Raw genomic sequence first — 57671 nt, 5'->3', positions numbered from 1 at the left:
TTTATCACGTGGGATAATAGCAGCGTCTTGAAGTTAGGCAAAATTTATCAAGCCTAGCATTGAACATTATGGGTAACACATGTTTACAGCGACATTGTATTTATACAAGGATCAGCCATAATTGAAGGAGTGTATTTTTATTAATTTATAAGGATCGTTCCCATGTCAGTGTTTGTATTATTACTGGTGGTGGTAATAGTCATTTTTGCGGTAAAAGATATCCGCTTAAGTCTAGTAAGCCGACCAACGTTTAAAATGTTTAAAAAAGTGTTACCGCCGTTATCGCAAACTGAACGTGAAGCAATGGAAGCAGGCGATGTATGGTGGGATGGGCAACTTTTTAGCGGCAATCCCGATTGGCAGGTTTTACATAGTTACCCAAAGCCTGAGTTGAGTAAAAAAGAGCGTGCGTTTTTAGACTCTGAGGTCGAAACATTACTGGCGATGCTTGATGACTATCAAATTGTGCAAAAAGATAAAGACTTACCTAAAGAAGTATGGGATTACCTAAAAGTCCAAGGTTTTTTTGCGTTGATAATTCCTGAAAAATTCGGTGGACGCCAATTCTCTGCTATCGCTAATTCAACCATAGTCGCAAAAATTGCGACTAAGAGTTTAACGGCCGCAGTGACGGTTATGGTGCCAAATAGTTTAGGCCCAGGCGAATTACTATTACATTATGGAACCACAGAACAACAAGCGCGCTGGCTACCAAACTTAGCAAGTGGTAAAGATGTACCGTGTTTTGCACTTACTGGTCCAGAAGCCGGCTCTGATGCGGGCAGTATCCCCGATTCAGGTATTGTATGTAAAGGCGAGTTTGAAGGTCAGGAAGTCATTGGTCTACGTTTAAATTGGTCAAAACGTTACATAACACTAGCCCCTGTTGCGACAGTACTTGGTTTAGCATTTAAAATGTATGATCCGGATAGTTTATTAGGTAAAGACAAAGAATTAGGGATCACGTGTGCACTGATCCCAACAGATCACCCTGGGGTAGAGACTGGGGAGCGTCACTTTCCGCTTAACATGGCGTTTATGAATGGCACAACGTACGGTAAAGATGTCTTTATTCCCCTTGATTGGATCATCGGTGGTCAACAAGGTGCTGGTCGAGGCTGGCGAATGTTGGTTGAGTGCCTAAGCGCAGGGCGTGGTATTTCATTGCCAGCACTAAGTAGCGCGACAGGGCATTTGTGTGCGCGAATGACATCTGCTTATGCAACGGTTCGCCAGCAATTTGGTGTATCAATTGGTCAATTTGAAGGTGTACAAGAAGCACTTGCACGTATTGGTGGATTAACGTATAGCCTTGAAGCGTGTCGTTTAATGACCGCAGGGGCAATAGATTTAAAATTGAGCCCATCAGTGGTGACCGCAATTGCTAAATACCATATGACTGAAATGGGCCGTACAGTTATGAATGATGCAATGGATATTCATTCAGGTAAGGGAATACAAGTGGGTCCTAATAACTATTTAGCACATGGCTATATGGGTATACCGGTATCAATTACGGTGGAAGGGGCAAATATTTTAACCCGTAATTTAATGATCTTTGGCCAAGGAGCAACTCGTTGCCATCCATTTGTATTAAAAGAAATGGAAGCTGCGGCAATGGAAGATGATGAACTCGCGTTAAAAGAATTTGATTCTTTACTACAGCAGCATATTTTATTTGCTGCAACTAATGCGAGTATGGCGTTAATCCATGGTTTAACGCGTAGTTACTTTGCTAAATCCCCAGTATGTGGCGCAACCGCAGATTATTATAAGCAGCTTGGGCGAATGAGTCGTGGTTTAGCTTTTTGTACGGATGTGGCGATGCTCATTTTAGGGGGAGAGCTTAAGCGTAAAGAAATGATCTCTGCACGTTTAGGTGATGTATTAAGCCACCTTTACTTAGCTTCATGCGTGTTAAAACGTTTTGAAGATGAAGGACGTCAACAAGCCGATTTGCCTTTTGTTAAATATGCCGTTGAATTATCGTTATTTGAAATAGGTCAAGCGTTTAACGGCTTTTTCAAGAACTTCTCAAACCCAGTTGTTAACTTTGCTCTAAAGCGAATCGTATTTCCGTTTGGTAATCATTATCATCGTCCGAGTGATGATCTTGCTCAGGCAATGTGTGAGCGTATGACCCAACCTGGAGTATTCAGAAACCGTTTAACGCATTTATGTTATGTGGATGATAAAGCAGGGACTGGCGTAATGGAAAATGCCTTTATTGCTATGCATAATACCAGTGATGCATTCAAGCAGTTGAAAAAGTGGCAACGCGACGGCACCCTTAGCCGCAATGATGATATTGAAACGGCGATTACCAATGCGATTGAAAAGCAGCTCATAACAGCCGAGCAAGGCGTAAAGTTGCACGAAGCTAATAATTTACGCAAACAGGCTATTGCGGTAGATAACTTTCAACCAGGTGAACTTTAACCTTTAAGTATATAACCTTTAAGTATATAACCTCGTATTTTATGCGGGGTTTATTTTTATACGTTAAATGCTCATACACATTAATACCTAGCGATAAAGCTTTACAGCACAGCGTATTTGTATGTGTATGTTTAAGGGGGGGAGCTAATGTCATTGGGTGTATTTAAGTAAAGAAAACACGTGGTTTTTAGCTCTTTTCAATAATAGAAAGCGCATAATATGCACTTTCTATTATGAAGAGTTATTTTATTACTGCTTATCTGGTGGGAAGTTACTTAGAATATCAGCCACTGTTTTAGTAATTGCGTCAGTGCGCGCTTCAGGTGATTGATTTTTTCTTAATCGACCTTCTTTTGCTCCGCGCCATACTAATTGATTTGATGCACGGTCAACAACATCAACAATTAACGTGCCTACTTCATATTCACGCGTTGTTGTTTGTGTATTGTAACCCATACCCCAGTAGTTCCAACGTGCGCTGTAACCGGTGTTAAATGTGTCGACATCAATTTTAGTGTCTACCGATGCATGATAGTTAATAAGTACATCAGCTTGCGTTATTTCGCTCAACTGCATGCCCATGTTTGTCAGCTCTGTATTAACTGCATCACGTACGCGCTTTTCCATTAATGGACTGATCTGATAATTGGTCGTATTTTTAGTTAAACTAGCATCTTGAACCCAAGCAAAGGTTTTATAATTACTAAAATCAGCCGATTTATCGTAATCCCAATCAGGGGTTTTTGCGCATGCTGCTAAAAATAGCACTGCTGTTGCAATTAGTAGGTTTTTCATCACGTTTGCTCCTTGGCAAATTTAAACTCTATTCATTTGATAACATAACATAAAAAAAATCCCACAAATGACATTTTTCAATATGTTTGTGTTATTAAAGTTTACCTAACTCGAACTCTGGTTAAGATATTTACTAACTTACGCGTCAGACGCTTTCCAATTGCAAGTAAATTCAACGTAGTTAGCGTTGAAACTTGCCATTTAAACTAGCGACTGAAAATAGACTTATTATCCAGAGTTCAAGTTACTTGGTTGTAAGTTTAGGTGTTATTAGCTGAATTATAGATTAATTAGTCATCAGTAGTGTGCTCTACTTCTATCCAATCTTTTTCATCGACCCAGTTTTGTGCGCCATCTTTAACTGAGCGAATAGGCACAATGTAATCGCAGCTAATTTGTGGTTTTACCGAGGCAAATATTGGCACAAAACCAAAGCTTAATGCGGTCTCTATAATTGCTTTTTGGTTTTGCGGGTCGATATCGGCCGCCTCATCAATGTAAATAGGAATACGGTATAAGTTTTGTTCTTGGTCGCTCAATAGGTAGCGAATAAACAGCATGCCGCATAATAATTTAATGGTGATACGCGTTCCGTTTGAACCTGCTGAATCGATTTTTTCAAAGTGCTCCGTTTCGCCAGCGCGGTTTACCACTTCAAAACGAATATCAAATAAATCGGTTAATGTTAAACCCGCTTTATCAGAGGCAAGCTTAATTAAATGATCTTTTGCTTCATTAACCGCGCTTTCGCTGTAAGGTTCTTGGCTGAGTAAATCTAATGTATCACCTTGTTCAAACTGGTTTGACGTACTGATAATTGTATCAATACTATCAACCAGCATTTTACGTGGTATTACATTGATTTTAAACGCTTGTAAGTTAGAAATACGGTGCTGACTAATGCCTTTATTAAAGCTGTTCATTTCACGGCGCAGACGGTCTAAATCTTCCCGCAGGCCTTTAATAGTTGCGGCCACTTCGGTCAGTGCAACACGCGCTTGGCGCTCAACAGCATCACGTTCATTATCAATATTATGAAATGCACCGATGAGTTTTTGGTATTTACTAAACTCGTCGTTTTCGTTATCAAACTTAGTAATACCCGCATTATAAATATGCAAATAAGTGTTACGCACGTTAATATCAAAGTTACGTAGCTCTTGGCAGTTTTTATTAAAGTGGTGTACTAAATCACTGAGATTATCAAAGTCGATTTGAATATCAATCATGTACGGGGTGATTTTACCAGTATACAAATCAAGAGTATGGTCAATTCGTTCAGATTTCACTTGGCGTAGGCGATCTGCTTGGCGAGAAATAAGATCTTTTTTCGATTTAATAATCGAGCGTCTATCAGCAATTGAGCCGCTATTTTTTTGAATATCTTGTAAGTAATCGTCTACTTGATCACGCTCTGCAAGTAATTGTTCTTTGAGCATCGATTGTGCATCGACAGATTGCAGCATTACCTCAAACTGTTCAAAGCGTTTTAACGCGCTTTCGGCTGACATGAGTTCATCGTATAACGCGTCTTTTTCTTTTTGTTTGTCAGCTACATTGGCAGCTACATCGCGCTGTTGCTTAAATTCCTTTAATGAATGTTCAAGCGCTGTTAGCTGGGCGGTTAATTGCTCTTTGTTCTCGCCGCTTTGCATTTGCACTGATGAGAGCTTTTTAAGTTTAATTGTTGCGCCGGGCAGGGTAAGTACACCGCCTTTAACGTTATCTGATAACTGCTCTAAAAATGCGCCAAACACATCCTCATCGGTTATATCAATATCGCCATTGCTGGTGGTGGCGAACGAGAGAATATCTGGGTTTAAAATACGTGAAATTTCTTCAACATCTTTTAACGATAAGTCCTCGCGCATACGCGTGAATAAATTGAACTCAAGGTTTTTAAGTTGCAGTTTTAAGCTTTTTATTTGCTTTTGTGTTTCGCTAATGCGGTAGTCAAGGGTGTGTAAGCTTTGCCCTTGCGCACTATTTATTGAGTGCGAAAGTGACTCGTAATCTTGCTTTAACTGGCTAAGGCTCACTTTTAAGGTCGCCATATTCACCAATTCAAATTCAGATTTTAGTGCACCAAAATCTAAAAACCATTGCTCGATTTGTGTTTGTCTGCGCTCAATATCACGCGATTGCTGCACATAAAGCTGTTGTTTTTGCTCAAACTCGTGCTTTTCGTGCTCTATGTTTTCAAGGGCGATATTAAGTTCATCTAATTGCGCTTCTTGATACGTGTCAAAATCAATTAAGGCTTGATCAATTTTTGGTGCGTATGCGGCCAGTTTACCTTTAAGCACGGTTTGGTTTTCAAGCATAGACTCAAGCGCGCTAATTGGCTCTTGTATAGATTCTAGCGCTTTTAACTCACGTTTTGCGCGGTTTACTTTATCGAACGAGCGACGCCAGACTTCATAAAAATCGACTTTTGAATTTGACATATGGCGTTCAAACACGCGCAACATAAAGCGTTTTACATCTGCAGCACCCAATTTATGCAAGTTTAAAATTCGGCGGAAAATCTCTTTATAAATAGCCGAGTCTTGCACATTATTAAGCGGGATCATTTTTAAGTTAATGTCGCCATCAAATGGCGTAGCACCGCCCGTTAATAACGCGTTTAATTCTTGCGCTTTAAGCTCAATAGGATTAAAGCCTTGCTCTTTTAAGTGATTAAATAGCTTAGTGAATTTTATAATGGTTTTACCTTGAGTGTACTGCTCAAGGTTAAGCTTTCCTTGGTAACAAAAAAACTGATGCGCGTAACCTGCTATTTTACCAAGCCCTGCTACACCAATAACAACAGGGCCATGGGGGAGGTCGGCTTCAAGTAAAATATAAGATTGATCTGACGAGAAATAAAACTTACGGGTTTCGTCTAAATCATGGCCATCCCATTCGGTAAGGCGTAAATCATTAATAAGCGGAAATTGCAGGGCGTTAATGACCGAGCTTTTACCGGTATTATTAGGGGCACAAATAGAGCTGCTTTTATCAAGTGGGATCACACATTTTGCATAACCTGCGGTGTTTAAAAGTGCGAGTTTGCTGAGTCCGTAAAGGTTTTTCATTATTCGTCCTCACCAATATAGGTTTCTTCGTTCACTTCCATTAATGCATCGATATAGCGATAAGCAGGTGCTTGTAACATAAAGCCATTTTCCACTTCACGGGCAAGGCCTAAGCGTATCATGCGTAAGTATACGTCTTTACGTAAGTCAGAGCCTGAAAAAATTTCGAGTTGATCAAACAAGTGTTTGTTCATCTGTACTAATGTTTGCATTAGTTCAAGGTCATTCACTTCATCAAACAGGGCGCGCATTGGATCTTTACCTGAGTTGGCATAGTGTTCAATCAAAATGTAAATGGTTAGGGCAATCGCGCGGGAGATCTTTCCCATATTTGGGGTGCTTTCGTCACTGGCAAAGTAATAAAAACCACGGCTATCGTGTTGTAAATCATGGCCAAGGGCGCTAAATAATGCGCGATATGCATCAATTTGTTGATCAAGTTCTTGCCACATTACCGTATCTTGTTCGCTAATATGATAGCCCGTGACTAATTTTTTATTAATCGTTTGCAGGTGGCTTAGTTCATCTAAATTTATGTGTGTCATAACGGTTACTCATTACCTGTTGATGATTGTGAAGATGCAACAGGGTTAGAATTAAAGGGTGTTGTATTAAAAGGAAAGAGTGAAAAATGTTGTCCTGCGATTTTAACGCGCATTTTTTTATCGCTTTGATTTATTTCAATATCAGTGTCGCTTACTAGCTTTTGATATAAAAATAGCATTTCGTCTGCTTCAAGATCAGGGTAGCTTTCCCCTAAAAAGCTTAATAATGGTTGTGGTTTTTTACGCTTCGCATTAAAGCGCTTTTTAAAGTTCGCTTTTACATTGTTGTAATCAGGAATATTAGGGGTAACAAAAGCAGGCACATCGTTTTGGTCGGGTAGTTCATATTCGCTGTGCTCAAACTCCGTTAAAGTGGCCATATAAGCGATGATATGGCGTTGTTGCCCGAGTGAAAAACGTTGCGTGTCAGATACAAAATGAGGTTGAACTGCACTTAGCATATTATCAACACCATTTTTACGCACCAATCCCAGCACTTTTGCCGCTTGGCGAGTGATCATATTATTGCGGCGCAACTCTTCACGCAGTGGCATCAGCATATCAGCACTTTTACGTAAGCTTTCGCGACCTACTAGGTGCATCTCTAAAATGCGGGTGCGCAGTTGCTCTAGCATACGTTTGTCTTGGTAGGCTTTGCCTGAGCGCTCTATGTACTCAATTTGCGTACTTATTTGTGTTTCAATGGTACTAAAACACGCATGAAAATCGCCACGAATATCAACCATCTCAAGCATTGGTTCTATGTACTCGTCAAATGCTTCAATGACGGCTTTATAGCGCTTTTGCAGTGATTGCACTGCGTTATTGGCTTTAGCTTGTTCGACTATGTTTAAAATGGCGTTTTCATTGTGGGCAAATAATTTCATTATTTTACGCACTCGATCATCCATAATGCGGCTAAAGCGGCGCATCTCATCGTAGTCTTCAATACTACCGGCATTATCTAAACGGTTACCTAGGCGTGCTAAATCTTCAACCAATACGCTAATTTCTTGTGCTAGGCCTAAATGCTCTTCTTGCAATAAAAAGGTGGCGAAATCTGCAATGGCACGGTTAATTTCAAGCTGAGATGATTTTGCCAAGGGAATAATAATATCTTGGTTTAAAAGCCGATTGGTTTCTTTATAGATCCGTTCGTTTGACCACGTTGGTTGTTTTTGTTTGATCGCACTTTGTACGTCTTTTAGGCTAAAATCGGCCATTTTAAAACGTTTAAATAGCAGCTCTAACATTCCCCAGTGCTCGGTTAGGGTATTTAGCAACTTTTTAGCTGGGATCATAAAGCTCCAAAAAATCTAATGAGTGCTGTGTACCTGTGTTATTTGGACACAGCAATTACTTATATAATATTAAATTGGCAATAGTTTTACACAGCCTTTGGTGCTAGACTGCGCGCCGTGTCGATTACTGGCACCTAGTATACAATTTTTACATTTTTATAAAGGTTGTTCAAACGCCATGGTAACTGCAATTATCCTAACCCTGATAGCGCTTGCATTCGTGCTCATCGTTATAGAGGATATTATCCATGTAAACAAGGCCAAAACCACGCTTTTCTTTGGTACTTTATGCTGGATTATCTTATTTATCTCGCCTTTAAACGGGCAAACCCCCGAAAGTGTACAACACCAACTTGACCACAATATTTTAGAGATTGCCACATTATGGTTGTTTTTAATGGCTGCAATGACCTTTGTTGCCTATTTAAACTCTAAAGGTTTTATCCAAAATATTGTGCACAAGATCATGCCAAGCTCGATTAGCGAGCGAAAGTTAATGTTCTTGATTGGTGGCTTTTCATTTTTATTCTCGTCGATTTCAGACAACATTACCGCGACGCTAATTTCATTGGCCGTTGTTATGTCGTTAAAACTGGACCCGAAAAAACTGATTAAGTACGCAACGTTAATCATCTTCAGTGTTAACTCTGGTGGTGTGTCGTTAATTACTGGTGACGTAACAACCTTGATGATTTTCCTTGATGGTAAAGTCAGTATTGGAAATTTACTACTGTTAATTGCCCCTGCATTATTTAGTGTTGCTTTATTGGCCGTTATGCTGTCATTTGGGTTAAACGGTGCGGTGCAGTTTACTAAGCAAGAAGATCGCCGAATTGAAAAAACGGATATAACCATTGCCGTTATTTTCTTATCGACGATTATTGCAACGCTGACACTTAGTGTGATGTATCACGTACCTCCATTGTTAACGTTCTTGTTTGGTTTATCGTTAATGTTTTTGACGGCGCAATTTTTAATGCGCAAAAAAGACGTCAACAAAAAAATCATCGACTACATTCGTGAAATTGAATACGACACGCTGCTGTTTTTTGTGGGTGTACTACTGCTTGTTGGTGCGCTAAAAGAAGTGGGTATGCTAAGCAAGTTTACGAATTTGTATGAGTTAATGGCACCAGAGTATGCAAACTACTTAATGGGTATACTCTCTGCTGCGGTAGATAACGTCCCGCTGACTGCTGCGCTGCTTAAAGCTGAAATAGTCATGAGTCCGCAACAATGGTTGTCGTTCACGTATGCAACTGGTGTAGGCGGCTCAATGCTTATTATTGGCTCTGCGGCAGGTATTATTGCGATGAGTAAAGTAAAAGCACTCACATTTTTAAGTTATTTACGTATGTCGTTGTATTTATTAATAGCGTATACAATCGGTTATATGGGCTCATATCTAGCAGGTAGTTTTATTTAATGACCTTTATTAATTAAAACAACTTGACAGCTAGACGTCTAAACGATAACTTTCAAAGCCCACTTTATGTGGGCTTTGTTATTTTAATTGGCAATTATAAAATGCAATTAATCTAACATTCAGAAGAGGTGCGGTATTTAGGTACTTAATGTGAGGCGACGACTGCCAACGACCATTAAGGAGGGAAATATTCGCCGAGGAAAACAACTGCACGTCACAGTGGTTTTTCGGTTTATGGGGCTGAATCCTCAAAACTGTCACCAAATTAGGTGGAGAGCTTCTGGCAGTGGACTTTTCTTATCGAGCACCCCCTTGCCAAGTTCTTCTTGTATTACCGTGGTTTGAATGCCACAAAAGGAGACGACATGAATACCCAATTAGCTGCTAATAACGCGCAACAGTCAGCACAAAACCAAAAAACAGATCACGTAGTAGCAAAATTTGGCGGCACCAGTGTGGCCAACTTTGACGCTATGAGTCGTTGCAGTGAAATTATTGTAGCCGATAACAATGTACGCGTAGTGGCTGTAAGTGCCAGTGCAGGTGTCACTAATCACCTTGTTGCATTGTGTAAAAAAGATATCTCAATGGATGAACGCGCAGAAAACATCACCGGCGTGTTAGCCATTCAAGAGGCTATTTTAAATGAGCTATCGCTTGATGCGGACTTAGCCCATGGCTTTGACGAAACTATTAAAGCGTTTCAAGCTTTAGCCAGTGAAGGCGTTAAATCAAAACAACAACAAGATGAACTCCTGAGTTTTGGTGAGCGCTTATCGTCGTATTTATTTACTCAGGTGCTGCGTTTGAATGGTTTAAACGCAATTCGTTTTGATGTGCGCCAAGTATTAAAAACAGACAGCCAGTTTTCAAAGGCTACACCAGATGTAGCGGCCACCGCTGCGGCTGCGAAAGAGCATTTGATCCCGCTATTAGCTGAGCACGTTATTGTCACACAAGGTTTTATAGGCAGTGATGCGCATGGCCAAACGACCACTCTTGGTCGTGGCGGTTCAGATTACAGCGCAGCATTATTAGCCGAGGCAATTAACGCCAAAAGCGTGCATATTTGGACAGACGTAGTGGGCATATTTAGTACTGATCCACGTTTATGTGCCAAAGCAACACCGATTGCGCGCTTAAGCTTTGATGAAGCAGCAGAAATGGCCACTTTTGGCGCTAAAGTGCTACACCCTGCGACTATTTTACCAGCAAGCCGTAGTCACATTAACGTCTTTGTAGGTTCGAGCCGTGAACCAGAGCGTGGTGGTACGTGGATTGAACGTGAAAAATCACAATTGCCAGGTATTCGTGCAGTTACACAGCGTAAAAACCAGTTATTGCTTACGCTTAAGAGCCCTGAAATGCTATTAGCCAGCGGCTTTTTAGCGCGCGTGTTTACGATTTTAAGCGAGTTTAATATCTCGGTTGATTTAGTTACCACGTCAGAAATAAGCGTGGCTATTACATTGGATAACGCGCCAAATGCATCGCGTCCTGAGCTTGATCAAGACTGTTTAGATAAATTAGCAGAGTTTTGCCATGTCTCGGTAGAGAACAATTTAACGCTAGTGGCGCTGATTGGCTCACAAATTCAATTACGTCAGCACGAAATGAATTTAATGAACGTATTAAGTGATTTTAATATTCGCTTAATCTGCCATGGTGCTAGTAAGCACAACTTATGCTTTTTGGTCGAACAAGCTGAATCGGATCGCGTTGTACAAGCTATTCATAGCCGCTTATTAGAAGTTCAAAACGCCGCGTAATTGGTCGATAGTATTTACCACAGAGCACTGCCAGTCAGTGCTCTGATTACTCACTACACTCACATCAAACTCATTATATTGGCAGCTTACAGCGCGCAAATGAGCCTGCGTTAATTGATCAAACACATTGGGACTCAGTAATTTAGCAATCGGCTGGCAAGTGGCTTTAGCGAGTGCTTCTTTTAAGGTCCATATTCTAAAAAATCGCTCAGCGCCTTGTTGTTGATTTTGCGTTATTAAATTTACTTCATCAGGGTGGTAAAAATGCTTTGCGAGCTTTTCAAATGGGCGCTTTGTGCTTATTTTTTCAATATCAAAACCAAACTCAATTCGCTCAATATTCAGCGCGGCACCGACAAAACAGTTTGAGTGCGACAGGCAACTGCTAAACACGGTGTTACTGCCCGTTATATGTATGAGTAATTTACTGCTAGGCTCGTCAAATTCAGAGCTAATATGATGAGCTGGTAACTTGGCAAACTCTGGGGAGCTTTGCTTTACTAAATACTTAAGCAGCAGTCGAGTGGCTAAATATTCTTGCTTGGCTTTGTTACTTTTACGACGAGTGATCACCGCGAGTTCAAAAGGGCTCAATAGCGTATTTAAATCGAACTTATCAATATTTAAATGTTGGGCATCACATAATAAAATAGTGTGTGTATTGAGTGGCTGCATCGTGTGCTTTGTAATGACTAGTTGCTGCTGAAAAAATAACGCCGGCATAAAATCCACAATTAAAGAGATAAAAGAATAAACATGTTTATATTTTGTGCGAATGTGCACTGGTTATTTAAGCCAAGGCAAATTTATTACTCAGTGACTGTGAAATATGGTTTAATTCACAATAATGAAAAATAATAACAGATTTGTAGATGTATGGCACAATCGCGTGATGGTTTTCAAAGCCGCCTTGGCTTTGTTTTAGCAGCGTCTGGCGCTGCGGTAGGATTAGGTAATATTTGGGGGTTCCCCACGCAAGCTGCAAATCATGGCGGCGGCGCATTTTTACTAGTCTACTTTATTGTAATATTTTTATTGGCATTACCCGCTTTATATACTGAATTATATTTAGGTCATAAAGCGCAAGCTAATCCTGTAAAAGCACTCAGAAATGCATGGCAAGAGCAAGCGCCACAAGTAGGTGCTGCTGCGGGTTACCTAGGCTTAGCAGGCGCTATTGTGATGCTTAGCTTTTACTCCATTGTAGCTGGATGGATGCTTGCCTACGCGCTTGAGCCTATAGCCCTATTTTTAGGGTTTACTGAAATCAGCACGTTTTTAAAAACCGACTCGATGGCACGTAATTTTATATTTACGCCACTGATGCTGTTACTCACCGCGAGCATTATTCTCAAAGGAGTTAAATCTGGGATTGAAACTTGGTCTCGCAGGTTAATGCCTATGTTGTTGGTTTTACTGGTGGGATTAATTGCTTATATAGCAACGCTTGATGGCGCTAGTAATGGCTTTGCTGCGTATTTAGTCCCTGACTTTAGCCAAATACTCGACCCAGGATTAATTATTGCGGCAATGGGGCAGGCGTTCTTTTCGTTGTCACTGGGTGTGGGTTGTATGATGATTTATGGCTCGTACTTACAGCCTGATGCTAACTTACCGCGTTTAACCGCATCGGTAGCATTGCTAGATACAGGGGTGGCGTTTTTAGCCGGTTTATTAATTATTCCTGCCATTTATGTGGCGCAGCACAATGGCGTTCAAGTATTTAGTGATGGTAAATTGGTGGGCGAAGGGCAGTTAATTTTTGCAATTTTACCGCAGTTATTTAATACCATGGGTGAAGTCGGGTTGTTAGTTGGTTTACTATTTTTTGTATTGATGTCGATTGCATCGCTTACTTCAACAATTTCATCAACCGAAATTCCGGTGGCTTTTCTCGTCGAAAACCATCAAGTAGAGCGTAAACAGGCGACTTTTTTAGTAAGCCTTACAGTACTTACAGCATCATCGTTGATTATTTTTAACTTTGATTGGTTATTCGGTTTAGTGATTATGGTATTAACACAGTATCAATTACCGCTGATGGGCTTATTTTACTTTATCACTGTGGGTTGGTTATGGCGCCGTGGTAATCAATTGCATAAAGCTGCAAGTGGTGTACGTTATTGGTTTGCACAGTATATTCGTTTTGTATGCCCAATATTGATGACGGCTGTGTTTGCCAATGTCGCGTTTGGTTGATAGTTTAGTCGTCAGCCGTCAGCCGTCAGCCGTCAGCCGTCAGCCGTCAGCCGTCAGATTTTAGTTTTACAAACCAAGAAATTGATAATACCCATTGGTGATATAGGGGATGCGCTATCTATCAGAGACGCGCGATCCCCGCAAGCAACGTTATTGTATATACCCACGAAATCTCTACATTGATATACAAAAGCAATGTGTCGATTGCCATAGACCATTTATATTTTTTGCCAAAGAGCAGCAATACTGGTTTGAATAATTAAAATTTTGGATTGATGCAAATGCAATCAAATGTTTTGAATGCAGAAAGAAAAGCCGTGCAATAAACCGGCTGCAAATTACCTATGTAAACTTAATCATTAAAGACCATATAGCGCCATAGGAAACCCAATTGCTCAAGTCCAGCGCGCAACAGCTTTTTGAGTTAGGCGTGATCAAAAAGATTAATAAAATAAATGCTATCCGTAAAATGTAAGTAGACGTATTTAAGGGACCTATGTGATGAAGTTTTAACTTAACCTGTCAGATTCGATTAACTGAGCTTAACCAAAGCTGACAGTCAGAAGTCTGTCAATTGCAGGGATTAAGGGTTTTAATGTCTGAAGTCAAGATTTGACCCCTTCTGCCTTTGGACCCCTTCTGCCTTTTATATTGCGTTTTTAGCCAATCCTTGGTTGATTTTATGTTGCATATAAATAACATGGAAAATTGATGTAATAAAAGGATTTAACCAAAGATTGTCACCTTTATTAGAGCCCGCAATTAAATTAATACGATTACGTACCATGATAACCCAAGTTACATCGAAAGCACTAGATATAGCATGAATACCAATTGAGCTTTTTAGAATAGTAAGGTCATGATAATTAGCTAAACTATAAATTAAACTACCTAATGAAATAATAAATAAAACAACGGCTGTTGCAATAAATAAGTTAGGTATTTTAAGTTCGGTATGTTGATTAATTTGGCTTGTGAAACGATAGAGCTTATAAATTAAATACGAGCCTATAGTTAGCACACATAAAATTAGAATCTTAAATACTGAGTCCGTTTCAAATATATCCGAAAATCCTTTTTTCATTTATTCTCCAGAGCTGAAAGTAGACTGAGCCTATGTAGCAATATAACGAGGCTGTAAAATAACTCCAACAGCCAAATTCAATAAAAAACGAGCTCCTGTATTAACTCTAAGCTTTTTTAAAGCATTAGGTAATGCATTTGGAACCCATAAAACAGGCTGTTTTTCTTAAAAAAGAGTAATTCTACAGCTACAACGCTATATTAAGCGGACTAAGGTTTGTTTTTACTTCAGATATCTAAAGTGTCTTTATTTTAAATACAAATAACGAATTACCTTTACCAGTCGCAACCAATAAGTGACGATTATCATCGGTAACAGTAATAGATGAAATTCTATTTAATTTATTATCATGAACACTTAATAATTTATTCTTATAGCTAAGTCGCCCATCAGCACTCGCGCTAAATAAATATAGGCCGCTACCCGACTCCCCAGCTACATATATTTTTAAGCCGTCAGACGATATCGCTAAGCTACTTGCTCCCTCTAGGCCAGATCCGCCAATATCCGAATTATTTATTGCCTGTAAAAATGCATATTGTCCAGTATCCAGTTTGTGAAAAACAACAAGAGAATTACTTCCTGAACAAGCAACATACAAAAATCTTCCATTTGGTGAGACAACCATTTTTTGTGGGTTAATAAATTGCTTCACACCCGCAACGCCATTTTTTAATACTTGTTTCACCAATAAGTCGCCCCTGACACTTCTATCATAAATGGTTAATTGATGACCATCAAAACCTAGAACATATAATTCATTATTTAATGGAGATAAAGCTACTGCAATAGGTTTTCCCAAGTCATTGCTAAGTGGCTTGGCGTCTTTTACTACTCTATTCAAACTAATCTTTTTATCCGACATTATATCTAAAATAGAAATAGCGTTACTCATATAACTTGCAACGTAGAGTTGCTTTTCGTTGGTAGTCTTGACTATATCCCAAGCGCCTAAAAGGCCAAAGTTATCCAGTTCACCCACAGGCACATCACTATCAAATACTCTGTCATAGCTTAGACCGTCACTGATAAATTGACTAAAACGGTAACTCCTATTACTTTTAGAAAATTTTGTTAAGGCACCGTCATAGAATCCAGTAACGACTACCTGATTACCGTGATCAAAATAGGTAACACCAGAGGCGCCTTCTAAACCATTTATGTTGGTAGAGGCATTTTTAAACACTTGGCTGAAGGTTAGATTAAAATTCTCGTCTAAATTAAAAACAGCTAAAGCATTATCGTCTCCACTAGAAACAAAAACCTTAGAATTATCTGAAAGAACTTTAACGCTTCTAGGATTACCTAAACCATCAACATCGTTAACATCATCTTTTAGTATTTGGATGAGCTGAAGACTTTCTATATCACTAGCATAAGTTGTATTGAAGTTAACTAGCATTATAAAAAAGAAAAATGTAATCAGTTTTTTATTGTTAAACATTAACTATAAACTCTCTTAAAAACATAACAGCTTTATCAGAGGACACTTCCTTATTTTAGCCCGAAGACATCCTTATTTTATGAGCTATATTAATAGCAAATAGTGTAAGTTATTGCCAGCTATAAATTTTATACTTACTGTAGATTATTTGAACATATGACAAAGGTGAAAACAAAAAAATGAAAACAAAAAAGACATCCATTTTAAAGTTTGTTAAGTTTTCTTGAACAGAAAACGGCGTAGCAACGTCAGTAACAGCGAGAAACTACTGGCCTAGTTTTTTCACACTCAATTAAAACGTCAACTATTGCCTTAAGGCACTATTTTTTATGTCTGTAATTTAGGTGACTGCGTTTATGGATTGAGCTAAGGAGAATGAAACCGTGATTATGTTTAAAATGTTCACTTGCTGCTGATTTCAATCGATGCGTTTGTTGTTTTACTTCCGATGAAATTAAGATGGGTGTCATTTCAAGTTTCTTACTGTGAGAAATACCCTGATTCTCCCTCTAACCATTTTGATTTAATGGTTCTATCAGAAACTGAATTAATATATGACTGCTCAAAAACGGTTTGTACAAGTTTGCTATTCGAAATTACAATATTATTTTTAATTTTTAATGCTTCAATTTCATATAAATGGTCACACCCAAATTTGCACAAGGGCATTACAATATTTGGGTCTATTCTTTCATTAAAAGAACACTTGGACCTTTTCTTTTTATGCGCAGTGACCAAAGAGCTAACGCTGAATTCATTTTTACATATTGCACATGACTCAACATCTTTGCCGTCAAACAGCCACTTACGTAAAATGTGTTGTTCCTTACGTCTATGGCTTTCTATGTCCGAGTCTGTTCCATTCGAACAAATTTTAAAAGAGCCTTGAGGGTCAAATCTTGACTTCAAAAGAGCCTTGAGGGTCAAATCTTGACTTCAGACATCAAGCAACCTCGTAGTTCTTCGAATTGTAATTCAACCTTCTTATTTTCAATCATTAATACATTTAATCTACCCGTGTAAAACAGGACAGTCACAATTTATGCGCAATACCAAGGGGGTTGAAATATAAAGAGCCTTTAAAGCCTTGAGGGTCTAAAGCCTTGAGGGTCAAATCTTGACTTCAGACATCAAGCAGCCTCGTAGTTCTTCGAATTGTAATTCAACCTTCTTATTTTCAATCATTAATACATTTAATCTACCCGTGTAAAACAGGACAGTCACAATTTATGCGCAATACCAACGGGGTTGAAATATATGCCTGTCCTTTTTTGAAGCCGATGTAACTTAACAGGCTTAGCAAAGTTCACGTGGTTGATTTTTTGTGCTTTGGTTTTTAACCTTTTATCTTTGACCTAGCACCTAACCTTATTTTACTTCATTACTCAGCGGCTGGTTATTAGCAAACTCAATCGCGTTATTAATAGTGGTTTGGGCTATTTCAGTCAGTGCTTCTTTGGTAAAAAAACCTTGGTGCCCGGTGACTAATACGTTAGGAAAGCTTACCAATCGTGAAAATATATCGTCTTGCATGATTTCGTCACGACGGTCTTTAAAAAACAGCTCTGATTCTTGCTCGTAAACATCGAGGCCTAAGTAGCCTAGTTTCTTGCTTTTGAGTGCGCTGATACAGGCTTTACTATCGACTAATGCGCCGCGTGAGGTGTTAATAAGCATAACGCCAGTTTTCATTTTGCTAAATGCTGTTTCATCAATTAAGTGGTGGGTGCTTTCGTTTAATGGGCAATGCAGTGAAATAACATCACTTTGGGTGAGTAAAGTGTCTATATCGCATAGGGTGTAATTACCCTCTGTTGCATAAGGGTCGCAAACCAATACATTTGCACCAAAGCCATTGAGTATATTAACCAATGCTAGGCCAATTTTCCCGCAGCCAATTACGCCAATGGTTTTTTTAAATAAGTTAAAGCCAAGCAAGCCGTTTAAGTCAAAGTTATCTTCGCGAATGCGGTTATATGCTTTATGGGTTTTACGATTTAAAGTGAGCATTAATGCGATGCAATGTTCAGCAACTGCTTCTGGGCTGTAGGCTGGCACACGGCATACTTTGATGTTATGCGCATTTGCGGCGGCTAAATCAACGTTATTAAACCCCGCGCAGCGCAGTAGAATACATTTAATACCGTTGTGTGCGAGTTGTTTAATGACGGTTTTATCAACCACATCATTAACAAATACACATACCGCATCAAAGCCTTGGCAAAGTATGGCTGTTTGCGCATCGAGCGATTGCTCAAAATGGGTTAATTTGATGTCTGTTTGATCTTTTAAGCAGGCATCAAAAGATGTTTGTTCATACTTTTGCGAACTGAAAAGCGCCATTGTTAGTTGCGTCATTAATTGTGCTCTCTATTACCTGTTTTAAGGTGTCGGGTTTAGTGCGCGGTGCGTAGCGCACGGCTAATTGCCCCTCAGAGTTTATTAGAAACTTAGTAAAATTCCATTTTATGGCACGGTTTTGTGCTATTCCTCGGGTATGTGCTTTTAAATAGTTAAATAATGGGTGAGCTTCAGGACCATTCACCATTACTTTACTAAACACAGGAAAGCTAACATTAAACTGTTGTTGGTAAAAGTCTTTAATATCAGGGTTATTTATTGGTTCGTTGTAATCAAACTGATTACACGGAAAGGCCAACACAGTAAAACCAAAATGCTTATATTGTTGGTACAGCTTTTCAAGCGCTGTTAATTGCACTGAAAAGTTACATTTACTGGCCGTATTAACAATTAAAATAGTGCTGCCTGTTAATTGGCTCAGATCAAAGTTTTCGCCATTATAAAGTGGGGCGCTGAATTGATATATGCTATCCATAGGTTTCCTGTTTTGTCTCGTCCATGAAGAAATGTAATGAAGACTTTTTCATTCGCTTTTTGTCTATTCGGTTGAGATAATCAAATTATCTTTTTAAGTTACCACTGAAATAGGTCAATTTTATGTCAATGAAAGTCGCATTTATCGGTTTAGGCGTTATGGGGTATCCAATGGCAGGTCATTTAGCTGCTGCAGGCCACCATGTAACGGTATATAACCGCACCACAGAAAAAGCACAACAATGGGCAAAAAAGTACACCGGTGAGGTGGCATTAACGCCTGCAAAAGCCGCTGAAAATGCAGATGTTGTATTTATGTGTGTAGGTAACGATGATGATTTACGCTCAGTTGTATATGGCGCAGACGGCGTGATTGCAGGTATGCAAACGGGCACTATTTTAGTGGATCATACAACAACGTCGGCAGAAGTGGCGCGCGAAGTGTCGGCTAATGCAGCACTTAAAAATATTGCCTTTATTGATGCGCCAGTATCGGGTGGCCAAGCCGGCGCTGAAAATGGCGTATTAACGGTAATGGCTGGTGGCGATGCGGTAGTGTTTGCAAAAGTACAGCCTATCATGGCGGCGTTTAGTCGCTTTAGCCAATTACTTGGTGAAGTGGGCTCTGGTCAATTATGTAAAATGGTCAATCAAATCTGTATTGCTGGTGTGGTACAAGGTTTAGCTGAGGGATTACATTTTGCAAAGCAAGCAGGTCTTGATGGCGAAAAAGTGATTGAAACCATCTCAAAAGGTGCGGCGGGTTCTTGGCAAATGGAAAATCGCTATAAAACCATGTGGGCAGGTGAATACGAATTTGGTTTTGCAGTAGATTGGATGCGAAAAGACTTAGGCATAGCCCTAGATGAAGCGAAAAGTAATGGCGCAACGCTACCGATGACAGCAACGGTTGATCAGTACTACGCTGACGTACAAGCACTCGGTGGTGGTCGCTATGATACGTCAAGCTTATTAGCACGTATTGAAGCACTGCATAAAAAGTAATAGCTTTAATTGTAGCTTAGCGCCTTAAATCATATAGACGAAGGCGCTTTATTTATTAAGATCAAGCCGCTTACCGCTTACCGCTTACCGCTTACCGCTTACATACTCTGTGCGTAGTTATAAAGTGCTTTAAGGATAGTCAGATTTTTTTCATTATCGTCATGTTCATGGGCCAGATTTTCAAGAGTTACCATAAAATCTTGTGCGCTGATCGAGGGTTGATCTTCACCATGCATTAGCTTGTTTTGGCAATATTGACGCCATTGATCGAGTTCATCTTGATTAAGTGATTGTGGCCAGTTACGGGCACGGTATTTAAACAATAAGTTATCAAACTTTTTATCTTCAAAATCCAACTTCATACCCGCTAATTGCTCAGGACTGGCATCTCGGATAATGGCAAATTTAGCTTTATCTGCATGGCTGGTAAAGCCGTCGTATAACATGTAATCAGTATTGGTGGTTTTACCGTAATCGGGCTTATCGTTAAACACTTCAGTCACTTTATCGCGCAGTGTTGAATTGGCTTTTAAAATCGCAAGATTTTTTAAGCATTGCTCGCGGTCAATACCTAAACGGGCTGCATTTTCAGGTAATAATGTTTTAGCAGGTGCTAAAATAGGGCACTTGTTTAAATGCACTAGCTTTAAACCAACGGGTCGTTCATCCTCTGCAAGATCACTGCGCTTTGTATAAAGACGTGTACGTAGCTCTTCAACTGATAAATCCAGTAACACTTGCGGATCTTCCGTTAGGTTAAAGCATACTACCGCGTTTTTATTGGTTGGATGAAAGCTCATTGGTGCAATCCAGCTTGTACACCCTTGTGTAGCAGGTATACGTGACGAGGTATGTACCAGTGGCGTCATGTTAAACACATCTACTAATTCAGCTAGGGCTTTTTTACCACGTAAACCAAAAAAGAAGTTATACAGTTTAGGCTGCTTGTCTTTTATAAGTTTAGCTAGGGCAATAGTGGCGGTTACATCGCTTAACGCGTCATGTGCAGCGGCGTGTTCAATACCATTTGCAACCGTTAAATGTTCCAGCTTAAAACTTGGGCTGCCATCTTTTTTGAGCGGCCATTCAATGCCTTCAGGGCGAAGCGCATAACAAGCGCGCACTAAATCAATAATATCCCAGCGGCTATTATTGTTTTTGTATTCACGCTCATAGGGGTCGTAAAAATTACGGTAAAAGCTGTAACGGCTTACTTCGTCATCAAAACGAATGCTGTTATAGCCAGCTACGCAGGTATTAGGCACACTAAATTCAGCATGGATCTTGGCAATAAACTCAGCTTCAACTAAACCTTTTTGCATCGCCACTTGCGGGGTAATGCCTGTGATCAAACACGCCTCAGGGTGCGGTAAATAATCAGCCACCGGTTTGCAATATTCAATCAACGGCTCACCAATAATGTTTAAATCAAGATCGGTCCGAATCCCTGCAAACTGGCTAGGCTTATCCTTTTGCGGACTCGCTCCCCAGGTCTCATAATCGTGCCAGTAAATAGTTGCTTGATTTTGCTCTTGATAAGCCATTTAAAAACCCTTTAAGTTAGCTTGAAACGGTTTAAATGCCGCCAAGTTACTAAATTCATGAATTATTTAGATTATGGCACACGGGCAATGGAGTTTATAGGTTTGAATGATGAAATGATGCTAATCATACTCTTCAGGAGTCGGTAGGGCTCAGTGGTGCGAAACCAACAAAACAGCAGAAGGAATTTACACATAAAAGCGCATGGTCTAGGTTACACACCTCGCGCCGCGATTAAATCGCCCCTAGATTGAATAAATTTCAATCCACAAAGGTCAACACGCGCTAATATCACTGGGGGGGGGTGGAGTAATTGGGATTAAATAATAACTTAATTCGGCTAGAAGAAATGCTGTGCTATATTGTGTTGCTATTAATTTTAGCCAATCAGTGGCTATTTTTATTTCAAAGTAAGTTTAGAAGCCTCGTAAAAATGAGGCTTCGTTTTAAATAAATAGAGCATTTACTTGCGTTGAATCAGAATAAACCTAAAGGCAACTCTATTATCATTGCGTCTAAGCTGAAAGCTCTTTTCTGACTATCTCTGCACCTGCACTTAAGGCATCTAGTTTCCCTTTTGCTACGTGATGAGGTAGCGGGGCCATGCCGCAGTTGGTACAAGGGTAGAGCTTGTCGGCATCAACATATTTAAGTGCTTTGCGCAGGGTGGCTGCTACTTCTTCTGGTGTTTCAATGGTATTGGTTGCAACGTCAATCGCGCCTACCATTACTTTTTTACCGCGAATGAGTTCAAGCAACTCAATTGGTACATGAGAGTTGTGACACTCTAGTGAGATAATATCGATATTAGACTTTTGTAGTTTTGGAAAAGCCTCTTCATATTGTCGCCACTCAGAGCCCAAGGTTTTTTTCCAATCAGTGTTGGCTTTAATGCCATAACCGTAACAAATATGGACTGCTGTTTCGCATTTAAGGCCTTCAATCGCTCTTTCTAAACAGGCGATACCCCATTCATTGACTTCATCAAAAAATACATTAAATGCAGGCTCATCAAATTGGATAATATCTACACCTGCCGCTTCTAATTCTTTGGCTTCTTGGTTGAGAATTTTAGCAAATTCCCATGCAAGCTTTTCTCGACTTTTATAGTGGTCATCGTAGAGTGTATCTATCATCGTCATAGGTCCTGGCAGGGCCCATTTAATTGGCTGATTGGTTTGCTTGCGTAAAAACTTGGCATCTTCAACAAATACAGGCTTTTGGCGACTAACAGGGCCTACAACTGTTGGTACACTGGCATCATAGCGATCGCGAATTTTAACGGTTTTACGTTTTTCAAAGTCAACACCGTTGAGGTGCTCAATAAATGTGGTTACAAAGTGTTGGCGTGTTTGTTCGCCATCACTCACAATATCTATACCTGCATGTTGTTGATCTTGTAATGACAAACGTAGCGCATCCTGTTTGCCTGCAATTAATTCATCGCCTTGTAATTTCCAAGGTGACCAAAGCGTTTCTGGCTCTGCAAGCCAAGCAGGTTTAGGTAAACTGCCTGCGGTTGAAGTGGGTAATAGTGTGTTATTAGTCTGTGTTTTCATAATAAATAATGCCGTAAATTTGGATTGATTTTCAACCTAGCAATTAAGCGTAGCTAGCAGACCACTGTTCAAGCACAGTTTGGTATGGTTTGATAAATTTTTCTTCGGCAAACTTTCCTTGCTCATTAGCGAGTTTGCTGCGCTCTTCTCGATCATAAACAATTTGTGTTAATGAATGATCTAAGTTCTTTAGGTTTGGTTGATACGCTTTTCCTGCAGCTGCATTGGCATTATATATTTCAGGGCGGTAGATTTTTTGAAAGGTGCCCATTGTGCTTATGGTACTGATAAGCTCAAGGCTCGTGTAGTCATTAAGCAAATCACCAAAGAAATAAAATGCCAAAGGCGCTACACTGTTTGCAGGCATAAAATAGCGAACTTGCAGGCCCATTTTTTTGAAATATTGCTCAGTTAAAGACGACTCATTTGGTTGATACTCAACACCTAATACTGGGTGCTGATTTTCAGTCTGATGATACGTTTTATTATCCGATACACTTAGGCAGATAACCGGCGGTTTACTAAAGTTTTGTTTGTAAATAGCTGAATTTACAAAGTATTGAAAGAGCTTGCCATGCAATTCGCCAAAATTATCTGGAATGCTAAATTGTGGTTGATCTTTATTATGTTCTTGTAGCAATATGCTAAAATCATAATCGCGTACATAAGAAGAAAAGTTATTTCCTACAATGCCTTCAATGCGTTTATTTGTTTTATGGTCAACAATATTCGTTTTCAATACTTCAATTGATGGGAAAGTTTGGCCACTGCCTTCAATGTCCATATCAACAGAAATAATTTCAAGTTCAACAGAATAGCGATCGCCCTTAGGGTTATCCCAATTTGCTAAGGCATTAAAACTGTTGTCAATCATCTTTAAAGCGTTGCGTAAGTTAGCTTGGCGGTGACTACCTCTGGCCAAATTAGCAAAGTTAGTGGTGATACGGGTATTGTCTGATGGGTGATAATCTTCATCAAGACAAATGCTCTTAATAGTAAATGTGAAGTCTTTGTTCATGGTGATCTAGTATCCAATTGTCTGATTTAAAATGAGTTTATGGGTTACGCTTGCTGGACTTTCCAATCAATTTTTATGATTTAATTAGTTAGTAACCGTCACAGCCTTTTTGTTTACGCCCAATGAAGGGGGGGCTGTATGTTGTCTAGCGCTAAGCGTTGTGTAATTTATACGTGGATCGGTACATGAAGAAAAACGGTTTTATTTCACATAAAACATGAGCCATATTCATTGCTTATTATAATTTTGCGATGTTACTTAATAGCGATTCATCGAATTGGATAAAACGCTAAAAATCTCACAAGGATTTCTGAACTTCTAGACTTCTAGATGTTTAATGTGTATTTATTTCATGTAAAACATGAAGAATATTCAGGGCTCATCTTAGTCAAAAGAGTGAGCGGGGCGTGGTTATATTGATATACTCGCGGCGTATGTAGCGAGCTTAAAAGTTAACCTTAATTTAGCTTAAGTACTTTGCAATTGAGCAATTATGTTACTGCGTAAAACACTGCAATTATGTCATGTAGTAGTCCCTAAATATAATAAGAGAAGAATAGAATGAGTGAATTGATGTTGTTAATTTTATACTGCGCGATATTAGGCAGTGGCGTAGGTTTTTTAGCAGGGCTGTTAGGCATTGGCGGTGGGCTTGTCATTGTCCCAATATTAAGCAGTATTTTACTTTATTTAGCTATTTTACCTGCTGAACAGGTTGTTATCGTTGCAATTGCAACATCATTGGCGTCAATATTATTCACCTCAACGTCGTCAGCAATAGCGCATCATAAAAATGGCAATGTACCTTGGGAACTTGCCCCTTGGATAATGACAGGGGTTGCTTTTGGCGCGCTTATCAGTGGTTTTTTAGCCGCATTATTACCAGAGGCAACCGTGCGTATTGTGTTTGCAGTGAGCGTGACACTGATTGCGTTGAAGATGTTTTTAAGCAGTAAAAGTGATTCCCCTGTTGAGCGTAAAATGCCTAACAAAGGCCTGTTAGCCTTTTTTACAACGATTACAGGCGGCTTGTCAGCCATGATTGGGATTGGCGGTGGCGCACTTCTAGTGCCACTATTGACGTTTTTCTCACTCGATATGAAAAAAGCGATAGGATGTGCTTCTGCCTGCGGTATTGTCATCGCATTATTTGGATCGATAGGTTATATCAGCTCAGGCAGTAGTCATTTTGCTTTAGAAGATGGGTTTGCTGGGTTTGTATATTTACCTGCTTTATTCGGTATTATTTGCACGTCTTGGTTTACGGCGCCTCTAGGTGCCAAAGCAACACATCATCTACCTGTACCAATGATCAAAAAAATCTTTGCAGTATTATTGTTAGTGATGGCTGCAAATATGATGTTTAATTAAAGTATAGATAAAATGGTTAGAATACATAGAGGAAGTTAAAGCTTAAAAAGCTCATTTAACATTTATTTGGGAACTAAACATTTAAGTTTTAACTTAAATGTTATATTTTAGTTAAAATAATACTAACGACATTGGTTATTCAGAATGCTATTTGTAGCCCCTCTTTTATTAGCAAGTACTTTATCGCTGGCTGGAGTACAAGATCCAGTTTATTTAGCGACGTTTGATAATGAACAACAAGAAATAAAAACGCGCATAAGCTTTCATCATGCACTTTTATCTGATGAACGAAATGGCATTTTATTACAGTTATCAAATCAGGATGTTTTACGCTTACAAAGCAAGGGTATTAAACTGACACCAGCAGATGCTTTATGGCACAGTAAAGTAAAAAAAATGCAGGAACAGCATGTATCTCAAAGTGTACAAACATCGGGGATCTCAGGGTTTGCATGTTATGCAACAGTTGAAGAAACACTTGCCAGCGCCGAGCAGTTAACGCAGCAATATCCAGATATAACGCAATGGGTAGACATTGGTGATAGTTGGCAAAAAATAAATGGTGGATCAGGTTACGATCTAAAAGTATTAAAAATAGGTAATAAAAATCTTGATAATCCACCCGTGTTATTTATTCAAAGCGCATTACATGCCAGAGAATATGCGACAGCAGGCCTCACTCTCGACTTTGCTAAAATGCTACTTAATGATGCGAAAACAAATCCGGATATCGCATGGATTTTAGAGCGTCATCAAATTCATATATTATTTCAAAGTAACCCTGATGGTCGAAAAATTGCTGAGGCAGGCTACTTACAACGCAAAAATCACAACGAAAACCATTGCCCATTGGGGAATGTGGGTGTTGATCTCAATCGTAATTATTCATTTGGTTGGAATACGGTTGAAGGGGGATCTAGCGGGCAAGCTTGCCAAGCAACATATCGCGGTAAAAGCGGCGCGTCTGAACCTGAAGTGGCTGCGATAGAAGATTATATACGCAAGTTATATCCTGATGTGAGAGGCCCAAATGACGATGATGCTGCGCCAAGTGATACACAAGGCCTATACCTTGATATTCACAGCTACAGCCGCCTCATACTTTGGCCTTGGGGAAATATTGATAAACCAGCTCCAAACCAAGCTGGGCTTGAATCGCTTGGTAAAAAGCTTGCATATTTCAATAATTACTTACCACAACAATCGATAGGCTTATATGCTACAGATGGTACGTCGGATAGCTTGGCGTACGGGGAGCTGGGTATTGCGCATATTACATTTGAGTTAGGTACTGACTTTTTTCAGTCATGTGATTATTACCAAGAAACACTAAAACCCGATAATCTAAAAGCGCTTTTATATGCGGCAAAAGTAGTGGAAGCCCCATACTTATTAACCCAAGGGCCTGATATTGAATCTATTGAGGTCGTTGGCAGTGTTGGTGGTGACATTGAAGTTAAAGTTAGCGTAACAGAAGAGCGCTTTAGTAAGCTCAATGGTGATTTAGTCGCAGATAACATTGCAACAGTAAAATACAGTCTTAACGAATACCCAAGTGCAGGAAATACCCGTTTAGCGATATTTTTAGATGGCAACGCCGACGCTAAAACAGAAAATGTTATTGCTACATTTAATCAATCAGACTTAATTGATGGAAAAATCACACTGTATTTTCAAGGGAAAGATATAACAGGGCAAGTAGGGCCTGTATCAGCATTTAATTTAGATGCGAGCTTACCAACACTCCGAGCGACAGCAACATGTGAAGGCGCAAAATGTGAGTTTAAAGCAGGCAACAAATTTGGTGGTTACTCATATTTATGGCAATTTGCTGATAATAGCTACAATGAAGAGCAGTTTACGGCTGTAATGCCTCAACTGGGCGAGAACAAAGTCACCTATCAACTCACTAATAAGTTTGGTACTACACAAAGCATTGAAATAAATGCTCAAGTGCAAGAACTCATTAAACCAGAAGCTAATTTTAGCGAGGCGTGCGAAATATATGTGTGTAACTTTGATGCTGGGCTGAGTAGTGATTTAGATGGATCTCAGTTGACATACGAATGGACGATAGATGCCGATGTCGTGAGTGAGCTTGGTAAATTTGAACATGACTTCATACAAGATGGCACTTATGCTGTTGAACTAAAAGTCACTGATGAACACGGCCAGACTGCCACCAAACAAAGCGAAGTTGTATTTACAGCAAATACGACTCCACCTGTAGTTGTTGCGCCAAAACCTGATGTAACAGACCCCGAAGCTAAAAATTCAGGTGGTTTACTTAATTTTCTAACTTTAACTTTGTTAGGGTTATTTGTTTTACGAAGAAAAAAGCTGAAGCTATAAAATAACGTTAACAGTGATCATTTAGCCACAAAAAAATACCAGTTAGTCTACGCTAACTGGTATTTTTAAATTATTTAAACAAAATTATGGATTAACTGTGCAGTCGGTGATTTTTTCTACTCATTATCTACTTTTTTGTGCGATCTGAGTCCACCAAACTGCCTGCTAAATATATTGTTGGGAGTCTTGTGTTGTTAAAAATTACTACACAGTCCTTAATTAGGCCTGAATTTAGATAAGCTACTGTGCTGTATTAGTTGACCACAACAATATAACGAATAAGGAGGTTTTAAAGATGGAAACTAAATTAGTATCAGAACATTTAAAACAGCAGGGGTTTGTGCTAATAAAACAAGTGATAGAACCGAGTGAAGTTGTTGCGCTTGGGCATTTTTGCCAACACTTGACTGACGATGTAAAGACACAACATTTAGCTGGGAGGTCGCTTAATAATGTTGCCATTATGCAACAAGCAGGCGAGCCTTTTGTTTACCGTATTAATTCACTTTTTCAGTTTCAGCCTCGGTTTGCTTGTTTATTAGCACACACCAAACTAATGAGTTATGTTGAGGCTATTGTTGGCGAACCGGTTTTACCTAGTTATGAGTCTATCGTTATTAAAAATTCATTAGACTCACTTGGTTTCGACTGGCACCGTGATATGGCCGTAAAAACGCAAGAACCTATTATCACACTTGGAATATATTTAGACGATGCGATAGCAGAGCAAGGAGCGTTAAAAGTAGTTCCTGGTTCTCATTGTAGCCAATTGTGTGTTTGCGATATAAAACGCCAGCTATCAGATTCTAGACTACAAAGCGTGAATGTGACTGCCAAAGCAGGGGATGTGGTTATTCATCATGTAAATACCGCCCACTGTTCGGGAAAGCAGGAGAGTTCAGCAATACGCAGAACCATTTACTTTGAATTTAGAGCTGTATCTCATTTTATTAATAACCCAAGATTTTCAAGTCAGTGGATTGAAAAACGCCAAGCACTTATGGCAAATATTAAGGCACTCAATTTAGAACACACCCAAAGGCATTTTCAACTCCCCAATGATTTTTATAATACTCAACAAATAGAAGCCGCCGAGTATTGTTTCGAGTTTGCGCAATAACTCGTACAAATAGCTGTTAAACCAATGCTGAATTCTACATTGTGGGGTAAGTTACGTATAGCTACAGCTGATGCAATATTTTTTATTCTGTTTTTTTCTGCGTTATCCTGTAAAATTATTAACTTAACATCTGTAAACAGCGTTTTATAGTTGTTATAAAAATCAACAATTCAAATTATATAAGTAGATTTTATGATTCTGTATATCATTGGGATAAGTATACTTATTGTTATATTGTGCTCGTCGCTTTATGTTATTTACAGTAACATACATAGAACGCGAGTCAGTAAATCTAAAGAATACAATGTGTTATTTGATAAAGATACGATAGTAGATGACTTGATAACTCAACTTACCGAAAAAAATCAAACGCAAGAAAACGAAGATAAAGCACGCAAGAGCAAAGAAGATATCCTGACCACATTTATTGAGTTACACCGTTCAGGAAGTTTTTGTGCGCAATTAAGTGAGCAAGAAATCATTTATTTTGTTAAAAAGAAATTAAATATGGAGAGTAATAAAAATGGATAGCCAGCAACAACCCGCTACACAAGCAAATAAAGGATCTTTTATGGGGCGCTTTGGTCGTCGTAGCGTAATTTTAATTAGTGCCATTGTCATCGTACTCGTAGTGATTGCAACATTGACCTCACAAGTTATTTCGTGGAATGAAGCAGATGAACGGTTGGTTCATCAATCAGCCTTTACCGGTAATTTAACGGTGATTGATCAAGCTGGCCCTTATTTAAAAGCGTTTGGTACTACTTCGGCGTATAAAAAAGTTATTTCAATTAACTTTACAGGCGACAGCACCGCAACTGCCAGTGCTATTGTGCCGTTAATTCCAATTCGCTTTTTGGATACTACAACTGGTGGCGCAAGAGGAGTCTCACGTTTTAGACTGCCTGGTAATGTACCTGCGGGTGAGTCAGGTACTCTTCGTGGACTACTTAAAATACATGAAGAATTTGGTTCGCAAGAAACGCTCATCTCAAATCTATTAATGCGTGCAACCACTGAAAATGTAAAAGCGTCGGCGCGCATGATGTCAGTAGAGCAGCATTACTCTGGCGGTAATGGTCAATTAAGCCAAGATTTTTCTGATCAGCTTACAAATGGTATTTTTGTGACTGAGCAAATAATAAGTACAGGCGAGCGTGATAAAACAGATGATCTTAATAACCTAAGCAAACAACAACGAGTAACTATTAATATTCGTAAAGATGCTGAAGGTAACGCATTGCGTAATGCACCTATTTTAGGTGCGTATGGGATTACGGTTGTAGATGCGAGTATCATCGATATTGATTACGAAAGTAAAGTAAACGCACGTCTTGAGGCACAAAAGCAAGCGGCGGCAGATGAAGCACTTGCGCGACAAAACCTTAAAAAAGCAGAGCAGCAAGCACGAACTGAAGTGGCTTTAGGTGAGCAAGCAATTGCTAAGCAGCGCGCAGAATCAGAGAAGCTAAAGATCAAAGAGCAAATTGATGCTGAGCGTGTAAAAGCAAATGCAATTATTTCAGCGCAGCAACGTGTAGCGGTTAAGGCCGAACTTGCTAAAGAGCAGGCTGAGATTTTAAAACAACAACGTTTAGAAGCATTAGGTATGGATGTACTTGCTGAAGCGCGTCAAAGAGCGAAGTCTGCGGCACTTGATCCTAAATATGTATTTGATGAAACATTAAAAGCAGAAGTTAAAATTCAAACAGCATTATTTAAAAGTCTAGGCAACAGTCGCTTAGTACCTGAAATTATGATTGGTGGTGGGCAAGGTGAACAGGCTAATGGCTCAGAATTTATGCGCTTACTAGCAGCTGACGCAGCGTTAAATCTGCAAAAACGATTAGAGAAAAAATAATTTAGGTATTTCTATTTTATATTTTCAAGGCCGGCAAGTTTACTTGCCGGCGTTTTTTATAACTTTTAGGAAGCAAAATTTACTTGCTGCATTGAGCCGATAAACTCAGGGCGTATAAATCATTTAAGCTTTAAATTGTGAGGCACTTGCGTGTAGTTCTTTTCCTGTTTTTTCCATTTGTTTTACAACGGTCATAAAGTTATCGAGTTTATGAGCAGAATCTTGTGATAGTTGACTCATTTCGTTTATATTTGCATTTATATTCTCAGTTACTGAGAGCTGCTCTTGAGATGCACTTGCTACCCCATTGCTAAGATCCCTAATTTTTGACACAGTATTAAAAATAACCTGTAAAACATCTTGTGAATCTGATACTTGAGACTCAGTGGCTTTAACTTGGTTTTTACTTATATCAATAGCACCATTTGCAGTATTAGCTTTTGTTTGAAGCTGTTCGATAATGTTGGCTATTTCTGCGGTGGATTCTTGTGTTCTTTGAGCAAGAGATCGCACTTCGTCAGCAACAACCGCAAATCCTCGCCCTTGTTCGCCTGCGCGGGCTGCTTCAATAGCTGCATTTAAAGCAAGTAAATTAGTTTGTTCGGCTATTGCCTTGATAACTTCAACTACGCTAGAAACTTGTCCGCTTTGCTCGGTTAAATCAGCGATAATCTGTGCCGTTGACTCAAAGCGTTCAGAGAGTTCAGCGAAACTTTTATTTGTTTGGGTCATGACTTCAAGGCCTTTACGTGCCTCGTCTTCAGCTGTATTAGTATAATCTGCAGTGCTTACTGTGTTTTGGGTTACATCATTTAAAGTGGCTGTCATTTGTTCCGCTGCGGTGGCAATACTTTCCAATTTAGCGCTTTGTTCGTGTGCTATGTTGCGGTTATCTTTTACAAACTGCGATACTTCCTTAGCTACCGAGGTCATTTGAGTGCTTGCTACAGCTATAGCTTGTATGGTTGATCTAAAACTGCTAAGCATTCTGTTTACTATAGATGCAACTTCTTTTACTTCAGACACACCTTGCTCTTGGACTGTGGTTGTTAAATTATTACTCTCACCAATTGCATTAAACGCAATACCTAGTTCTATGATTGGTTTTGTCACGCGACGACGCGCAACGTAGAGCCCTCCCATACAAAATGATAAAGAGAAAATCACCACACAAACCGCAACAATAAGTAAAGAGCGTACTTCATCTTCAATTTTCTTTAATCGCTGACTGGTTCTGCTTTCAAGTTGAGTAAAGAATTTATCAACTGGTTTCATTATGTTTGCTTTGAATTCATGATATTCGTCTGAGTGGACAAGTTGTGAGGCAAAGTTTAGATCAGGTTCCCTTAACTGAGTAAACTGACCGTTTGAGTCTTTGAATTTTCCTTTAACCGCATTCATTGCCTCAACTTCTAACTGAACTAAACCATCTGAATTTTTTTTAGCTTCTTCTAATAAAGACAACTCGACTTTAGAAAATCCAAGCTCTTTCATTCGGTTAATAAGGTTATCCCTTGAGCCATCGGGCTTGGGTTTATTACCATAGTCAAGAACGAGATCCCAATAAATTGTATGATAATTGACTGGCCGAGGTTTATCCCCGTTACGAATAGCAAGTACATCAAAATACATTTTTTCGTATTTTTCATCCCCCGTGATTGTGTATGTTCGGCCTAAACGAGTTAGTTCATCTGAGCTTTGGCGGAGCTCATCTGCAGCTTGATAAGCTAAATAGCGGTTCTCAGTGGCACTTTCAATTTCTTTTAACTCCGCGTTTAAGTAAAAAATTAAAAATGTAAGTGCCGAAAGTAATACAATCAGCCCTCCAAAAATGGAGGTCATTAAGAACTTTATTGAACGTACGTCCATAACATACTCTTTTTTATACAGTTACATTAAAGGTAGCTAAATCTGTTTGAAGTGCAAATATATAATTTACTTGTATTTATAAGCTAATAGAAACAGGGGATTAAAATTTTATATAAAAGCTGAATAGTTTGTGTTTTACGTTAGTATAGGTTCATATGATGAAGTTACTGACAGAAGCCGTCTGGAGTGAAGTTTGAAAGGAATAAAAATTTTTATAGTTGTTTTAATTATTTTATTAACCATAGGTTTATTAATACCTGAAAAAATAGTTATTCCAGTGCAAGGTGCTACGGCGAATGACTGGAATCACACTACCTTTTGGTATGAACCATGGGGGAGATCTGGCGTACACAAAGGGATAGATATTTTTGGTAAAAAACACACGCCAGTGGTTGCAGCCGTGAGCGGAGTCGTGGTGTACTCTGGTGAATTAAAACGTGGTGGCAAAGTGGTGGCATTACTTGGGCCTAAATGGAGAATTCATTACTTTGCCCATTTAGAGGATTACTCGGTCAGTGCTGGCGATTATGTTTCGGTCAACGAAGTCATTGGCAGTTTGGGAGATACAGGCAATGCCGCAGGTAAGCAACCTCATGTGCATTACTCTATTTTATCTTTATTACCATATCCTTGGTTGATGACCACTCAAAACCAAGGTTGGAAGAAAATGTTCTTTTTAAACCCTCATAAAAAACTGTATCGGTGAATCCACGCTAAAGCAGACAAAATAAATACCGTTATTTTTACACTTACTTTGCTGATTAACTTAAAATACCAGCAATTGACTCTTTTAAATTAGGAATTCAGCAGTTAATGGATTCTATTGCATTTAGCCTGCTTGGGCGTTTATTTTCGAAACAAGCTTCCTTAGCCTTTGATCAACATACACTCGTTATTCGTCAAGGTAACTCTATCATCCATATTAGTTGGAATGAGCTGGTTGCACCGCTGTCGTTTGCATATGGCATTTTGGGTCAAACCGTTCGCTTTACTACAGCGCAACACAGCTACACTTTTTCAATGCGTGCGTATGGCACTCATAGGGCAATACGTGCACAGTGTGAACAATATTGGGTTAATGCGAATACAGTAAAGCTTGATGCCTTTTTAAATAAAGTAACCAAACTGGTTAATCAGCGATATTTGCGCCAGTCTCATGTGAGTCGCATTAAGCAGCTTGCGCTGCAAGAGCACAGCCGATGGCTACCGTGGGTTAAAAACAGTCCAGCCCTTGAATTAGTCAATAAAAAAATAAAGGTATTAGAGCAATATGCTCATTGGGATGATGCCCTTACATACTATTTGCAACAAAAATACGTGACCAAACAACTTAAATTACACCACGAGTTTTTTGACTGTATTGAAGCAAACCCGTTAACGCTAAGACAAAGACATGCTTGTGTGATTGATGACGATAACAATTTGTTATTGGCTGGTGCTGGCACAGGTAAAACCAGCGTGATGATAGGGCGCGCTGGTTTTTTAGTGCAAAGCCAGCAGGCGCGTTACAGTGATATTTTACTTTTGGCGTATGGCCGAAAAGCCGCAGATGAAATGGATGAACGTATTCAACAAAAACTTGCTACGGATAAAATAAAAGCGGCGACGTTTCATAGTGTTGGCCTAATGATTATCTCACAGGTTGAACAGGCTAAACCTAGCATGAGTGTATTTGCTGAAGACGAAAAAGCCAAAGCTAAATGGGTGCAACAATGTTTTGAATCACTGATTGAAAAGAGTGCAACGTACCGTAAGTTGGTGTTAGATTATTTTAGTAAATATTATTACGTTGAAAAGAATGAATTTGATTTCAAAACCTTAGGTGATTATTACAGCTACTTAAATGATAATGATATCCGCAGCCTCAAAGGTGACAAAGTAAAAAGCTTTGGTGAGCTTTACATTGCTAATTGGCTTTTTTATCACGGTATAGATTATCAATACGAAGCGCCTTACAAAGTGGCGGTTAAAACTATTGATCGTAGACAATATAAGCCGGACTTTTATTTACCTGAGTACGATATATACATTGAGTATTATGGCATTGATGAGGCCGGTAATACCGCCTCGTATATTGATAAAGCCCAATATCACAACGCAATGGACTGGAAAAACACCACCCATACCAGTAATAACACTCACTGTATAGCGCTGACCTATGGGCAACATAAACAAGGTGCGTTGTTAAGTGAACTTGAGCAGGCACTAAAAAGTGTTAACGTGCACACTCAGATGCTGCCAGTTGAATCACTGCTTGAAAGTTTAAAAGAGACGGGGAGAGTCACTGTATTAGCGGGATTATTTGCTCAATTACTCAGCTTATATAAAGGCGCATATTTAAGTGCTACGGATGAAGTGAAAGTGCTTAAACGTTCGCTTGATGTCAAGCAAACAACGCAGGCACTAGCGTTATTAAAGCCGATTCTCACTCACTACAATGCTCACTTGCAGCAGCGCGGCGAAATAGACTTTGAAGATATGATTATCAAAGCAATTGAGTATGTAGAGGCAGGTAAGTTTAAATCGCCTTGGCGTTATATTATGGTTGATGAATTTCAGGATATATCTGAGGCAAGAGCCCGATTAGTTAAAGCATTGTGCGATAGCCTCAAAGGTAGCTCGGTATTTGCGGTAGGCGATGACTGGCAAGCAATTTATCGTTTTAGTGGGGCTGATATTAAGCTAACCACTGAGTTTGCTAACTACTTTGGTTTTACCTCGCAAACCACCTTGGATACCACGTTTCGTTTTAATAATAAAATAGGCGAGGTTGCCTCTGCCTTTATTAGTAAAAACCCAGCGCAGCTTAATAAAACGATTACTTCTTTAACGCACGTTTCACAGTCAGCGGTGTCATTATTAAAGCGAGGAAGTAACGCGCCAGCTGTTTTTAAAAGTAATTATCACAGTGATATACCTGAGCTTGTAAATGGCGCGATTGATGAGGTGCTTAATGCAATTCATACTAAAACATGCAAACCAACAACGGTGTATTTTTTAGCGCGATTTTGGTTCCAACTGCCAAGTAAGACAGATATTCAAACCATGTACGCTAAATACCCATTGTTAAAGATTCAATCGCAGACTTTTCATGCCTCAAAAGGCAAAGAAGCTGATTACGTGATCATTATCGGGTTACAAAAAGGCAAGCATGGATTTCCGAGTGAAAAAGCCACACCTGCAATTTTAGAGGCTTTATTACCAGCGAAAGAAGCGTTTACTTATGCAGAAGAACGGCGGTTATTTTACGTAGCACTAACGCGAGCCAAACATCGTGCGTATATTATCGCCGATATGGCCAATGCCAGCTGTTTTGTTACTGAATTAATAGCTGAACATGACATAGAACAGCATGAATTTAGCACTGAGGTGGATCAACTCCACGGCGAGGATATGAACTGTATGCGCTGTAATGGCGGTGTATTAAAAAAACAAACAGGGCGGTTTGGTGTGTTTTATTCATGTTCGCACTATCCACGTTGTGAACATACAGAAAAACCCTGCGAACAATGTCAAAGTCCCATGACTCGAAGTCGCTATACGGGTTTTAAACTATGTGTAAATACACGCTGTAATCACTTAGTGCCAACGTGTGATAAATGCGACGCTGAAATGGTGCTACGCAGCAGTGCAAAAGGGCAGTTTTGGGGATGCAAAAACTATCAAGGCGATGAAGAACTCAGCTGCAAAAATAGTAAAAACAGCATGGCAATTAAATGGCCAGAGTTGGTCTAGTGGTTCAAAAAGCTTTTTTTAAAGGGACATAAAAAATTATCTATAAAAATAACTCATGAAATAATAAGTGTTTTTACTCGTCAAGAATGATTAGGTAATTTTAATAATGAGATTTTCGATTGAAGAAATGGAGGCTGCTTTTACAGAAATTAACGAGCATGCAAATCCAAAATTAGCTTTTTTAGGCGCTTTATCAGGCTCATTGCCGGCTATTGCGGTTTATTTTTTATTTATGGAAATGGGAGGTTTGTTACTGATTATGCTATTTTTATCCCCTTTGATTATAGGCTATTTTGCTCGTTTCGTGGGTAGAACTTACAAAGTTAAACACCGTATATCAGTCGGTGTTATTAGCGCACTTGTGTACATCATTGGATGTATATTACTCGGTTTGGGCCCTTTATATTACCTTTTAGTTCCCGTTGCGTTTGGTGTTGCAATGACAACTGCAAAAATTAAACTTTATAGGGTTCATGAGTGGGCAATTGAATGGGAAGAAAACGGTAAACTTTTTAAAAATAAAAGCGCTGAGTAATTATTCTATCGTTAATTTATTGAAAATGGTTTTTATTTGCATTAAAGTGCGATGGGTTCTGCATATGTAAAGCGCATAAAGTGTTTATTACTTTAGCTAGTTTATAAATTTTAAGTCGATAAGGAATTTTAAATGAAAATTTGGATTGAAAAGGCTAAAACGATTTTTTGTGCTGTGCTTTTATTCAGTGGATTTGCGTTTAACGTATCAGCAGGCACGCTTCACTTTGGTGGAGAGGTCAACGCGGGCAATATTACCAAGATTTCAACGATAATGAATGATCCGGATGATTATTTAGCCACGCCCGTTACTATAGAAGGAACAATTGTAGGTGTTTGCGAAAAAAGAGGTTGCTGGATGTCATTGGCATCAGATCAGCGCTTTCAAAATTTACGGATTAAAGTCAACGATGGTGACATGGTGTTTCCTATGACTGCTAAAGGCCGCAAAGCAATTGCAACGGGAGAACTTAAAAAAATTGAACTGACCCTGGAGCGCACAAAAACTGTTATGGCGCACAGAGCTCAAAAAGCTGGTGACGATTTTGATCCAAGAAGTGTTACGGAACCAATGGCTATTTATCAATTAAATCCAAGTGCGGTAGACATCCTTGAGTAGTACCACAAATTGGTATAAATTAAATCGTAGTCTGCACCGTGATGTAGGCTATTTTTGTGTTGGCTTGATTCTTATTTTTTCAGTATCGGGGATCGCTGTAAACCATAAAGATGATTGGAACCCCAATTATAGAGTCGATGTGACACACATTGATGCAGCGGGCACACAGTGGCATGAAGAAAACGATAGTGAGTTAATTTTACAGGTGCTATCTCATGTTGAAGCTAATGTCGAAGTAAAAGCTTCATACTGGTCTGCAAAAGATGAATTTAAAGTGTTTTTGAAAAATGGTAATAACCTAAGTGTGAATTTAGCCACAAGCTCTATTACTTATGAACGCATTGAAGCAAGGCATATATTTCAAGCATTTAATCGCTTACACCTAAATGAAACAAAAGAATCGTGGGTAATATTTTCTGACATATTTGCCGGATTACTGATTTTTCTCGCTTTGAGTGGCTTATTTATGGTTAAAGGTAAATATTCTCCTCTAGGGGTTAAATCACTGTGGATTGGGTTAGGTATTCTATTACCTGCGGGCTATATTTTTTTATGATGGCTGTAAGCTAACACCTTGTTTTAGTAATTAAGTTGTTTTAGATTTCTTAAGTTTTTTTTCCATCAGACTTAGCAGTAGCCCATTTAAATCAATGATTTTATTTTGAAGTATTTTCTTTTGTTCTACTGCTTGCTCAGATTCATCGTCACTCAGTTTTTGTAGCTCTTTTTGTGTCTCAGCTATTTGCTCTTTTAATTTAGCAATCATTCTATCGGTTGGATCTTGACTCGTTTCGTCCTCTTTTTTATCAACGCCATGTTGCGCATTGTCATATAGCTGCTTGGCTATACTTTCTCCTAATTCGGTTTTATTTATCTGTTTATTTTCTTGATTGAGCTTGTCTTTTCCCTGCTCAGAAATAGAGACGTGACTATTTGGCAAACTTACATTTTGTATTGATGGTTGTTGGGCTGTGATTTGTGGCGATACGCGTTGTTTAGCGTATAAGTTGATGTTAAGTGCCATGGTCGTTCTATTAATATTATCCATAATATTGAGCAAATTTAAAGTGAGTATAAGCAAGTGTTATTTATATATCGGCCAGGTAAGCTAGAGCATGAGATTTATTTTTTCAGGCAAAAGAAGCACCTTAGGTGCTTCTTTTAAACTGAATGACGTGGGTTATTGCATCGCCACGGCAAGCTGGTGATACAAACCTATACCGATAAGTACATTAAACGGGAAGGTAACACCGAGTGAACTTAGCATAGCAAGGCCAATATCTGCTTTCGGTATCGCGGCTTTAATGGCAGCAGGAGCCGCAATATATGAAGCGCTGGCCACTAAACTTCCAAGAATAACCACCGAACCAAGCTCTAACTCTAAAAGTGTGCCAACAGTCACACCCACGGCACCTAATACTAACGGGGTAACGATGGCAAAAAAAGCCAGCTTCCAATGGTGCCAAGGAATAGGACGTAATGTTTGTGCCGCTGTTAAACCCATTTCTAGCAAAAATAGAGCAAGTACGACTTTAAAGCTATTTGTTAATAACCCCGTTACTTGGCTGCCCTGCTGTGTACCGTACATCATACCGATTATCACACCACCTACCAGTAGAATAACGCTCTTATTAGTTAGCGTCTCATGCCACAGAGCTTTGAGTGATAATGTATTTTCAGAGCTATGTTGTTTGTCTAAGCGCCTATAAAGTAGCAAGCCAACTATAATTGCAGGAAGCTCTAACATGACTAAATAGAGAGTTACCTCTGCCCCAACAGCGAGTTGAGCAGATTCCGCGTAGGCAAGGGCTACCGCAAAAGTACCGGCGCTAACTGAGCCGTAATGGGCTGCAATACTTGCGCTGTTCGCGACGGATAGCTTAACTACATACTTTAAAATAGGGTAAAGAGCTAATGGAATGAGTGCGCCAATTAGCATAACTGAGCCCATCTCGGGGAGTAGTTGCCAACTTAAATTACCATGCAGTACCATGCCACCTTTCAAGCCAATCGTAAGCATTAATAATAAACTCAGTGTCTCGTATGTTGCTTTAGGGATAGTAAGATCCGAACGTAAGACACCGGCGACTAATCCTAAAACAAAAAACATAACAACAATATCTGGCACAACTCTCTCCTGTGGGTTTGAAGTAGGACTATTCTAGAGAAAACTTTGCATAGCAAATAATAAAATGAATAATAGGAAGGTATAGTATATTATCTATGGGTTAATATTTATTACTTATTCAAGGCGTAATAATGGATCTCAGGCATATTTCATTTCGATTACTTGAAGTTTTTATGAGCGTTGTAAAAACGGGCTCAATAAGTGAAACTGCACGGCGTTTACACTTAACGCAGCCGACAGTTTCATTGCAAATAAAGCGTTTACAAGAGGCTGTAGGAGAGCCATTGGTCTACATGAAACAGCAAAAACTGCAAGTTACAGAAGCGGGTTTAGCATTATTTAGAACATGTCAGCAGGTGTTTGGTCATTTTGACGACTATAGTGATTTACTGTCCGAAATTAAAGGCGGCGAGCGTGGGCGATGTAAAATTGCGATGGTCAATACAGCTCAATATATCTTACCTAAGTTACTCGGGCCTTACAGTAACTTACATCCACATGTTGAATTACCGCTGGAAATAGGTAATAGATCTGAAGTTTTATCACGTTTTGAACGCGGCGAAGATGATATTTATGTTTTTAGTCACCCACCTTCATTAGAGCATGCACAGGCCGCTCGGTTTTTAAAAAATCCACTCGAATTTATTGCACCAATAGATCACCCTCTAGCGGATGCTGAGCAGTTGTCTCTTGTTGATTTAGCATCGCACCGGTTTTTGTTGCGTGAGCCTGGCTCTGCCACACGAATGTTGTTTGAAAGCGAACTGCAAAGACGTGGGCTTGTACTTAGTAATACGGTACAGATGGCAAGTAACGAGGCAATAAGAGTCGCGGTATCATCGGGAATGGGAATAGGGGTATTGTCGCGTCATGTTTTACCTGCGCAAGAGGCTGGTTTCAAAGTTTTAACCGTAACAGATGTCAGTTTGGCGAGTCATTGGTATTTTGTAATACGTACAGATCGGCATATTTCATATGCTGCACGCAGCTTCTTACAGTTTGCGCAAATGCATTTGGAGCAATATCTTGATACTCAATGGGTGCGCAACGAGTTACTAACGCTTAATGTGAACTTAGATGCTGAGCAAAAACGTTTCAGCCGTTAAAATACAGTACTCAAGAGTCGTTGTACTAAGAGAAGTATTGCAATCAGTCAGGATTACTGTAGGTATTAAAAAAGGCCTAACAATGGCTAGACCTTTTCTAAAATTAAACTGGTTTACTGAACAAGTTCTTGCTCAGAAAACTCTTCTGCAAATAATGGGCTAGACAAGTAACGCTCTGTTGCGCTTGGTAAAATAACGACAACATTTTTGCCAGCATTCTCAGGTAATTCCGCAATACGTTTTGCTGCAACTACAGCTGCACCAGATGAAATACCCACTAAAATACCTTCATCTTTCATTAGTTGATGGGCCATTGCAATTGCATCTTCGTTAGAAACAAGTTCAGCACCATCAATTACTTCAAGGTCTAAATTCCCAGGGATAAAACCTGCACCAATACCTTGGATTTTATGTGGACCAGGCTTTATTTCTTCACCTGCTAGGGTTTGGCTAATTACTGGTGAGTTAGTTGGCTCTACAGCAATTGATTTTACATTTAGGCCTTTTTCAAGTTTTAAATAACGGCTTACACCCGTAATTGTACCGCCAGTGCCTACACCTGCAACGAAAAAGTCAACTTTACCGTCTGTTGCTTCAAAAATTTCAGGGCCAGTCGTTTCAAAGTGAATTTTAGGATTTGCAGGGTTTTCAAATTGTTGTAGCAAAATAAACTTAGTAGGATCACTTGCTTGGATTTCTTTTGCTTTTTCAATTGCGCCATTCATCCCTTTTGCGCCATCAGTTAGCACAAGGTTTGCGCCCAATGCTTTTAATAGCTTACGGCGTTCAAGGCTCATAGTATTAGGCATAGTCAGCGTTAACTTGTAACCACGAGATGCTGCCACAAACGCAAGTGCAATACCTGTATTACCTGATGTTGGTTCAATAAGTTCTTTATCTTTAGTCAATTCACCTGATTTTTCAGCTTCCCAAATCATTGATGCACCTATACGGCATTTAATACTAAAGCTTGGGTTACGTGATTCAATTTTGGCAAAAATATTACCAGTGGTTACACGATTTAGTTTTACTAATGGTGTATTACCGATAGTGAGTGAATTATCTTCAAAAATTGTAGACATTGTGTTCCCTTGGGTGCTGTTTATTCAATCGGGGGTTGATATATTAATAAATCAACCGTAATAGCCACACTCTACTGTGCAACGAAAAAAATAAAAGTAAAGTTTGGCTATAAGATATATCTATTCGGCTTATATTTGAATGAAATAAAACCAGCCTTTGTTTTAGTGACTAAAAAAATAAGGGAACTTAATATGAAATTTGTTGCACTAGATCATAATGAGCAAAAATCTTTAAATTATAATCAACACACATAAGGAAAGAATGTTGCAATGGTGTAACGATGTTATTTTATACAAACAAACTGTTTTTGAGCGGTTTTATGACACATCTCCTTTAAAACATGATAAAACCCTATGCATCTAAATTTATGAAGTGATCACGATGACGTTAATCTTAAAGTTAATTGCCGGTATAGTGGCCGGTATTTTAGTGGGTCTATATGTACCATTAACAGGTGTAGAACTCCTTTATACTGTAAAAGAAGTAATTGGTCAGTTGATCACCTTTACTATCCCGTTAATTATTTTATTTTTTATCGCATCAGGGATTGCCGGCTTACCTAAAGGTTCAGGCCATTTATTAGGTAAAACCGTAGGTTTTGCATATGGATCTACTGTTATTGCTGGAACATTGGCTGTTGTGGCTGTAAGTGCGATTATTCCGTTGTTTGATGGCGGTTTAACTTTTGAAGCTGAAGTGGCCACTGAAGTTGCCAGTTTTATTGATTTAGAAATCCCTCCATTAATGGGTGTAATGACCGCACTTGCGACTGCTTTTGTATTTGGTATTGGTATGAGTCAATTGCAACTTGAAACACTTAGAAAAGTATCAGATCAAGGTCGCGATGTAATAGACGCTTTATTAGCAAAAGTAATTATTCCTGCACTGCCATTTTATATTGCGGGTGTATTTGCCGAAATGACTGTTGCTGGTTCAGTAGTTGATACCTTGCAAACGTTTGGTGTAGTACTTGTAGCTGCATTAGTAATGCATTGGCTTTGGTTAAGCGTTTTATATATAGGCACGGGTATTTTGTTAAAGCGTAACCCAGTTGAGTTAATTAAAAACATGCTGCCAGCTTATTTTACTGCATTAGGTACGATGTCTAGCGCTGCGACGATTCCAGTGTCTTTACGTGCAAGTAAAGCAAATAATGTTAAAGAAGATGTCGCTAACTTCACAGTTCCTTTATGTGCGACTATCCATTTGTCAGGTTCGACAATTACGATTGTGACGTGTGCAATGGCAGTTATGTTTTTGTCGCCAAATATGGATGTGCCATCTCTATTTGGAATGTTGCCATTTATTATGATGCTTGGTGTTGTGATGATTGCAGCCCCAGGCGCACCGGGTGGCGCTGTAATGGCTGCATTAGGTTTATTAACGAGTATGCTTGGCTTTAATGAAGGTGCAGTCGCGTTAATGATTGCCCTATACTTAGCGCAAGATAGCTTTGGCACAGCCTGTAATGTCACAGGTGATGGTATTATTGCATTATGGGTTGATCGTTTTAGCGATAAAGCGTCTTCTTAAGTTAATTACCACCACGTTACATAGAGTACTCAAGTGAGTATTTTTACGTAGCGTGGGCTGAATGGAACGATATTTGAGTTATCGTTTCATCTTTTCTGTGTTAATGTGGCGAATTAAATTGTCACAATGACATGCTGTTTAGTTATATGAGGGTGTTCCATTGATTAACGTACTTTTAGTTGATGACCATGAGCTTATACGTACGGGTATCAGGCGTATTCTTGATGACGTTCGTGGGTTCAAAGTAGTTGGTGAAGCTAAAACAGGTGAAGAAGCTGTGCAGTTTTGCCGTCAGCACTCACCTGATATAGTGCTCATGGACATGAATATGCCAGGTATCGGCGGTCTAGAAGCCACCAAAAAAATCTGTCGCTACTGCCCTGATGTCAAAATCATTGTACTTACAGTGAATTGTGAAGACCCTTTCCCAAGTAAAGTAATGCAAATTGGCGCACATGGCTTTTTAACCAAGGGCGCAGGCTCAGATGAAATGGTTAATGCCATCCGTGCAGTTAATGCTGGACAACGGTATATAGCACCAGAAATAGCCCAACAAATTGCGTTAGCGCAAGTAACAGGCCGTACTGATGAAAATCCATTCCAGTGTTTATCTGAACGAGAGCTGCAGATCATGTTAATGATCACAAAAGGGGAAAAAGTACAAGATATTGCTGAACGTCTTAACTTAAGTTCTAAAACGGTGAACAGCTATCGTTACAGGATGTTTGAAAAACTTAATGTTAGTGGCGATGTTGAGTTAACTCACTTAGCTATTCGACATAAAATGATTGATATAGACAGCTCTCACTAATCTGCTTTATGGCCGAATTTGATCACGCCCACTTCTTAAAAACGCTATCAAGTGAACCTGGTGTTTACAGGATGCTTGATAGTGACGACAATGTTATTTATGTCGGCAAGGCTAAAAATTTAAAAAAACGCGTGAGTAGCTATTTTCGTAGCACTGTAACAGACAGTAAAACGCGTGCCTTAGTCAGTAATATTTGTAATATTGATATTACGTTGACAAATACTGAAACCGAAGCGTTATTGCTTGAAAACAATTTAATAAAAAAATACCAGCCTCGCTATAACATTTTATTACGTGACGATAAATCTTACCCTTATATATTGTTGACAGCACACAAGCATCCAAGGCTTGCATTTCATCGTGGAAGCCGCAAAGTTAAGGGCGAATATTTTGGGCCATTCCCAAGTGCCGGCGCTGTATCTGAAAGTCTGCGCTTAATGCAAAAAATATTTCCTGTTCGACAATGTGAAGATGCTTATTACCGTGTTCGCAGCCGACCATGTTTGCAACATCAGCTAAAGCGTTGCTCTGCGCCATGTGTAGATAAAGTATCAGATGATGAATACAGCCAGCAAGTTAGTTATGTACGCAAGTTTTTGACTGGCAAGTCCCATGAAGTTATTTCTGATTTAATTACTAAAATGGAAACCGCAAGCCAAGCATTACAATTTGAACTCGCTGCAAAAGTACGTGATCAAATAATGTTGCTGCGAAAAATGCAGGAACAACAATCCATTTCAGGAAATTACGCTGAAATGGATGTGGTTGGTTTTGCGCACTTAAATGGACTCAATGGTATTCATTTGCTTATGATCCGTGATCATAAAGTTCTTGGTAGTAAAACCTACTTCCCAAAGGTTCCAAAAGACTCCCAGCAACAAGAGATTTTAACCTCATTTTTAGGGCAGTATTATTTAGCGCCAGGTGCAACAGGGCGTATTGCGAAAGAAGTTATACTGCCATTTGCGATTGACGAAATAGACGTACTTAGCGATGCATTAAGTCAAGTAAGTGAGCGTAAAGTTAATTTAAAAGTTGTAACTCGGGGAGAGCGAGCACAATACCTACAATTAGCTAATAAAAATGCCCTCAATAGCATCACCGTTAAGCAAAGTACGCAAGACTCAATTAATAAACGTTATGCACAGCTCAAAGCTACTTTGCGCTTAGATGACATTAATCGTATGGAGTGCTTTGATATAAGCCACACCATGGGTGAGAATACTGTCGCCAGTTGTGTTGTGTTTGATTCGCAAGGGCCAAACAATAAAGAGTATCGGCGTTTTAATGTGACGGGTATCACCGGTGGTGATGACTACGCAGCAATGGAGTTTGCACTTAACAAACGTTACAACAAACTGGTAGATGAAGAAAAAATTCCAGATGTAATTTTTATTGATGGTGGTAAAGGTCAGTTATCGCGTGCAGAGCAGTACTTTTCAACTTGGGCCCATACCAAAATGCCGCTACTAGTCGGTGTTGCAAAAGGCACTAGCCGAAAGCCGGGGCTAGAAACCTTGTTAATTGATGGTGGCCGAAAAACGATTCCGATGGATTCTGATGCACCCGCACTGCATTTAATTCAACATATACGTGATGAATCGCACCGTTTTGCAATAGCAGGACACCGTAATAAGCGCCAAAAACAACGCACTCAATCATTATTAGAAGAAATAGGTGGAGTCGGCTCAGTTCGACGCCAAACATTATTAAAATTTTTAGGGGGCATGCAGGGAGTAAAAGCTGCTAATATAGATCAATTAAAGCAAGTACCCGGGATCAGCTCTGACATGGCTGAGAAGATATTTAACCATTTGCATGACAAGGGCTAGCCCTTCGTGCGAATATAGAAAAAAAGACATCCCCAAGTAGTTATGTGGAATATTCCAAACACACTCACAACCTTTAGACTTTTCCTTATCCCCATTTTTTTGGTGGTATTTTATTTGCCCTATTCATGGGCTTTCTTTGCTGCGGCCTTTATTTTTTGGCTCGCATCTATCACAGATATTTTGGATGGTTATTTAGCACGCAAGCTTGAACAATCAACACCCTTTGGCGCATTCTTAGATCCTGTTGCTGATAAAGTAATGGTGTGCACCGCATTGGTTGCCTTATCTAGCTATTATCAATCAATGTATATGACAATTCCTGCTTTGATTATTATAAGTAGAGAAATAGTTATTTCAGCTTTACGCGAATGGATGGCTGAACAAGGCAAGCGCGATAATGTGGCTGTATCTAATATGGGTAAGTTTAAGACCGCAGCACAAATGTTAGCCATTATTGGTTTAACATGGCAGTACGATAGCTGGATGATGTATCTAAGTTATGGCTTACTTTATATCGCAACTCTTTTAACGGTGACTTCTATGCTGCAATATTTGATTGCTGCGTGGAGTGAATTGACTAAAAATTGAGTCTAAACGTATAATAACGCACCATTTTAGATAAAAAACAAGCAAACAGTTCAAAACTAGCATTTTTTGTATTGACGCGTTTAATAATCTCTGTAGAATGCGTCCGTGTTGAGAGGGCATAGCCCCCTAGATAAACAAAGCGGCACTAGCTCAGTTGGTAGAGCGCGACCTTGCCAAGGTCGAGGTCACGAGTTCGAGCCTCGTGTGCCGCTCCAGTTTATTTTAATGGTTTACCCCAGCGTTGGGGCGGAATGGCAGAGTGGCCATGCACCGGATTGCAAATCCGTTTACCTCGGTTCGACTCCGGGTTCCGCCTCCATTTCAACACTCCACATGCTTTTAATAGCAAACTCGATGCCCGAGTGGTGGAATTGGTAGACACAAGGGATTTAAAATCCCTCGACTAACAAGTCGTGCCGGTTCAAGTCCGGCCTCGGGCACCACTTTGTGGTTTAGTTATATCGCCAAATGTAACTTATAAAAATTGTATTACATAAATTAGTTTATGTGATTTATTTAGAATTAATATGATGCGGCACTAGCTCAGTTGGTAGAGCGCGACCTTGCCAAGGTCGAGGTCACGAGTTCGAGCCTCGTGTGCCGCTCCATATTAATTTTATCCACTTGCTTTAAGTAGCAAACTCGATGCCCGAGTGGTGGAATTGGTAGACACAAGGGATTTAAAATCCCTCGACTAACAAGTCGTGCCGGTTCAAGTCCGGCCTCGGGCACCACTTTAAATTATTTTACCAAGGTAATTTAAAGAAGATAAAAATAGTTTTGCGGTACTAGCTCAGTTGGTAGAGCGCGACCTTGCCAAGGTCGAGGTCACGAGTTCGAGCCTCGTGTACCGCTCCAAATTATTTGGAAACATTTAGGCGGAATGGCAGAGTGGCCATGCACCGGATTGCAAATCCGTTTACCTCGGTTCGACTCCGGGTTCCGCCTCCATATAATTTAATCCACACGCTTTAATTAGCAAACTCGATGCCCGAGTGGTGGAATTGGTAGACACAAGGGATTTAAAATCCCTCGACTAACAAGTCGTGCCGGTTCAAGTCCGGCCTCGGGCACCAATCTATCTTTTATAGATTGCTTTAACTTAATATTACAAGTTAAAAATAGTTTATATAAATCTTATTTATCTTAATCTTATCTCTTAATACTTTTAGTTATTACTTCAAATTGTTATCCTAGATCTCATTGATTTTAAATTACCAACGAGTAGTTTTTATTACCACATCATTCATGTGATCGTGGTCTATAAGGATATTTATGAAAGTAAGTCATTCAGTTTCCTACGCGCTCACATTAATGCTGCTATTTATTTTAGTTGGCTGCAATGATGATGATTCAGAACCAACGCGCAGTGTAACAAGCAGCGCTACAAAAGCACAAAATTCACCACTAAACGATCCTTCCTTTAATTTAGCGCAAGTAAAACAAGATTACGCAAATACACCTTTAACTGTGCTTGATGTATCAGAACGAAGCCGAGATGGAAAAAACTCAATTGCGGTTACTTTATCTGTGCCACTAAACCCAGCAGACAACCACCAAAAATACTTTAATATTAGTAATAAAAAAGAAGGTGTGGCGGATGGAGCTTGGGTGCTGTCTAATTCAGGAAAAACAATTTGGTTCCCGTATGTAGAGCCACAAAAGAGCTATGATATTACGGTATATCAAGGATTGGTTGCAGCTAATGGGGAACGTTTAAGTCAAACTTACAGTACCCAAGTTACAACGAATAAACTTACCGCAAGCATTAATTTTGACACTACAGGGGCGTTTCTTACGAAAGGCTTAGGAAATGGTCTCCCTGTTGTGAGTGTAAATACGCGTGCCGTTGATATTAATTTTTACAAAATCAATGAAAAAGACAGCCAATCATTTTTGAATGAAATATCAAATCAACGCTATTATTGGGGTATAGAGCGAATCACACAATTTGGTGAATTAGCTTATACAGCAAGGTACGAATTAAATGCACCAAAAAATACCCGTGTAAAACGCAGTATTAATATTGATGGTATTAAAGCGTTAGAACCTGCAGGTATTTACCTTGCAGTCATGGTGAAAGCGGGCGGATATGAGCAGCATCAAATGATGTGGTTTAGCGTAACTGATATTGGCATGCATGCGCGTTTTTATAATAACCAAATTGACGTTCACACTTCATCGCTTAAATCTGGCAAACCAATGCAAGATGTTGAAGTAAGCCTACTTAATAATGAAGGCGAAATACTACAACAAAGTTTAACATCCCCTGATGGACAGGCTTCTTTTGTGACTAACCTCAATGCAGCATCTCTGATCAGCGCTAAGATGGGCGATCATTATTCTGTGATTGAAATAAATAAACCAGCGCTAGATTTATCTCAATTTGATATTGGCCTGCGGCCTAACACAGAGCAAGAATTATTTATTTACGCTCCAAGAGACTTATATCGACCTGGCGAAGTCATTGACTTTAATGCACTACTTCGAGATAAAGATGGGCGTTTAACGCCAACAAGTATTTTATCAGCAGTCATTAAGAGTCCTGATGGTACGCATGTTAAAACGTTTAAATGGGCGGGGGATGCAAGTAACTATTACAATAAAGCATGGTCAATTCCTCGTGATGCTCAAGTGGGTAGCTGGCAATTTGAAGTATCCAGTGTAGATAAATCGGTATTTATTTTTAATTTTAAAGTCGAAGAGTTTTTACCTGAACGTTTAAAATTAACCTTTAACCCTCAGAGTGAATTAAAACGTCTTGTTGTTAACAAACATCAAACACTTACTCTGCCTGTTTTAGGCGAGTACTTATACGGAGCTCCAGCTTCGGGTAATCGTTTATCAACACAAGTAAATATAGCCCAGTGGCGTAGGCCTGTATTAGCATTACCAGAATTTGAATTTGGTAACATTCAAGAGACTGCTTTTAATACCCGTAATGATTTAACGGATGTTGAACTTGATAATAAAGGACAAGGAAAGCTGGTTTATAACGCTGATTTTTCAACGTTAAAAAGCCCACTGCGAGTTCAGTTTATTAGTAGCTTGTATGAATCAGGGGGGCGTCCTGTATCGCGGGCTTATTCAGGATTAGTATGGCCAGAAAATACGATGCTCGGCATTCGTAGTAGCTTTGGTGAACGTAACCCAGAAGCTAACTCTAAAGTCAGCTTTGAGATTGTTAATGCCTCACTTGATGGTGAAAAGCATATAGCGACTAATTTAGATATTAAGCTGATAAGAGAAGATCGCCGTTATTTTTGGGTATATACGCAAAGTGAAGGGTGGCATTACCAATGGGATGACAACGAGTTTGTTGAGCTTACTCAGTCAATAGATATTGAAGCCGGTAAAACAGCTCAAGTACGGTTTCCAGTTGAGTGGGGACGTTATCGTTTAGAAGTAAAAGATCCCGCAAATAACCTGTTTTCTAGCATGCAATTTTACGCGGGTACAAATTGGTATGAAGATTGGCAAGCGGCACAAGCCGGCAGTGGTGCCGCGCAACCAGATAAAATAACGATGGCGCTTGATAAAGCTGCGTATAGCGTAGGTGATACAATAAAAGTGAATGTAATTCCGCCAGAAGCAGGCGAAGCTATCATTATGGTTGAAGGTGATGAGCCACTTTGGATGAAGCGAGTGTCTATTTCAAGTGAAGGTGCAGTCGTTGAAATACCTTTTTCGAAAGAATGGCAACAACACAACCTTTATATTAGTGCTGTTGTGTTGCAAGCGGGCAGCAATGAGCAAAGTTTGACGCCAAAACGCAGCTTTGGTTTAGTGCATTTACCCTTAGACAGAGAGTCACAGCAACTTGATATTACCTTCGATGTAGCCGAAAAAGCACTTCCAAACAAAAATTTACCCGTTAAAATTAACGTTAAGCAGGCGGCAGATAATAAATCTAAACACGCTTTTATTACCTTGGCTGCTGTGGATGTTGGAGTGCTGAGTATAACGGATTTTGCAACCCCAGATCCGTTTGATGCATTCTTTGGGCAACGTCGCTATAACGTTGATGCACGAGATGTGTACGATAAAGTAATCGAAGTTAGTCAATCAGATAAAGCGAATTTACGTTTTGGTGGCGATACAGACCTAACGCGAGGTGGAAAGGCTCCACAATCAGAGGTAAATATTGTTTCTTTATTCAGCGGCTTAGTGGCTTTGAATCAACAAGGTGAAGCAAATGTAGACTTAGCGATCCCGGATTTTAATGGACGCTTAAAATTAATGGTTTTAGCTTTTTCAGATAATGAATTTGGTAGTGCCGAGCAAGAAGTAACCATTGCAGCACCAGTCGTTACGCAAATTGCAATGCCACGTTTTTTAGCGATGGGTGATAGCACAACGATTGCCCTAGATGTTACTAACCTCAGTGGTGTAGAACAAACACTAGCCGTTAGCTTTGAAGCAAATGGAGCAGTAAAGCCATTTACTAATGATAAAGATATTAGGCTACTTAATGGAGAAAAAACCACATTAACGTACCGAGTTGATGCTGAAAGCCCGATTGGCAACGCCTATTTTAATGTGATGGTTAAAGGTGATGCGCTTGAAGAAAGTGTACAACGGCAATGGCAATTAGGAGCACGGCCCAGCTATAGTGCAACACATACCAAAGTTCAAAAAGTATTATTACAGGGTGAAAAGCTGGAACTAGATAAGCGCATAACTGATGAGCTTATTTTAGACACCGTGCAGGCCAGCGTATCTATTTTTAATCGCGCAGGCATAAACCTACAAAATCAGCTAACACATCTGATGCAATATCCTTACGGTTGCCTAGAGCAAACCAGTAGCCGTGCTTATCCACTTATTTTTGCCAGCCCAGAGAAACAAATATTAATGGGTATTAAAGGTGTGAGTGAGCAAGAGCGCTTAGCCATGATAAACCAAGGTATTGACCGTTTAGCTACTTTGCAGCTCAGTAATGGCGGTTATGGCTTATGGAGTAATAAGTCAACAGAAGAATATTGGTTAACTGCGTATGTGGGAGATTTTTTACTCAATGCGCGAGAAATGGGTGTAAATGTACCCGAAACACTCTTAAGTAAAACGCTTTCACGACTTCAGCGCTATATTGCACGTAGCGGCAGCTTTTACAATGAACCTTGGAGCGATGATCCCAAGCATAGTAATTTTGCTTACAAAGCCTATGCAGCATATGTTCTATCACGTGTGAACCAAGCGCCATTGGGAACTCTGCGTAGTCTTGCTAAAAATCAAGCGGATGACGCGAAAAGCGGATTACCACAAGTGCACCTAGCCATTGCTTTGGCTAATATGGGTGACAAAAAACGCAGTGATGCGCTATTCATTCGCGCTTTAAATAATATACCCACGAAAAGAGAACACTACTTAAGTGATTATGGAAGTCAAATACGAGATTTAGCGATGATGATTCATTTAATGATCAAACATCAGCAACACGCCCAGCATCAACAAAAAGCAATTGCACTTAGTTTTAAATTAGCCGATTTACTAAATCAACGAACGTATTACAGCACACAAGAGCGTAATGCATTATTTTTAGCGGGCTTGTCGCTGCAAATAAATAACAACACATTGTGGTCAGCACAGCTAATTTTAGGGAGTGCTAACTCAAAGAAAGACACGCTGACAGCCAATGAGCATACTCTGCAGCAAAAAACGGTATTTAAACAGGCCTTAACAGCGGAAAATTTACAGCACTCGGTTACAGTAATGTCTAAAAATGAAGAGCCATTATTAGCGACGATCAATATCAGCGGTTATGGTAAAAAAGCCCCTGTGCAAAGTACGAATGGAATAGCTATTGGGCGTCGTTGGCTTAATGTAAAAGGGCAAGAAGTAAAAGTTAATGAAGTGAAGGTGGGAGAGCTATTTTTAGTTAATTTAACAGTGAATGCCGATCAAAGAACACCTGATGCCATGGTTGTTGAATTACTACCTGCTGGTTTTGAGCTCGAAAATCAAAACCTAGCCCATGCAATTAAGCTTGATGAAATAGTAATAGACGGGCAAAGCATTACACAATGGCAACAGCAAAACCCAGTTAAACACCAAGAATACAGAGATGATCGGTTTGTAGTGGCACTTGAATTATATAAAGGCCGTACAGCACAATTATTTTATTTAGTTAGGGCGGTAACGCCGGGCATATATAAAGTGCCATCATCATTTGTAGAAGACATGTATAGGCCAGAACTACGAGGCGTCGGTAAGGCGACGAATGACATTACTATCAGTCAACCAAGTACAGCAAAGTAGTGAGAATTAAGCTAACGAAAAAGAGGGTTTGTAAATTTTTATTAGTCGCTTTAGCGTAAAAAAAATAATCGCAGGCTCTGCTGCTGCGCTCATTTTTTGGTGTGTTTTGTTGTTGTCAATAAGTGCTTTGCTGTTGGATTATTTATATCCACTTAAGCTACCGCAAGGGACTTACAGTATGGCGGTTACAACCAATTCAATTACACCGATAAGTAAAACGCGTGCAAAACAATTTGCACGCGTTGTGGTCGATGAAAACAATAGACCATTACGTACTTTTGCTGACGATAATGGGATATGGCGTTACCCAATATCGTTGCAGCAAGTTTCACCGCTATATATTGAAGCTTTAATAAACTATGAAGATCGCTGGTTTTGGTATCATCATGGCGTTAATCCATTTTCAGTATTACGCGCTACTTATCAAAATATTACACAAGGGCGAATTATTTCAGGAGGTTCAACACTGTCAATGCAAGTTGCGAGAATATTGCACCCTCATTCACGTAGTATTTGGGGAAAGCTACAACAGGTATTGCGAACATTACAGCTTGAATGGCATTTAACTAAACCACAAATACTACAACTGTATCTTAATAACGCCCCTTTTGGTGGCACAATAGAGGGCGTGGAAGCCGCCAGTTATAGTTATTTAAATAAATCAGCGCAAGCGTTAACACACGCAGAAGCTGCATTATTGGCAGTATTACCACAAGCGCCCACACGGTATCGCCCCGACTTACATAACCAAGCAGCGCAACATGCACGTGATAAAGTGCTCAACCGTCTTGCAGAGTTTAAAGTGTGGCCGCAAAGCGTCATTGACGATGCAAAATTAGAGCATGTTTATAGCAGTCGCTTTAAATCACCGCAATTAGCCCCTTTGTTTGCAAGACGATTATTAAATCAACACCCAAAACAATTGATCATTAAAAGCACAATTAATGGAGAGTTACAGCAAAACTTACATGACTTAATTACAAACTACATTACACAATTACCAACGCGAAGTTCTGCAGCTATTTTGGTCGTGGATAACCGTACTTCGGCGGTTAAAGCGTATATAGGGACTGCTGATTTTGCTAATACAAAACGTTTTGGTTACATAGATATGATCCAAGCTATTCGATCGCCAGGCTCCACACTTAAACCTTTTTTGTATGGCTTAGCGTTAGACGATGGTTTAATCCATTCGCATTCATTATTAGCAGACACTCCTAGAAATAATGCACACTATCGTCCTGCAAATTTCAGTGGTGGTTTTAATGGGCCAGTATCGGTGCTTAGTGCATTGCAACGTTCTTTAAATATCCCCGCGGTTGACCTATTGCAGCGTTATGGCGTGAACCGCTTTGTTAGCCAATTAGATAATGCGGGATTAGCACTGTCTATTCCTCACAATGAGCCTAATTTATCAGTCATATTGGGAGGGGGAGGAACGTCACTAGAAGGCTTAGTTCAACAATACAGTGCATTGGCAAATGAAGGACAGGTGCACCAACTACGTTATTTACAGCATGAGTTAGCACAACCAAAATCAACACGGCGTTTATTATCGCCTGCAAGTGCGTGGGTGATCCAAGCTATTTTATCAGGGATTAGCCGCCCAGGTAGTATTCATACTTTGGCCTCTATGTATGAAACTAAAAAAATAGCCTGGAAAACAGGCACTAGCTATGGTTACCGTGATTCATGGGCAATAGGAGTGAATAAGCACTATACAATTGGCGTATGGGTCGGTCGACCTGATGGCACACCTATGCCTGGTCATTATGGTGGCAGTACTGCCGGGCCATTATTATTTAAAGTGGTTGACAATTTGGACCTTGATACAGTAAACATATCAAAACCGGATAACGTAACGGCAAAAAATATTTGTTGGCCATTAGGCACATTATATTCTGATCAAACAAAAATGTTTTGTCAGCAAAAGCATCAGGCGTGGGTAATCGATGAGGTTGTGCCGCCAACTTGGCATCGTGAAGATGCTGATGCATGGCAAAATGGTCTTTTTACCTATTGGTTCAATCCAATCAACCAACAGCGGGTATCAATAGATTGCAATATAAAGGGTAAGCGCGCAAAACAAGTAGCGCTTTGGCCAAAAGTACTTGAACCATGGCTTATTAAAAACCAACGCAGAGCAGCCCTCATTCCAAAGCTTGATAAACAATGTATAGGTGCATTGCCATCTGCAAGCGCAACACTCAGAATTGTTGGTATAGAAAACAAGAGCATTTATCGAAAATCTGGGGTAAATGGCGAACCACCTAGTATTATATTGAAAACGGTAGGTGGAAGCGGACGTAAAAGTTGGTATATAAACGCTAAACAACACTACCAAACGTTAGAAAATGAGACGACCACTCATGTTTTTAGTGAGACAGCACAAGGTGATCAACAAATTATTGTACAAGACGAGTTGGGTAATACTGATATGGTAACTATCAGTCTTTAAATATTTGAAAACTAATAATGAGTGTTTTTGATAGGAGAAATATACCCAAGTCACGATCAAGATATGAGCGTTGCTTTTAAACTACCCCTTAAAGGAACCGCCATTATTGCGAAGTAACGCCTCAATAGTAAGCTCTGTGAAACGCTGAACCCTGCATCTTGAGGTGACTTGGGTACACACCAAAGTTTAAATAAATTAAACTTTGGTGTGATTTTTTACTTGTGCCAAATCCCTTTAGGGATTGATTCATCAAGCTTTTTATTTTGAGTAGGATCAAACGTTGGTAGTTTACCTGCTTTACGCTGAGCGGTGTAATCATTAGCTAGCCAAAAGACAACACCAGAGAGCATAAATAGTGCAATAACATTTACTATCGCCATTAAGCCCATTGATATATCAGCTAGCGTCCAAATTAAGCCAAGTTCACTCACTGAGCCAAACATAACCATGCCAAGCACAATTAGGCGAAATATAAGCATGCCATGAGCATGATTGTGCTCTAAGAACATCAAGTTAGTTTCTGCGTACGAGTAGTTAGCGACAATCGATGTAAAAGCAAAGAATAAAATAGCGATGGCAACAAAAATAGCACCCCAACTACCCACATGCTGTTCAAGTGCCGCTTGTGTTAATGCAATACCAGTTACACCAGAGTCTGCAACTAATTGATCTGAGAGAAGGATCAAAGCAGCTGTTGCACTACAGATAACAACGGTATCAATAAATACACCGAGCATTTGTACATAACCTTGCGAAGCCGGGTGTGGGGGATTTGGTGTCGCGGTGGCAGCTGCATTTGCAGCACTACCCATACCAGCCTCATTTGAGAATAAGCCACGTTTGATACCTTGGATCATTGCTTGCATTACACCATAGCCAATTGCACCAGCACCAGCTTGTTCAATACCAAAGGCACTATTGATAATACGCATAAATACAGCGGGCAATTCTTGTGCATTTATAGCACATACATAAAGTGCAACAAGTAAATATGCTAACGCCATAAATGGCACAACTAATTCGGCAAAGCGAGATATTGTTTTCAGACCACCAAATATAATAATGCCAGAGCCAACAACTAACATTAAGCCAACAACATAATTAGGAATACCAAAGGCTACTTCAAAAGCTGCAGCGATTGAGTTTGATTGCACTGCATTAAACACTAAACCAAAGGCAAGTATCAGGCACAAAGAAAATACGATACCCATCCAGCGTTTACCCAAACCATATTGCATATAATAAGCTGGGCCGCCTCTAAAATTACCATGTTCATCACGAATCTTGTAAGCCTGCGCCAACGTACTTTCAGCGAAGCTTGTTGCCATGCCTATTAAGGCAATTAGCCACATCCAGAAAATAGCACCTGCACCGCCTAAATAAAGTGCAACAGCAACACCTGCCATATTACCTGTCCCAACACGGGCGGCGAGGGAAGTACAAAAAGCTTGAAATGACGAAATACCATCTTTATCGCACTGGCGAGAATTGAACATGACTTTAATCATGTGTGGGAATTGCACAAATTGAATAAACTTGAGTTTAATAGTAAAGAACAGTCCAGCTGCTATTAATAAGTAGACAAGGATATGACCCCACAGCAGCCCACTAATACTATTTATTATATCTATCATGTTATATGCCTAATGAACGAGTTAAAAAAACAGCGGGCAACTTATCATAAGCGAGGCAGATAGTTTAGTGTAACAATGAAAAAAGCTACGTTATCCACAGGCTTTTGTGGGTAACATGTCAGTTTCTTTTGTGTATCTTACAAAAGCGAAATAAATGCAATATTAGTGATAATAACGCTTGCGTAAAATCAGCCGCGCCCTATAATGCGACCCCACTGAGACGGCAGAGCGCAACGCTTAGCGAGGCAAGAGTTAATCAGTGAGTCGAGTAAAACTTGAGTTTGAATTTTTATAAAGTTTAAATTTAAGTGTTGACAAAAAAATAGGAAAGCGTAACATGCGCAGCCCTAGCGAGATAAAGCAAAGCGCTTTAATCGCAACGTTCTTTAACAATATAAAGCAATCATCTGTGTGGGCACTCGTACAGATTGAGTTCTAACAGCCGAACTTAGTTTACTAAGCAAGGCAAAAAAATTAGAGTCTCAATATGATTTCTCGAAAGAGAAACTGAGTGACCAACAGAATAGTTATTTTTAATAATTATTCGGCACAGTCAATTCAATATCGAAAGATATTAAATAAATTCAGAATTCATTGAGCAGGTTCTTCATTCCTTATTGGATGAGAACAGAAAAAACTTTTAATTGAAGAGTTTGATCATGGCTCAGATTGAACGCTGGCGGCAGGCCTAACACATGCAAGTCGAGCGGTAACAGAGAGTAGCTTGCTACTTTGCTGACG

The 57671-nt window shown here is 39.5% G+C and carries 41 protein-coding genes, 8 tRNA genes, 1 rRNA gene and 1 riboswitch; of the genes, 32 read left to right on the top strand and 18 right to left on the bottom strand.

The window, feature by feature from the left end; all coding sequences use genetic code 11:
• The first annotated feature begins 162 nt into the window (after positions 1–162).
• Positions 163–2439, top strand: a complete 2277-nt coding sequence (locus tag ACJJVX_RS15905; RefSeq protein ID WP_405632364.1) for an acyl-CoA dehydrogenase — start codon at positions 163–165, stop codon at positions 2437–2439.
• Positions 2440–2688: 249 nt separating this feature from the next.
• Here ACJJVX_RS15905 and ACJJVX_RS15900 read toward each other — a convergent pair whose 3' ends face one another.
• The 4 genes from ACJJVX_RS15900 to ACJJVX_RS15885 all read right to left on the bottom strand — a co-directional run bounded on the left by ACJJVX_RS15900 (position 2689) and on the right by ACJJVX_RS15885 (position 8157).
• Positions 2689–3234, bottom strand: a complete 546-nt coding sequence (locus ACJJVX_RS15900; protein ID WP_054205663.1) for a DUF4136 domain-containing protein — start codon at positions 3232–3234, stop codon at positions 2689–2691.
• A 290-nt stretch (positions 3235–3524) separates the two neighbouring features.
• On the bottom strand, positions 3525–6311 hold the full coding sequence (locus ACJJVX_RS15895; RefSeq protein WP_405632361.1) for an ATPase: 2787 nt from the start codon (positions 6309–6311) through the stop codon (positions 3525–3527).
• A complete protein-coding gene (locus tag ACJJVX_RS15890; RefSeq protein WP_054205665.1) occupies positions 6311–6856 on the bottom strand; it encodes a condensin complex protein MksE in 546 nt (181 codons plus the stop codon). Before ACJJVX_RS15890 ends, ACJJVX_RS15895 begins: the two co-directional genes overlap by 1 nt.
• Positions 6857–6861: 5 nt before the next feature.
• Positions 6862–8157 (bottom strand): hypothetical protein, encoded by a 1296-nt coding sequence (locus ACJJVX_RS15885; protein ID WP_054455529.1) that lies wholly within the window; start codon positions 8155–8157, stop codon positions 6862–6864.
• A gap of 178 nt (positions 8158–8335) precedes the next feature.
• Between ACJJVX_RS15885 and nhaD the strand changes: the two genes are divergently transcribed.
• A complete protein-coding gene (gene nhaD, locus ACJJVX_RS15880; protein ID WP_054205667.1) occupies positions 8336–9583 on the top strand; it encodes a sodium:proton antiporter NhaD in 1248 nt (415 codons plus the stop codon).
• A 115-nt stretch (positions 9584–9698) separates the two neighbouring features.
• Positions 9699–9871, top strand: a riboswitch (Lysine riboswitch).
• A gap of 77 nt (positions 9872–9948) precedes the next feature.
• The gene (gene lysC / locus ACJJVX_RS15875; RefSeq protein ID WP_405632357.1) at positions 9949–11352 is read left to right on the top strand and encodes a lysine-sensitive aspartokinase 3; all 1404 of its coding nucleotides are present in this window, start codon (positions 9949–9951) and stop codon (positions 11350–11352) included.
• Here the strand turns inward: lysC and ACJJVX_RS15870 are convergent.
• Positions 11329–12075, bottom strand: coding sequence for a 4'-phosphopantetheinyl transferase family protein (locus tag ACJJVX_RS15870; RefSeq protein WP_405632354.1), 747 nt, complete (start codon positions 12073–12075; stop codon positions 11329–11331). The two genes, lysC and ACJJVX_RS15870, sit on opposite strands and share 24 nt — an antisense overlap.
• A gap of 153 nt (positions 12076–12228) precedes the next feature.
• On the opposite strand from ACJJVX_RS15870, the gene ACJJVX_RS15865 reads away from it, so the two are divergent.
• Together ACJJVX_RS15865 and ACJJVX_RS15860 are read left to right on the top strand one after the other, a co-directional pair.
• On the top strand, positions 12229–13551 hold the full coding sequence (locus ACJJVX_RS15865; RefSeq protein ID WP_054205670.1) for a sodium-dependent transporter: 1323 nt from the start codon (positions 12229–12231) through the stop codon (positions 13549–13551).
• A gap of 109 nt (positions 13552–13660) precedes the next feature.
• Complete coding sequence (locus ACJJVX_RS15860; protein ID WP_405632352.1) at positions 13661–13810, top strand: zinc-ribbon domain containing protein; 150 nt, start codon at positions 13661–13663, stop codon at positions 13808–13810.
• Between the two features lie 387 nt (positions 13811–14197).
• Here the strand turns inward: ACJJVX_RS15860 and ACJJVX_RS15855 are convergent, their stop codons facing one another.
• The 5 genes from ACJJVX_RS15855 to ACJJVX_RS15835 all read right to left on the bottom strand — a co-directional run bounded on the left by ACJJVX_RS15855 (position 14198) and on the right by ACJJVX_RS15835 (position 18915).
• Entirely contained in the window at positions 14198–14635 is a 438-nt protein-coding gene (locus ACJJVX_RS15855; protein ID WP_054205671.1) for a hypothetical protein, read from the bottom strand.
• Between the two features lie 235 nt (positions 14636–14870).
• The gene (locus ACJJVX_RS15850; RefSeq protein ID WP_405632348.1) at positions 14871–16079 is read right to left on the bottom strand and encodes a beta-propeller fold lactonase family protein; all 1209 of its coding nucleotides are present in this window, start codon (positions 16077–16079) and stop codon (positions 14871–14873) included.
• 480 nt (positions 16080–16559) lie between these two features.
• Positions 16560–16988, bottom strand: coding sequence for a hypothetical protein (locus ACJJVX_RS15845; RefSeq protein ID WP_405632345.1), 429 nt, complete (start codon positions 16986–16988; stop codon positions 16560–16562).
• A gap of 459 nt (positions 16989–17447) precedes the next feature.
• Positions 17448–18437 (bottom strand): 2-hydroxyacid dehydrogenase, encoded by a 990-nt coding sequence (locus tag ACJJVX_RS15840; RefSeq protein WP_054205674.1) that lies wholly within the window; start codon positions 18435–18437, stop codon positions 17448–17450.
• The gene (locus ACJJVX_RS15835; protein ID WP_054205675.1) at positions 18394–18915 is read right to left on the bottom strand and encodes a glutathione peroxidase; all 522 of its coding nucleotides are present in this window, start codon (positions 18913–18915) and stop codon (positions 18394–18396) included. Before ACJJVX_RS15835 ends, ACJJVX_RS15840 begins: the two co-directional genes overlap by 44 nt.
• Before the next feature lie 122 nt (positions 18916–19037).
• On the opposite strand from ACJJVX_RS15835, the gene ACJJVX_RS15830 reads away from it, so the two are divergent.
• Positions 19038–19919 carry an NAD(P)-dependent oxidoreductase gene (locus ACJJVX_RS15830; protein ID WP_054455531.1) on the top strand — a complete coding sequence of 294 codons (882 nt, stop codon included), beginning with the start codon at positions 19038–19040 and terminating at the stop codon, positions 19917–19919.
• A 98-nt stretch (positions 19920–20017) separates the two neighbouring features.
• Here the strand turns inward: ACJJVX_RS15830 and sbcB are convergent, their stop codons facing one another.
• The 3 genes from sbcB to ACJJVX_RS15815 all read right to left on the bottom strand — a co-directional run bounded on the left by sbcB (position 20018) and on the right by ACJJVX_RS15815 (position 24038).
• Complete coding sequence (sbcB, locus tag ACJJVX_RS15825) at positions 20018–21463, bottom strand: exodeoxyribonuclease I (protein ID WP_405632342.1); 1446 nt, start codon at positions 21461–21463, stop codon at positions 20018–20020.
• Positions 21464–21976: 513 nt separating this feature from the next.
• Positions 21977–23020, bottom strand: coding sequence for a methionine synthase (locus tag ACJJVX_RS15820; RefSeq protein WP_054205678.1), 1044 nt, complete (start codon positions 23018–23020; stop codon positions 21977–21979).
• 43 nt (positions 23021–23063) lie between these two features.
• The gene (locus ACJJVX_RS15815; protein ID WP_405632339.1) at positions 23064–24038 is read right to left on the bottom strand and encodes a DUF1852 domain-containing protein; all 975 of its coding nucleotides are present in this window, start codon (positions 24036–24038) and stop codon (positions 23064–23066) included.
• Between the two features lie 561 nt (positions 24039–24599).
• Here ACJJVX_RS15815 and ACJJVX_RS15810 point away from each other — a divergent pair.
• From ACJJVX_RS15810 to ACJJVX_RS15790, 5 genes are all read left to right on the top strand, one after another.
• Positions 24600–25409 (top strand): sulfite exporter TauE/SafE family protein, encoded by an 810-nt coding sequence (locus ACJJVX_RS15810; RefSeq protein ID WP_405632337.1) that lies wholly within the window; start codon positions 24600–24602, stop codon positions 25407–25409.
• 144 nt (positions 25410–25553) lie between these two features.
• Positions 25554–27761, top strand: a complete 2208-nt coding sequence (locus tag ACJJVX_RS15805; RefSeq protein WP_405632335.1) for a M14 family zinc carboxypeptidase — start codon at positions 25554–25556, stop codon at positions 27759–27761.
• Positions 27762–28056: 295 nt separating this feature from the next.
• Positions 28057–28881 carry a phytanoyl-CoA dioxygenase family protein gene (locus tag ACJJVX_RS15800; RefSeq protein WP_405632333.1) on the top strand — a complete coding sequence of 275 codons (825 nt, stop codon included), beginning with the start codon at positions 28057–28059 and terminating at the stop codon, positions 28879–28881.
• Between the two features lie 192 nt (positions 28882–29073).
• Complete coding sequence (locus tag ACJJVX_RS15795; protein ID WP_054205683.1) at positions 29074–29412, top strand: hypothetical protein; 339 nt, start codon at positions 29074–29076, stop codon at positions 29410–29412.
• On the top strand, positions 29405–30742 hold the full coding sequence (locus ACJJVX_RS15790) for an SPFH domain-containing protein (RefSeq protein ID WP_054205684.1): 1338 nt from the start codon (positions 29405–29407) through the stop codon (positions 30740–30742). Before ACJJVX_RS15795 ends, ACJJVX_RS15790 begins: the two co-directional genes overlap by 8 nt.
• A gap of 123 nt (positions 30743–30865) precedes the next feature.
• Here ACJJVX_RS15790 and ACJJVX_RS15785 read toward each other — a convergent pair whose 3' ends face one another.
• The gene (locus tag ACJJVX_RS15785) at positions 30866–32611 is read right to left on the bottom strand and encodes a methyl-accepting chemotaxis protein (protein WP_405632329.1); all 1746 of its coding nucleotides are present in this window, start codon (positions 32609–32611) and stop codon (positions 30866–30868) included.
• Between the two features lie 193 nt (positions 32612–32804).
• Here ACJJVX_RS15785 and ACJJVX_RS15780 point away from each other — a divergent pair, with 193 nt between their 5' ends.
• The 5 genes from ACJJVX_RS15780 to ACJJVX_RS15760 all read left to right on the top strand — a co-directional run bounded on the left by ACJJVX_RS15780 (position 32805) and on the right by ACJJVX_RS15760 (position 38055).
• Positions 32805–33317, top strand: coding sequence for a M23 family metallopeptidase (locus ACJJVX_RS15780; RefSeq protein ID WP_082916358.1), 513 nt, complete (start codon positions 32805–32807; stop codon positions 33315–33317).
• 107 nt (positions 33318–33424) lie between these two features.
• Positions 33425–36346 carry a UvrD-helicase domain-containing protein gene (locus tag ACJJVX_RS15775; protein ID WP_405632327.1) on the top strand — a complete coding sequence of 974 codons (2922 nt, stop codon included), beginning with the start codon at positions 33425–33427 and terminating at the stop codon, positions 36344–36346.
• 106 nt (positions 36347–36452) lie between these two features.
• Entirely contained in the window at positions 36453–36881 is a 429-nt protein-coding gene (locus tag ACJJVX_RS15770; RefSeq protein ID WP_405632324.1) for a hypothetical protein, read from the top strand.
• A gap of 132 nt (positions 36882–37013) precedes the next feature.
• Positions 37014–37499 carry a DUF4920 domain-containing protein gene (locus tag ACJJVX_RS15765; RefSeq protein WP_405632321.1) on the top strand — a complete coding sequence of 162 codons (486 nt, stop codon included), beginning with the start codon at positions 37014–37016 and terminating at the stop codon, positions 37497–37499.
• The gene (locus ACJJVX_RS15760; RefSeq protein WP_054205689.1) at positions 37492–38055 is read left to right on the top strand and encodes a PepSY-associated TM helix domain-containing protein; all 564 of its coding nucleotides are present in this window, start codon (positions 37492–37494) and stop codon (positions 38053–38055) included. The genes ACJJVX_RS15765 and ACJJVX_RS15760 overlap by 8 nt, the downstream gene beginning before the upstream one ends.
• A 30-nt stretch (positions 38056–38085) precedes the next feature.
• On the opposite strand, the gene ACJJVX_RS15755 is transcribed toward ACJJVX_RS15760, so the two are convergent.
• Positions 38086–38523, bottom strand: a complete 438-nt coding sequence (locus ACJJVX_RS15755) for a hypothetical protein (RefSeq protein WP_064436089.1) — start codon at positions 38521–38523, stop codon at positions 38086–38088.
• A gap of 156 nt (positions 38524–38679) precedes the next feature.
• Positions 38680–39627: a sodium-dependent bicarbonate transport family permease gene (locus ACJJVX_RS15750; RefSeq protein WP_054205691.1), complete on the bottom strand. Its 948-nt coding sequence runs from the start codon at positions 39625–39627 to the stop codon at positions 38680–38682.
• 131 nt (positions 39628–39758) lie between these two features.
• On the opposite strand from ACJJVX_RS15750, the gene ACJJVX_RS15745 reads away from it, so the two are divergent.
• On the top strand, positions 39759–40733 hold the full coding sequence (locus ACJJVX_RS15745) for a LysR family transcriptional regulator (RefSeq protein ID WP_405632317.1): 975 nt from the start codon (positions 39759–39761) through the stop codon (positions 40731–40733).
• A gap of 113 nt (positions 40734–40846) precedes the next feature.
• Here the strand turns inward: ACJJVX_RS15745 and cysK are convergent, their stop codons facing one another.
• Positions 40847–41815 (bottom strand): cysteine synthase A, encoded by a 969-nt coding sequence (gene cysK, locus ACJJVX_RS15740; RefSeq protein WP_054205693.1) that lies wholly within the window; start codon positions 41813–41815, stop codon positions 40847–40849.
• Between the two features lie 382 nt (positions 41816–42197).
• On the opposite strand from cysK, the gene ACJJVX_RS15735 reads away from it, so the two are divergent.
• From ACJJVX_RS15735 to pbpC, 14 genes are all read left to right on the top strand, one after another.
• Complete coding sequence (locus ACJJVX_RS15735; protein ID WP_054205694.1) at positions 42198–43349, top strand: dicarboxylate/amino acid:cation symporter; 1152 nt, start codon at positions 42198–42200, stop codon at positions 43347–43349.
• A gap of 160 nt (positions 43350–43509) precedes the next feature.
• On the top strand, positions 43510–44160 hold the full coding sequence (gene uvrY / locus ACJJVX_RS15730; RefSeq protein WP_054205695.1) for a UvrY/SirA/GacA family response regulator transcription factor: 651 nt from the start codon (positions 43510–43512) through the stop codon (positions 44158–44160).
• Positions 44161–44168: 8 nt separating this feature from the next.
• Positions 44169–45992 carry an excinuclease ABC subunit UvrC gene (uvrC, locus tag ACJJVX_RS15725; protein ID WP_054205696.1) on the top strand — a complete coding sequence of 608 codons (1824 nt, stop codon included), beginning with the start codon at positions 44169–44171 and terminating at the stop codon, positions 45990–45992.
• A gap of 42 nt (positions 45993–46034) precedes the next feature.
• Positions 46035–46580, top strand: a complete 546-nt coding sequence (gene pgsA, locus ACJJVX_RS15720) for a CDP-diacylglycerol--glycerol-3-phosphate 3-phosphatidyltransferase (RefSeq protein WP_054205697.1) — start codon at positions 46035–46037, stop codon at positions 46578–46580.
• A gap of 139 nt (positions 46581–46719) precedes the next feature.
• Positions 46720–46795, top strand: a tRNA-Gly gene (locus ACJJVX_RS15715).
• A gap of 30 nt (positions 46796–46825) precedes the next feature.
• Positions 46826–46899 (top strand) — tRNA-Cys (locus tag ACJJVX_RS15710).
• A 37-nt stretch (positions 46900–46936) separates the two neighbouring features.
• Positions 46937–47023 (top strand) — tRNA-Leu (locus tag ACJJVX_RS15705).
• 89 nt (positions 47024–47112) lie between these two features.
• Positions 47113–47188 (top strand) — tRNA-Gly (locus ACJJVX_RS15700).
• A 39-nt stretch (positions 47189–47227) separates the two neighbouring features.
• Positions 47228–47314 (top strand) — tRNA-Leu (locus ACJJVX_RS15695).
• 48 nt (positions 47315–47362) lie between these two features.
• Positions 47363–47438: transfer RNA gene (locus ACJJVX_RS15690), tRNA-Gly, on the top strand.
• A 19-nt stretch (positions 47439–47457) separates the two neighbouring features.
• Positions 47458–47531: transfer RNA gene (locus ACJJVX_RS15685), tRNA-Cys, on the top strand.
• 38 nt (positions 47532–47569) lie between these two features.
• A tRNA-Leu gene (locus ACJJVX_RS15680) sits at positions 47570–47656 on the top strand.
• 199 nt (positions 47657–47855) lie between these two features.
• Positions 47856–52838, top strand: coding sequence for an MG2 domain-containing protein (locus tag ACJJVX_RS15675; RefSeq protein ID WP_405632313.1), 4983 nt, complete (start codon positions 47856–47858; stop codon positions 52836–52838).
• A 178-nt stretch (positions 52839–53016) separates the two neighbouring features.
• Complete coding sequence (gene pbpC, locus ACJJVX_RS15670; RefSeq protein WP_054455555.1) at positions 53017–55296, top strand: penicillin-binding protein 1C; 2280 nt, start codon at positions 53017–53019, stop codon at positions 55294–55296.
• A 215-nt stretch (positions 55297–55511) separates the two neighbouring features.
• On the opposite strand, the gene ACJJVX_RS15665 is transcribed toward pbpC, so the two are convergent.
• On the bottom strand, positions 55512–56930 hold the full coding sequence (locus tag ACJJVX_RS15665; RefSeq protein WP_054205700.1) for a sodium:alanine symporter family protein: 1419 nt from the start codon (positions 56928–56930) through the stop codon (positions 55512–55514).
• Between the two features lie 641 nt (positions 56931–57571).
• Between ACJJVX_RS15665 and ACJJVX_RS15660 the strand changes: the two genes are divergently transcribed.
• Positions 57572–57671: ribosomal RNA gene (locus tag ACJJVX_RS15660) — 16S ribosomal RNA — on the top strand; the annotation flags it as partial.

The organism is Pseudoalteromonas sp. Ld20, from assembly GCF_045064175.1.
GTDB classification, from domain to species: domain Bacteria; phylum Pseudomonadota; class Gammaproteobacteria; order Enterobacterales; family Alteromonadaceae; genus Pseudoalteromonas; species Pseudoalteromonas neustonica.
Note: the sequence above shows the minus strand (reverse complement) of the source record. Positions and strands in the feature narration are given on the sequence as shown.

Bases quoted from the DNA above. Each gene is read 5' to 3' on its own strand.
- ACJJVX_RS15900 (WP_054205663.1), bottom strand. From the start codon at position 3,234: ATGAAAAACCTACTAATTGCAACAGCAGTGCTATTTTTAGCAGCATGC.
- ACJJVX_RS15800 (WP_405632333.1), top strand. From the start codon at position 28,057: ATGGAAACTAAATTAGTATCAGAACATTTAAAACAGCAGGGGTTTGTG.
- pgsA (WP_054205697.1), top strand. From the start codon at position 46,035: ATGTGGAATATTCCAAACACACTCACAACCTTTAGACTTTTCCTTATC.
- sbcB (WP_405632342.1), bottom strand. From the start codon at position 21,463: ATGGCTTATCAAGAGCAAAATCAAGCAACTATTTACTGGCACGATTAT.
- ACJJVX_RS15850 (WP_405632348.1), bottom strand. From the start codon at position 16,079: ATGTTTAACAATAAAAAACTGATTACATTTTTCTTTTTTATAATGCTA.
- ACJJVX_RS15895 (WP_405632361.1), bottom strand. From the start codon at position 6,311: ATGAAAAACCTTTACGGACTCAGCAAACTCGCACTTTTAAACACCGCA.
- ACJJVX_RS15810 (WP_405632337.1), top strand. From the start codon at position 24,600: ATGAGTGAATTGATGTTGTTAATTTTATACTGCGCGATATTAGGCAGT.
- lysC (WP_405632357.1), top strand. From the start codon at position 9,949: ATGAATACCCAATTAGCTGCTAATAACGCGCAACAGTCAGCACAAAAC.
- nhaD (WP_054205667.1), top strand. From the start codon at position 8,336: ATGGTAACTGCAATTATCCTAACCCTGATAGCGCTTGCATTCGTGCTC.
- ACJJVX_RS15820 (WP_054205678.1), bottom strand. From the start codon at position 23,020: ATGAAAACACAGACTAATAACACACTATTACCCACTTCAACCGCAGGC.
- ACJJVX_RS15795 (WP_054205683.1), top strand. From the start codon at position 29,074: ATGATTCTGTATATCATTGGGATAAGTATACTTATTGTTATATTGTGC.
- ACJJVX_RS15770 (WP_405632324.1), top strand. From the start codon at position 36,453: ATGAGATTTTCGATTGAAGAAATGGAGGCTGCTTTTACAGAAATTAAC.
- ACJJVX_RS15765 (WP_405632321.1), top strand. From the start codon at position 37,014: ATGAAAATTTGGATTGAAAAGGCTAAAACGATTTTTTGTGCTGTGCTT.
- ACJJVX_RS15815 (WP_405632339.1), bottom strand. From the start codon at position 24,038: ATGAACAAAGACTTCACATTTACTATTAAGAGCATTTGTCTTGATGAA.
- ACJJVX_RS15835 (WP_054205675.1), bottom strand. From the start codon at position 18,915: ATGGATAGCATATATCAATTCAGCGCCCCACTTTATAATGGCGAAAAC.
- ACJJVX_RS15805 (WP_405632335.1), top strand. From the start codon at position 25,554: ATGCTATTTGTAGCCCCTCTTTTATTAGCAAGTACTTTATCGCTGGCT.
- pbpC (WP_054455555.1), top strand. From the start codon at position 53,017: ATGGCGGTTACAACCAATTCAATTACACCGATAAGTAAAACGCGTGCA.
- ACJJVX_RS15785 (WP_405632329.1), bottom strand. From the start codon at position 32,611: ATGGACGTACGTTCAATAAAGTTCTTAATGACCTCCATTTTTGGAGGG.
- ACJJVX_RS15905 (WP_405632364.1), top strand. From the start codon at position 163: ATGTCAGTGTTTGTATTATTACTGGTGGTGGTAATAGTCATTTTTGCG.
- ACJJVX_RS15840 (WP_054205674.1), bottom strand. From the start codon at position 18,437: ATGACGCAACTAACAATGGCGCTTTTCAGTTCGCAAAAGTATGAACAA.
- cysK (WP_054205693.1), bottom strand. From the start codon at position 41,815: ATGTCTACAATTTTTGAAGATAATTCACTCACTATCGGTAATACACCA.
- ACJJVX_RS15865 (WP_054205670.1), top strand. From the start codon at position 12,229: ATGGCACAATCGCGTGATGGTTTTCAAAGCCGCCTTGGCTTTGTTTTA.
- ACJJVX_RS15860 (WP_405632352.1), top strand. From the start codon at position 13,661: ATGCGCTATCTATCAGAGACGCGCGATCCCCGCAAGCAACGTTATTGT.
- ACJJVX_RS15830 (WP_054455531.1), top strand. From the start codon at position 19,038: ATGTCAATGAAAGTCGCATTTATCGGTTTAGGCGTTATGGGGTATCCA.
- ACJJVX_RS15855 (WP_054205671.1), bottom strand. From the start codon at position 14,635: ATGAAAAAAGGATTTTCGGATATATTTGAAACGGACTCAGTATTTAAG.
- ACJJVX_RS15675 (WP_405632313.1), top strand. From the start codon at position 47,856: ATGAAAGTAAGTCATTCAGTTTCCTACGCGCTCACATTAATGCTGCTA.
- uvrC (WP_054205696.1), top strand. From the start codon at position 44,169: ATGGCCGAATTTGATCACGCCCACTTCTTAAAAACGCTATCAAGTGAA.
- ACJJVX_RS15890 (WP_054205665.1), bottom strand. From the start codon at position 6,856: ATGACACACATAAATTTAGATGAACTAAGCCACCTGCAAACGATTAAT.
- ACJJVX_RS15735 (WP_054205694.1), top strand. From the start codon at position 42,198: ATGACGTTAATCTTAAAGTTAATTGCCGGTATAGTGGCCGGTATTTTA.
- ACJJVX_RS15745 (WP_405632317.1), top strand. From the start codon at position 39,759: ATGGATCTCAGGCATATTTCATTTCGATTACTTGAAGTTTTTATGAGC.
- ACJJVX_RS15885 (WP_054455529.1), bottom strand. From the start codon at position 8,157: ATGATCCCAGCTAAAAAGTTGCTAAATACCCTAACCGAGCACTGGGGA.
- ACJJVX_RS15755 (WP_064436089.1), bottom strand. From the start codon at position 38,523: ATGGCACTTAACATCAACTTATACGCTAAACAACGCGTATCGCCACAA.
- ACJJVX_RS15665 (WP_054205700.1), bottom strand. From the start codon at position 56,930: ATGATAGATATAATAAATAGTATTAGTGGGCTGCTGTGGGGTCATATC.
- ACJJVX_RS15775 (WP_405632327.1), top strand. From the start codon at position 33,425: ATGGATTCTATTGCATTTAGCCTGCTTGGGCGTTTATTTTCGAAACAA.
- ACJJVX_RS15870 (WP_405632354.1), bottom strand. From the start codon at position 12,075: ATGCCGGCGTTATTTTTTCAGCAGCAACTAGTCATTACAAAGCACACG.
- ACJJVX_RS15790 (WP_054205684.1), top strand. From the start codon at position 29,405: ATGGATAGCCAGCAACAACCCGCTACACAAGCAAATAAAGGATCTTTT.